52 protein-coding genes, 1 tRNA gene and 1 riboswitch (1 of these 54 cut by a window edge) are annotated in these 57671 nt (G+C 62.3%); of the genes, 20 read left to right on the top strand and 33 right to left on the bottom strand.

All coding sequences use genetic code 11. The features are described from left to right. Positions 1–45 precede the first annotated feature (45 nt). Positions 46–1059, bottom strand: a complete 1014-nt coding sequence (locus AC1Q6J_RS08435) for a 2-dehydropantoate 2-reductase (protein ID WP_492278863.1) — start codon at positions 1057–1059, stop codon at positions 46–48. Positions 1060–1196: 137 nt separating this feature from the next. Here AC1Q6J_RS08435 and AC1Q6J_RS08430 point away from each other — a divergent pair, with 137 nt between their 5' ends. The 3 genes from AC1Q6J_RS08430 (at position 1197) to AC1Q6J_RS08420 (ending at position 2839) form a co-directional block, all read left to right on the top strand. Beyond that, positions 1197–1883, top strand: a complete 687-nt coding sequence (locus tag AC1Q6J_RS08430) for an RNA polymerase sigma factor (RefSeq protein ID WP_492278862.1) — start codon at positions 1197–1199, stop codon at positions 1881–1883. 98 nt (positions 1884–1981) lie between these two features. Beyond that, positions 1982–2506 (top strand): DUF4142 domain-containing protein, encoded by a 525-nt coding sequence (locus AC1Q6J_RS08425; RefSeq protein ID WP_492278861.1) that lies wholly within the window; start codon positions 1982–1984, stop codon positions 2504–2506. A gap of 9 nt (positions 2507–2515) precedes the next feature. Continuing rightward, positions 2516–2839, top strand: coding sequence for a cupredoxin domain-containing protein (locus tag AC1Q6J_RS08420; protein ID WP_492278860.1), 324 nt, complete (start codon positions 2516–2518; stop codon positions 2837–2839). A 37-nt stretch (positions 2840–2876) separates the two neighbouring features. Here AC1Q6J_RS08420 and AC1Q6J_RS08415 read toward each other — a convergent pair whose 3' ends face one another. The 5 genes from AC1Q6J_RS08415 to AC1Q6J_RS08395 all read right to left on the bottom strand — a co-directional run bounded on the left by AC1Q6J_RS08415 (position 2877) and on the right by AC1Q6J_RS08395 (position 6683). Beyond that, positions 2877–4055, bottom strand: coding sequence for an NADH:flavin oxidoreductase/NADH oxidase (locus AC1Q6J_RS08415; RefSeq protein WP_492278859.1), 1179 nt, complete (start codon positions 4053–4055; stop codon positions 2877–2879). An 842-nt stretch (positions 4056–4897) separates the two neighbouring features. Beyond that, positions 4898–5137: a hypothetical protein gene (locus AC1Q6J_RS08410; RefSeq protein WP_492278858.1), complete on the bottom strand. Its 240-nt coding sequence runs from the start codon at positions 5135–5137 to the stop codon at positions 4898–4900. Beyond that, on the bottom strand, positions 5134–5634 hold the full coding sequence (locus tag AC1Q6J_RS08405) for a hypothetical protein (RefSeq protein ID WP_492278857.1): 501 nt from the start codon (positions 5632–5634) through the stop codon (positions 5134–5136). The genes AC1Q6J_RS08410 and AC1Q6J_RS08405 overlap by 4 nt, the downstream gene beginning before the upstream one ends. A 41-nt stretch (positions 5635–5675) precedes the next feature. Then, entirely contained in the window at positions 5676–6347 is a 672-nt protein-coding gene (locus tag AC1Q6J_RS08400; RefSeq protein ID WP_492278856.1) for a DNA cytosine methyltransferase, read from the bottom strand. A gap of 262 nt (positions 6348–6609) precedes the next feature. Next, positions 6610–6683: transfer RNA gene (locus AC1Q6J_RS08395), tRNA-Gly, on the bottom strand. A gap of 137 nt (positions 6684–6820) precedes the next feature. On the opposite strand from AC1Q6J_RS08395, the gene AC1Q6J_RS08390 reads away from it, so the two are divergent. From AC1Q6J_RS08390 to AC1Q6J_RS08370, 5 genes are all read left to right on the top strand, one after another. Continuing rightward, entirely contained in the window at positions 6821–7411 is a 591-nt protein-coding gene (locus AC1Q6J_RS08390) for a methylated-DNA--[protein]-cysteine S-methyltransferase (protein ID WP_492278855.1), read from the top strand. A 9-nt stretch (positions 7412–7420) separates the two neighbouring features. After that, positions 7421–8269, top strand: a complete 849-nt coding sequence (locus tag AC1Q6J_RS08385) for a helix-turn-helix transcriptional regulator (RefSeq protein ID WP_492278854.1) — start codon at positions 7421–7423, stop codon at positions 8267–8269. 22 nt (positions 8270–8291) lie between these two features. After that, on the top strand, positions 8292–8651 hold the full coding sequence (locus AC1Q6J_RS08380; RefSeq protein ID WP_492278853.1) for a VOC family protein: 360 nt from the start codon (positions 8292–8294) through the stop codon (positions 8649–8651). A 28-nt stretch (positions 8652–8679) separates the two neighbouring features. Beyond that, positions 8680–9075: an SRPBCC family protein gene (locus AC1Q6J_RS08375; RefSeq protein ID WP_492278852.1), complete on the top strand. Its 396-nt coding sequence runs from the start codon at positions 8680–8682 to the stop codon at positions 9073–9075. Positions 9076–9334: 259 nt separating this feature from the next. After that, positions 9335–10543 (top strand): EAL domain-containing protein, encoded by a 1209-nt coding sequence (locus AC1Q6J_RS08370; RefSeq protein WP_492278851.1) that lies wholly within the window; start codon positions 9335–9337, stop codon positions 10541–10543. Positions 10544–10549: 6 nt separating this feature from the next. Here AC1Q6J_RS08370 and AC1Q6J_RS08365 read toward each other — a convergent pair whose 3' ends face one another. Next, the gene (locus AC1Q6J_RS08365; RefSeq protein WP_492278850.1) at positions 10550–11983 is read right to left on the bottom strand and encodes an MATE family efflux transporter; all 1434 of its coding nucleotides are present in this window, start codon (positions 11981–11983) and stop codon (positions 10550–10552) included. Positions 11984–12097: 114 nt separating this feature from the next. Continuing rightward, on the bottom strand, positions 12098–13861 hold the full coding sequence (locus tag AC1Q6J_RS08360) for an acyl-CoA dehydrogenase family protein (protein ID WP_492278849.1): 1764 nt from the start codon (positions 13859–13861) through the stop codon (positions 12098–12100). 152 nt (positions 13862–14013) lie between these two features. On the opposite strand from AC1Q6J_RS08360, the gene gcvA reads away from it, so the two are divergent. After that, positions 14014–14907: a transcriptional regulator GcvA gene (gcvA, locus tag AC1Q6J_RS08355; RefSeq protein WP_492278848.1), complete on the top strand. Its 894-nt coding sequence runs from the start codon at positions 14014–14016 to the stop codon at positions 14905–14907. A gap of 11 nt (positions 14908–14918) precedes the next feature. Here gcvA and AC1Q6J_RS08350 read toward each other — a convergent pair whose 3' ends face one another. Further along, a complete protein-coding gene (locus AC1Q6J_RS08350; RefSeq protein WP_492278847.1) occupies positions 14919–16025 on the bottom strand; it encodes a 2'-deoxycytidine 5'-triphosphate deaminase in 1107 nt (368 codons plus the stop codon). A 101-nt stretch (positions 16026–16126) separates the two neighbouring features. After that, positions 16127–16206: riboswitch (SAM riboswitch) on the top strand. Between the two features lie 71 nt (positions 16207–16277). Here AC1Q6J_RS08350 and AC1Q6J_RS08345 point away from each other — a divergent pair. Beyond that, on the top strand, positions 16278–17495 hold the full coding sequence (locus tag AC1Q6J_RS08345; RefSeq protein WP_492278846.1) for an O-succinylhomoserine sulfhydrylase: 1218 nt from the start codon (positions 16278–16280) through the stop codon (positions 17493–17495). 24 nt (positions 17496–17519) lie between these two features. Continuing rightward, positions 17520–18359, top strand: coding sequence for a PhzF family phenazine biosynthesis protein (locus AC1Q6J_RS08340; RefSeq protein ID WP_492278845.1), 840 nt, complete (start codon positions 17520–17522; stop codon positions 18357–18359). A gap of 7 nt (positions 18360–18366) precedes the next feature. Here AC1Q6J_RS08340 and AC1Q6J_RS08335 read toward each other — a convergent pair whose 3' ends face one another. The 3 genes from AC1Q6J_RS08335 to AC1Q6J_RS08325 are packed head-to-tail and all read right to left on the bottom strand — an operon-like array spanning position 18367 to position 21250. Beyond that, on the bottom strand, positions 18367–19266 hold the full coding sequence (locus tag AC1Q6J_RS08335; protein ID WP_492278844.1) for an SGNH/GDSL hydrolase family protein: 900 nt from the start codon (positions 19264–19266) through the stop codon (positions 18367–18369). Further along, positions 19266–20033 (bottom strand): SGNH/GDSL hydrolase family protein, encoded by a 768-nt coding sequence (locus AC1Q6J_RS08330; RefSeq protein ID WP_492278843.1) that lies wholly within the window; start codon positions 20031–20033, stop codon positions 19266–19268. The genes AC1Q6J_RS08335 and AC1Q6J_RS08330 overlap by 1 nt, the downstream gene beginning before the upstream one ends. After that, entirely contained in the window at positions 20030–21250 is a 1221-nt protein-coding gene (locus tag AC1Q6J_RS08325; protein WP_492278842.1) for an OpgC domain-containing protein, read from the bottom strand. The genes AC1Q6J_RS08330 and AC1Q6J_RS08325 overlap by 4 nt, the downstream gene beginning before the upstream one ends. A gap of 262 nt (positions 21251–21512) precedes the next feature. Between AC1Q6J_RS08325 and apaG the strand changes: the two genes are divergently transcribed. Beyond that, positions 21513–21905, top strand: a complete 393-nt coding sequence (apaG, locus tag AC1Q6J_RS08320) for a Co2+/Mg2+ efflux protein ApaG (protein WP_492278967.1) — start codon at positions 21513–21515, stop codon at positions 21903–21905. A gap of 1032 nt (positions 21906–22937) precedes the next feature. On the opposite strand, the gene AC1Q6J_RS08315 is transcribed toward apaG, so the two are convergent. From AC1Q6J_RS08315 to AC1Q6J_RS08305, 3 genes are all read right to left on the bottom strand, one after another. Beyond that, on the bottom strand, positions 22938–23918 hold the full coding sequence (locus AC1Q6J_RS08315; protein ID WP_492278841.1) for an Hsp33 family molecular chaperone: 981 nt from the start codon (positions 23916–23918) through the stop codon (positions 22938–22940). Between the two features lie 358 nt (positions 23919–24276). Further along, positions 24277–25203, bottom strand: a complete 927-nt coding sequence (gene argF, locus AC1Q6J_RS08310; RefSeq protein WP_492278840.1) for an ornithine carbamoyltransferase — start codon at positions 25201–25203, stop codon at positions 24277–24279. Beyond that, positions 25200–26423 (bottom strand): aspartate aminotransferase family protein, encoded by a 1224-nt coding sequence (locus AC1Q6J_RS08305; RefSeq protein ID WP_492278839.1) that lies wholly within the window; start codon positions 26421–26423, stop codon positions 25200–25202. The genes argF and AC1Q6J_RS08305 overlap by 4 nt, the downstream gene beginning before the upstream one ends. Before the next feature lie 557 nt (positions 26424–26980). Between AC1Q6J_RS08305 and AC1Q6J_RS08300 the strand changes: the two genes are divergently transcribed. After that, positions 26981–27490: a GcrA family cell cycle regulator gene (locus tag AC1Q6J_RS08300; protein WP_492278838.1), complete on the top strand. Its 510-nt coding sequence runs from the start codon at positions 26981–26983 to the stop codon at positions 27488–27490. A 186-nt stretch (positions 27491–27676) separates the two neighbouring features. Here AC1Q6J_RS08300 and AC1Q6J_RS08295 read toward each other — a convergent pair whose 3' ends face one another. The 5 genes from AC1Q6J_RS08295 to AC1Q6J_RS08275 form a co-directional block, all read right to left on the bottom strand. After that, positions 27677–28987, bottom strand: a complete 1311-nt coding sequence (locus tag AC1Q6J_RS08295; protein WP_492278837.1) for an ATP-binding protein — start codon at positions 28985–28987, stop codon at positions 27677–27679. 59 nt (positions 28988–29046) lie between these two features. Beyond that, entirely contained in the window at positions 29047–30108 is a 1062-nt protein-coding gene (locus AC1Q6J_RS08290; protein WP_492278836.1) for a lysylphosphatidylglycerol synthase domain-containing protein, read from the bottom strand. 176 nt (positions 30109–30284) lie between these two features. Further along, positions 30285–30800: a DinB family protein gene (locus tag AC1Q6J_RS08285; RefSeq protein WP_492278966.1), complete on the bottom strand. Its 516-nt coding sequence runs from the start codon at positions 30798–30800 to the stop codon at positions 30285–30287. Between the two features lie 15 nt (positions 30801–30815). After that, positions 30816–31112 (bottom strand): hypothetical protein, encoded by a 297-nt coding sequence (locus AC1Q6J_RS08280; protein WP_492278835.1) that lies wholly within the window; start codon positions 31110–31112, stop codon positions 30816–30818. Positions 31113–31149: 37 nt separating this feature from the next. Further along, entirely contained in the window at positions 31150–32544 is a 1395-nt protein-coding gene (locus AC1Q6J_RS08275; protein WP_492278834.1) for an OmpA family protein, read from the bottom strand. 206 nt (positions 32545–32750) lie between these two features. Between AC1Q6J_RS08275 and AC1Q6J_RS08270 the strand changes: the two genes are divergently transcribed. Both AC1Q6J_RS08270 and AC1Q6J_RS08265 read left to right on the top strand, forming a co-directional pair. Then, entirely contained in the window at positions 32751–33809 is a 1059-nt protein-coding gene (locus AC1Q6J_RS08270) for a polysaccharide deacetylase family protein (protein ID WP_492278833.1), read from the top strand. 92 nt (positions 33810–33901) lie between these two features. After that, positions 33902–34708: an SDR family NAD(P)-dependent oxidoreductase gene (locus AC1Q6J_RS08265; protein WP_492278832.1), complete on the top strand. Its 807-nt coding sequence runs from the start codon at positions 33902–33904 to the stop codon at positions 34706–34708. Here the strand turns inward: AC1Q6J_RS08265 and AC1Q6J_RS08260 are convergent. From AC1Q6J_RS08260 to AC1Q6J_RS08235, 6 genes are all read right to left on the bottom strand, one after another. Continuing rightward, complete coding sequence (locus AC1Q6J_RS08260) at positions 34705–35805, bottom strand: glycosyltransferase (protein ID WP_492278831.1); 1101 nt, start codon at positions 35803–35805, stop codon at positions 34705–34707. The two genes, AC1Q6J_RS08265 and AC1Q6J_RS08260, sit on opposite strands and share 4 nt — an antisense overlap. A 252-nt stretch (positions 35806–36057) precedes the next feature. Then, positions 36058–37263, bottom strand: coding sequence for a benzoyl-CoA 2,3-epoxidase subunit BoxA (gene boxA / locus AC1Q6J_RS08255; protein WP_492278830.1), 1206 nt, complete (start codon positions 37261–37263; stop codon positions 36058–36060). Between the two features lie 160 nt (positions 37264–37423). Continuing rightward, positions 37424–38869 (bottom strand): benzoyl-CoA 2,3-epoxidase subunit BoxB, encoded by a 1446-nt coding sequence (gene boxB / locus AC1Q6J_RS08250; protein WP_492278829.1) that lies wholly within the window; start codon positions 38867–38869, stop codon positions 37424–37426. A gap of 194 nt (positions 38870–39063) precedes the next feature. Continuing rightward, positions 39064–40764, bottom strand: a complete 1701-nt coding sequence (boxC, locus tag AC1Q6J_RS08245) for a 2,3-epoxybenzoyl-CoA dihydrolase (RefSeq protein WP_492278828.1) — start codon at positions 40762–40764, stop codon at positions 39064–39066. Positions 40765–40868: 104 nt separating this feature from the next. Next, positions 40869–41687 carry an alpha/beta fold hydrolase gene (locus AC1Q6J_RS08240; protein WP_492278827.1) on the bottom strand — a complete coding sequence of 273 codons (819 nt, stop codon included), beginning with the start codon at positions 41685–41687 and terminating at the stop codon, positions 40869–40871. 167 nt (positions 41688–41854) lie between these two features. Then, complete coding sequence (locus tag AC1Q6J_RS08235) at positions 41855–43402, bottom strand: benzoate-CoA ligase family protein (protein ID WP_492278826.1); 1548 nt, start codon at positions 43400–43402, stop codon at positions 41855–41857. Positions 43403–43561: 159 nt separating this feature from the next. On the opposite strand from AC1Q6J_RS08235, the gene AC1Q6J_RS08230 reads away from it, so the two are divergent. Beyond that, the gene (locus tag AC1Q6J_RS08230; protein WP_492278825.1) at positions 43562–44467 is read left to right on the top strand and encodes a helix-turn-helix transcriptional regulator; all 906 of its coding nucleotides are present in this window, start codon (positions 43562–43564) and stop codon (positions 44465–44467) included. Positions 44468–44523: 56 nt separating this feature from the next. Next, positions 44524–45012, top strand: a complete 489-nt coding sequence (locus AC1Q6J_RS08225; RefSeq protein ID WP_492278824.1) for a hypothetical protein — start codon at positions 44524–44526, stop codon at positions 45010–45012. Positions 45013–45168: 156 nt separating this feature from the next. Here the strand turns inward: AC1Q6J_RS08225 and AC1Q6J_RS08220 are convergent, their stop codons facing one another. The 6 genes from AC1Q6J_RS08220 to AC1Q6J_RS08195 all read right to left on the bottom strand — a co-directional run bounded on the left by AC1Q6J_RS08220 (position 45169) and on the right by AC1Q6J_RS08195 (position 52031). After that, positions 45169–45879, bottom strand: coding sequence for an ABC transporter ATP-binding protein (locus AC1Q6J_RS08220; RefSeq protein ID WP_492278823.1), 711 nt, complete (start codon positions 45877–45879; stop codon positions 45169–45171). Beyond that, on the bottom strand, positions 45876–46637 hold the full coding sequence (locus tag AC1Q6J_RS08215; RefSeq protein WP_492278822.1) for an ABC transporter ATP-binding protein: 762 nt from the start codon (positions 46635–46637) through the stop codon (positions 45876–45878). The genes AC1Q6J_RS08220 and AC1Q6J_RS08215 overlap by 4 nt, the downstream gene beginning before the upstream one ends. Beyond that, entirely contained in the window at positions 46630–47631 is a 1002-nt protein-coding gene (locus AC1Q6J_RS08210) for a branched-chain amino acid ABC transporter permease (protein WP_492278821.1), read from the bottom strand. The genes AC1Q6J_RS08215 and AC1Q6J_RS08210 overlap by 8 nt, the downstream gene beginning before the upstream one ends. 121 nt (positions 47632–47752) lie before the next feature. Then, entirely contained in the window at positions 47753–48625 is an 873-nt protein-coding gene (locus AC1Q6J_RS08205) for a branched-chain amino acid ABC transporter permease (RefSeq protein ID WP_492278820.1), read from the bottom strand. Positions 48626–48888: 263 nt separating this feature from the next. Continuing rightward, positions 48889–50088 carry an ABC transporter substrate-binding protein gene (locus AC1Q6J_RS08200; RefSeq protein ID WP_492278819.1) on the bottom strand — a complete coding sequence of 400 codons (1200 nt, stop codon included), beginning with the start codon at positions 50086–50088 and terminating at the stop codon, positions 48889–48891. A gap of 83 nt (positions 50089–50171) precedes the next feature. Beyond that, the gene (locus tag AC1Q6J_RS08195) at positions 50172–52031 is read right to left on the bottom strand and encodes a feruloyl-CoA synthase (RefSeq protein WP_492278818.1); all 1860 of its coding nucleotides are present in this window, start codon (positions 52029–52031) and stop codon (positions 50172–50174) included. 383 nt (positions 52032–52414) lie between these two features. On the opposite strand from AC1Q6J_RS08195, the gene AC1Q6J_RS08190 reads away from it, so the two are divergent. Genes AC1Q6J_RS08190 through atzF form a run of 3 tightly spaced genes read left to right on the top strand, consistent with a single transcriptional unit; the run spans position 52415 to position 56542 of the window. Then, on the top strand, positions 52415–53113 hold the full coding sequence (locus AC1Q6J_RS08190) for a cysteine hydrolase family protein (protein WP_492278817.1): 699 nt from the start codon (positions 52415–52417) through the stop codon (positions 53111–53113). 9 nt (positions 53114–53122) lie between these two features. Continuing rightward, positions 53123–54709: a regulator gene (locus tag AC1Q6J_RS08185; RefSeq protein ID WP_492278816.1), complete on the top strand. Its 1587-nt coding sequence runs from the start codon at positions 53123–53125 to the stop codon at positions 54707–54709. 30 nt (positions 54710–54739) lie between these two features. Then, positions 54740–56542 (top strand): allophanate hydrolase, encoded by a 1803-nt coding sequence (atzF, locus tag AC1Q6J_RS08180; protein ID WP_492278815.1) that lies wholly within the window; start codon positions 54740–54742, stop codon positions 56540–56542. A gap of 56 nt (positions 56543–56598) precedes the next feature. Here the strand turns inward: atzF and AC1Q6J_RS08175 are convergent, their stop codons facing one another. Continuing rightward, positions 56599–57671: the 3' end of a TonB-dependent receptor gene (locus AC1Q6J_RS08175; RefSeq protein ID WP_492278814.1), read on the bottom strand. The gene runs 1114 nt beyond the window's last position; 1073 of the gene's 2187 nt are visible here — the last part of the coding sequence; its start codon lies off the right edge, out of view; it ends in the stop codon at positions 56599–56601.

Raw genomic sequence — 57671 nt, 5'->3', positions numbered from 1 at the left:
CGTAACCCCGCTGGCGCCACCCCGCCAGCCCACCCGGCGGAAAAATCAGCCCCGAACCACAGATCGAATCTGCTCCGGCGTCAGGCCCGGTGATCCCTTGCCCACGTTCTCGGCGTCCTTGATCAGTGCGACAATTCGCGCGGACAGCGGCGCTTTCAGCCCGTGGCGCTCGGCGAGCGCGACGATCAGGCCCTGAAGGTGACCGATCTCGGTGCGGCGACCGCGCTGCAAATCCTCCCACATCGACGAGCGCGCTTTTGGGTCGATTTTCACCATCGACGCCGCGATCCGCGTAAACAGCGCATCGGGCAGCTTCAGAATGAACGGCGTGAACGACGCCGGCAGCGGCGTTGTCGACAGCGGCACAATGCCCTCGGCCTTGATCACCGCCATTGCCTCGCGCATCTGGTCCGCGAACAGCACCCGCCAGGATCGCTGCGCAAGCTGGTCACGCAACGGCAGACCGGACAGCGCGTTGAGCGCGTTGTTCAGATTGATCAGCAGCTTGCCCCATTGCACGCCCTCGATATCGTCCACGCTGCGGAAAACCAGTTCGGGCTGCGAGAGCAATTTTGCGATATCCGGATCGTCCTTCTCCAGCAGGATGTCTCCGGAAGTCGCCCGATGAAAATGACCGTCGCCGAGGGACAGAACATTGAACGGCACCATGCCCGCCAGCACATCGTGATCCGGCAGCGTATCGCGCAGGACGGAGACGTTGCCGGTGCCGTTCTGGAGACTGACGATCACGGCATCCTTCGCGGCATGCCGCGCGATCAGGTCCGCGATCTCCGCGGTGTCGTCGCTCTTGACCGTGACGAGGATGATATCCGCGTCCGCAAAAATCGCCGCGTCGCCGGACAGTTTGATCTCGGCCGGGGTCAGGCGGTGCTCGATACCTTCAAAGCTCGTGACCTTCAGCCCATGCTTGTTGATGTCCTCAATCAGGCGCGGACGGGCCAGCAGCGAGACCGGGTGCCCGCCGGCGCGCAGCATTCCGCCGACGAAGCAGCCGATGCTGCCGGCGCCTGCGATCGCAACGGACTTCAATGTGCTCATATCGCCAGTCATTCCTTGTTTCAGCCCGGCGGCCAGTTACTTTTTCGGGCCATGACCGCGGAAATCCGGGAACTTCATTGCCCCTGCTGCATCCAATGCTCAAGTATGACTGAATCCGGCCATGAGGGCACCCCGTCGTGGAACAGCAATCCGTACCGCAAATTACCGCCGCCGACGACGCGCTGCTGGTGCAGGGCGCCCGCGACCGCGACGAGGCGGCCATTCGCGCGATCATGCAGCACAACAACCGCCGGCTGTTTCGGGTTGCCCGGGGCATCCTTCGCAACGACGGCGAAGCCGAGGACGTCGTGCAGGAAACTTACGTGCGGGCGTTCACCCATCTGGACAGTTTCCGGGGCGACTCCAGCTTCGCGACCTGGCTGGCCCGTATCGCAATGAACGAAGCCCTAGGCCGGCTGCGGCGCGAGCGGCCACAGGTCGAACTGACGAGCCTCAAGCCCGGCGTGCTGGAAGCGCAGATCATTCAATTTCCGCAATCCCTGAACCTCGGCGATCCCGAAAAATCCATGGCGCAACGCGAAATCCAGCATGTCGTTGAGCGGGCGATTGATGATCTGCCCGAGGCCTTCCGCATCGTGTTCATCACCCGCGTGGTGGAAGGCATGAACGTGGAAGAGACAGCCGAACTGCTCGGGCTGAAGCCGGAAACAGTAAAAACCCGGCTGCACCGCGCAAGAAGCTTGCTGCGCGGCAATGTCGAGAAACGGATCGGCCCGGTGGTGATGGAAGCCTTCCCGTTCGCCGGCAAGCGATGCGAGCGTCTGACGGAAGCCGTTCTCAAACGGCTCGGCATCACGAGCTGATTCTCCGGGAACCCCTTCGATCCTGCTGCATCCAAACATCGTGTCAGTCAACGGCACGATCCAGGGCCTCGTCGAAGCCCACGCACAGGAGCAATAAAATGTTCGTCCGTATCAGCGCGGCTATCGCCGCCCTTTCCCTCTTGAGCAGCGCCGCCTTCGCGCAAGGCGCCGCCAAGCCCACCGATCCGCAGATCGCCCACATCGCCTATACCGCCGGCGTGCTCGACGTGACCGCCGCGAAGCAGGCTCTCGCGAAAAGCACCAACAAGACCATCAAGTCTTTCGCGGAAGACATGGTGCGCGACCATGAAGCGGTGAACCAGCAGGCGCTGGCGCTGGTGAAGAAGCTGAACGTCACGCCGGAAGACAACGACACCAGCCGCACGCTGTCGAAGCAGGCCGCCGCCAAGCTCGCCGAGATGGACAAGCTCAAGGGCGCCGAGTTTGACAAAGCCTACGCGGCCAACGAGGTTGCCTATCACAAGGCGGTCAACGGAGCGCTTGAAACCCTTCTGATCCCCTCTGCCAGCAATGCGGAGCTGAAGAGCCTGCTGCAGACTGGCCTCAAGATCTTCCAGGGCCATCTCCAGCACGCCGAACACGTCGCGGCTTCGTTCAAGTAGGAGCAGCACATGTGGTCGAGGCGGGTTATTCTTGCGTCGTTCACCGTTTTGCTGGGGATGGTGTCCGTCTCGGCGCAAGGGGCGACGATCGAGATCACCATCGAAAACCTCGTGTTCTCTCCCGCCAACGCGAAGGCCGCCGTCGGCGACACGATCCTGTGGATCAACAAGGATATCTTCGCGCATACCGCGACGGCCCGGAACGGCGACTGGGATGTCGCCCAGCCGCCGAAGAAAACAGTTCCGCTGGTTTTGAAGAAGGCGGGATCTGTCGACTATTACTGCCGCCATCATCCCAACATGAAGGGCACCATCGTGGTCGCGCCGCAGTAGCCGCAAAAAACAGGCGCCGATTGGCGCCTGTTTCCTTTCAGACCTTCCGGAATGGCAACGCGGGCCCGTCGAGCTTGCGCAAGCCCGGCTCGCGGCGTTCCAGCCACCAGCCGTATTGCCTGGGCCAGGACGCGAAGGTGCCATCGCCGATCGCGCCCTTTGTTTCGCTCAAAGCCAGTTCGGCATGCAGCGGCCAGTTGGGATCGAACAGCGCTTCGCGCCCGACTGCAATCAGATCGGTCTTGTCTTCGGCGAGAATATCCTCCGCCTGCTGCGGATGCAGGATGAGGCCCACCGCCATAGTGATGGCTTTGGTCTCGCTGCGGATTTGCTCGGCGAACGGCACCTGAAAGCTGTAGCCGCGCGGAATCCGCGCCGCAGTCGCCGATCCCATCAATCCGCCGGACGAGCAGTCGATCACATCCGCGCCTCGCGCCTTGGCTTCATTCACGAAGGCCACCGAGTCGGCGATATCGATGCCACCGTCGATCCCGTCGACCGACGAGATGCGAACGAACAGCGGCCGGTCCGAAGGCCACACCGCCCGCACCGTCTCGATGATTTCCAGCGGATACTTCATGCGCCCGGCGCGGTCGCCGCCATAGGCATCGTTGCGCTGGTTGGACAGCGGCGACAGGAATTCGTGCAGCAGGTAGCCGTGGGCGCAATGAATCTCGAGCATATCGAAATTCGCCTCGACCGCCCGCAACGTCGCGAGACGCCAGTCCTCGCGCAGCGCTTTCAAGTCCGGCTGCGTCAGTTCATGCGGCATCAGCCATCCGTCGTCCATCGGAATCGCGCTCGGCGCCACGATGGTCCACGGCGTGTCGCCGCGCGCATGATCCTCCGGCGTCAGCGCGGCGTTGCCATACCACGGCCGCTGCATGCTGGCCTTGCGCCCGGCATGGGCGAGCTGGATCGCAGGCACCGAACCATTGGCACGCAGAAATGCCGCGATCCGCTTGAGCGGCGCGATCTGCCCGTCGTGCCATAGACCGAGATCGCCGTGGGTGATGCGGCCTTCGGCATTAACCGCCGTGGCTTCCGTCATCACGATCCCGGCGCCGCCTTGCGCGAACTTGCCGAGATGAACCAGGTGCCAGTCGTCGGCCATGCCGTCGATGGCCGAATACTGGCACATCGGCGAAATCACGATCCGGTTTTTCGCGGTGACATTGCGGAGGGAAATCGGCGTGAACAGGCGGGGCTGTGACATCAGACCTCTTTGGATTTGAAGCTTTATCGGGGGACTGGAGCGGGCGAGGGGAATCGAACCCTCGTATGCAGCTTGGAAAACACTACTTCCAGTTTGTCAAATCAATAGGTTAAACGATTTTTTGCTCCACCATTGCTCGAACCAAACAGAAAATAAGGCGCCCCAATACTGAGGCGCCCTTCGCCCTGAAAATATCACTAGTGGCGCAGGTAAGCTATTTGCAGGTATCGATCGGATATTGATTAGAACCACCAATGCCGACGAAGTACTTTTCGCCGCGTTTGCAACGCGCAACACATTTCGGAATTTCAGCGCTACACACCGCGATGGCTCCAGCCTGACGCGTGGGATCGGGGACATTGCTCCGCGCCCAACTTTTACATTCGCTGCCTTGCTCAGAACACGACCGTGCTGAAGCCGAGTTTGAAACAATCGGAGTGAGCATTGCGCCAAGTATTACTGTGACCAATATTCCTAAAGTCGAAATCCTCATTTTTGTTTTCCCATTTGTATTTCCGAAGCCACTGTCTGCAACTTCAATAGCTCCTTATCATAAGGCTGTAGCAGCCCGTAGGGCGGATTGGAGCCGAAAGCGTATTCCGCCATTTCTGCAAAACAACGGCGGGCACGCCTTAGGCTAATTAACCCGCCCCACGCATTTGACTGACTGCGAAGCGCCTTGGCGCGAAGCAGGTTGGAGCGGGCGAAGGGAATCGAACCCTCGTATGCAGCTTGGGAATCAGAGTACGGCTTAACAATTCCAATTAGTTATAGCGTTTTGGCTCTTTTTTGGCTCCGCTTTTTTGCGGTTTCCGTGGGTAACAGTGGGACGCTATGGACCCTCAATCCGAGAAACCATGTTCATCTAGTAACTCGTCCAGAATGCGCTCGTATGCTGCCTCGTAAGTGTCCGCGTAGGTCTCATCGTATGCTTTTTGGGCGTCCTGTTTGGCTTCTTCCTCGGCTTCGATTTTGGCGCGCTGTTCCAATTCTTCACGGGTCACAGACGGATCAGCAACAGGCGCGTCGCGGACGGTCATGTTTTTGATGATGTCGTCGAGCAACTGCTTAGGGTCGGTCATCTTGTCCGGCTCCTGTCGAAGGCCCGCATGATCGCGAACAGAACAACACCCGATAAAAGTCCAAGGACAATTCCGTAGCCCAACACTTCGTTCTGCCTGACAATTCTCGACTGCCCCATATACAGCGTCCAGAAGATAATCAGTGAGGCGACGGCTGCAAGGAATGGCCACGTCAAACCTGGAGAGTTGAAAAGCCGCTTTTTGTCCGAACCACTAGGAAGTGCCGGTGGGGGAGGCTGTGCAATTCCCATCATCACTTTGGCTTGAGCAACTGCGTGCCGCAATTTAACTTTTTCGCTTTCCGGGATTATCGGGCGGCGTCCTGCTTTGATACTATTTGCGAAGCGCGCAAACTCGTCCTCACGGAGATTGTGGTCTGTGAGCATGAGCGAGAGCATCAATTCATCGTCGGAACGAGGCCTCGATCCGCAATTTTCGCAGCCGTTAAACGATCCCCACTTCGTCTCCCCGCAGTTAAAACAAACTGCTTGCGTCATTTCAACGCCCCTTATGAATAACAACCAACGTTAGCGCAGTCTCAAACTGCAAGCCGGAGGTTAGGCTCCCACGGCTTAATCGCCCAATCAAGGATGTGTTTGCCCAATTCAGGCTCCACGCAGTTGCGAAGCAACAGACGCTTATCGACTCCACCATAGCCGGAAATGTCGAGGCCGATCATTTCTGCCCGCTTTCGCATCTCGTCCGCAGCAGTGCCATGCTTCGGGCTGATATTCCTTTTGCCAGTTGCGAGCGGTGGCAGCTGGAAATTTGTCCAGAACCAATGCTTACCGAACTCAACTGGCTTAATGAGTGGCTGGTAGTATGCCATGACATTCTCGACACACCATTTCCCGCGATAGAAGTGTTTGAGAAAGATAATCTCTTGGTAGAGAGCCATGTTCGGATAACGTGGCTTCACCCCACCTCCGACCTCTAACTGCCTGGTGTTGTCCTTATACGGAGACAATACATTGGCCGTATTCATTCTCGAATGCGTCTGGCATGGCGGCGAACTCCAAATGAAGTCGAACTCGCCGAAGTGCTCTAAAAGATATTGGTGCGCGTCAGCGACAACGACTTCATCATTTGGGAAGAAGTCTCGATAAATCGCGGCAATCTCTGGCTTGTATTCGACCGCTGTGATTTCGTGCTCGTCTCCCCACAGCTTTCTATTTCCCCCAATCCCTGCGTACAAATTCAGTATTTTCACAATCCTTTCGCTTGAACGTGCGGCTGCTTGTGAGTAGCCGCACACTCAAACGCACAAGCTAATATGTGCTCATTGTCTCATGCCGCTGGAAACGTGCAACGCGGAGCTGTGTGTCTAAAATTGCTCCGTTTTGGCTCCGGAATCGCGTGGTTAAGCATGGAAACCACAGTCAAATCAAAGCTATCAGTACCCACAGGAGCCTAGAACGTCAGCTCTTTTCAAATACATACAGTGTGGAGAAACCCTATAAAACAAGGGGTATTGGAGCGGGCGAAGGGAATCGAACCCTCGTATGCAGCTTGGGAAGCTGCCGTTCTACCATTGAACTACGCCCGCGCAGGTCCGACCTTAGCCACACCCGGCGCCCAGCCGCAAGATGGCTGGTATCGCAGGATTCGGGTGGCGGACAGGACAAAAAAGCGCAAGATTCTCCAAGCCTCAAAAATGACGCTAGGGGCAGACTGGAGCGCGACATGACGGCTGGTTTTGCATTGTTCGACACGGCAATTGGGCGTTGCGGTGTCGCCTGGGGCGACCATGGTCTTCTGGGCGTGCAACTCCCCGAAGCCGACGACGCCGTGACCCGCGCACGCCTGCTTCAGAAAGCACCGGGCGCGCAGGAAACGACCCCGCCGGCGGATGTGCAACGCGCCTGCAACGCCATGACAGAATTGCTGAACGGCGAAGCGGCGGATCTGTCCTTCATTGTCCTCGATACCGGCCACCTGCCCGCCTTCAACCGCGGCGTCTATGACATCGCACGGACCATCGCGCCCGGCGAAACCTTGACCTATGGCGACATCGCCACACGTCTCGGCGACAAACTGCTGTCGCGCGCCGTGGGCAAGGCACTGGGAGAAAATCCTCTCCCCATCGTGATCCCGTGCCATCGCGTGCTGGCGGCGGGCGGCAAGACCGGCGGCTTTTCCGCCAATGGAGGCGTGACCACCAAGTTTCGCATGCTTGCCATCGAACGCGCCCGAATCGCGACCCGCGACACCGAGGATGCGCCGATGCTGTTCGATCCCGGCCTGTCGATTGCCCCACGGCGGCGCCGGGGATAACATCCCGTCATGAAGACCACGCTGTTTGAGACTGCGGCGCTGTCCGTGTTTGATTACCGATGCACCATGGGACCGGACGATAAGCCGTTCCCCGAACAGCACGCACGCAATTCGCTCTCCTATGTCCGCAAGGGCAGCTTCGGTTACGACACCCGCGGACGTTCCCACGAGCTGGTCGCCGGAGCAGTGATGGTCGGCCATGCCGGCGACGAATATACCTGCTCGCACCCTCATCATGTCTGTGGCGATGAGTGCCTGTCATTCCAGCTGTCGCCTGTGTTCGCCGACGATATGGGTATACGCAAGGACGCCTTGCGGATCGGTTGCGTGCCGCCGACACCTGAACTCATGGTCTATGGTGAGCTGGCGCAGGCCGCCGGGCGCGGCGACAACGACATCGGGATCGATGAAGCCGCGATCCTGTTCGTGAGCCGATTCATTGAGACAACGTCCGGAAAAACACAGAAGGCATCGCCCGCCACCGCGCGCGACCGCCGCCGCGCCGTCGAAAGCGCGCTATGGATCGATGCCCATGCCGACGAAGCAGTCGATCTGGAAACAACTGCAAAGGCTGCCGGCGTCAGCTCATTCCATTTCCTGCGGATGTTCTCGAATGTGCTCGGGGTGACGCCGCATCAGTATCTGGTGCGCGCGCGGCTGCGTCACGCCGCAAGACTGCTGGCCGACGATGCGAGATCGATCACATCGATCGCATTCGACGTCGGGTTCGGCGACCTGTCGAATTTTGTGAGGACCTTCCACCGGGCCGCCGGCGTCTCGCCACGGCGGTTCCGCGACGCGGCGCGCGGCGACCGCAAGATTTTCCAAGAACGGCTCAAGGCCGTGACCGTAGGGTAGTCTCCATCACAGGGAGACCACCATGTACGATCATATCGGACTGAAAGTCAGAAACCTCGACGCCAGCATCAAGTTCTACACCGCCGCGCTCGCACCGCTCGGCCACGTTCTCTGCTCACGCGACGGCAGCGGCGCAGGGTTCGGACCGAAGAATGCACCGGCGCTCTGGCTGCATCTGTCGGAAGAGCCCGAAGGAGCCGGCGCACATGTCGCATTCCGCGCGGCCAGCCACGACGCCATCAAGGCGTTCCACGCCGCGGGACTCAAGGCCGGCGGACGCGACAACGGCGGCGCCGGGCCGCGCGCGGATTACAGCCCGACATACTACGCCGCGTTTCTGATTGATCCCGACGGCAACAATGTCGAGGCCGTATGCGCATGATGCCTCGACCGGCGCGGAGGAAATGAACATGGCATCCATCCAGAAAGAGTTTGTGATCGCATCATCCGCGGATGACGTCTGGGATGCAGTGCGTGACTTCGGAGCAGTCCACACCCGGCTTGCACCCGGCTTTGTCACCAACGCGGTTATGGACGGCGACTCCCGGCTCGTGACATTTTCAAACGGCACGAGCGCGCGCGAAATTCTGGTCGATTGCGACGACGCGAAACGGCGTCTCGTCTATGCAATCGTCAGCGAACGGATCAGACAACACAGTGCTTCGGTGCAGATTTACGAAGATGGCGACAAGCGCAGCAAATTTGTCTGGACCGTGGACGTTTTGCCGAACGAAATCGCGCCATACATCAGCGGACAAATGGATCTGTCGATCGCGGCGATGAAGAAAACGCTCGAAAACGGCTAGTCATCCGATCGAACACGTCGTCCATCATGGCATCGGCGCCCTTCACGATAATCACGCTGCATTTCCTGAGTGCAGCGTGATCAAGCTCACATCAAACGGCGCTTGATGCGAACAGAACTTCATAAAACACCGCGTAAATTTGAATCTTTCTCGCGCCTTTAACCTTACCGAATTATACAAGTGGACGGTTCAACAATTCCACATTTGCGACCGCTCCATGACGCTAAGACTTCCGTCTCTGGGGACACGGAGGTGATGCATGAGGGGTTTCAGGCCCGCGGAATTGGATACGGTCGCGACATTCGGCCAGCGCAAGATGACACCGCGCGTTTGCATCGTCGACGCGAAGAGACACATCCGCACATTTCTCGCGGAGGCTCTTGAAGAGCTGGGCTTCGTTGCCTCCGAATGCGCCAGCGCCGACGAACTGCCTTTGCTGCTGGACCTGCATGCGCCCGACCTCATCCTTCTCGGAATTCCGAATGATGGCGTTCAGGCGGGGCATATCCTGAAAACCCTCATCGACAAGAAATTCGACGGCCGGGTGCTGCTGATCGGTCCAAAGGAGTCGATCGTCGTGAGTGCGCTCCGCCAGCTCGGGGAGGAACTCGGGATTGCGATGTTACCGCCGCTTGCCACACCGTTCAGCGCGGATGGCTTGCGGGCCAGTGTCGTCACGCTGCTTCCGCAACAAGCGCCGCCGAGTCCTCCTGTCGATGTCGCGGAGGCGCTGAAGGCGGGCTGGCTGGAGCTGTGGTATCAACAAAAAATCGACGCACATACGCTCGCGCCGCGCGGCGCCGAGGCGCTGATCCGCATGCGTCACCCGTCATGGGGCGTGGTGCCTCCGGCATCATTTATCCCCGACGATCGAGATCCCCAGTTCAGGGGACTGTCCGAATTCGTGGTCAGCCGCGCGCTGGAGGACTGGCATTATTTCGTGGATCAGCATGGCCCTGTCGACATCTCCATCAATCTGCCGATCAGCTTTCTCGAAGACCCCGCGTCGGTCAGCAATCTCTGCCGCCAGATTCCGGATCATCCCGCGTTCGGAGGATTGATCGTGGAGGTGAAGGGTTTCGAGATCATCCAGAACCTCGATCTGGCGATCGATGTCGCCAAGCGCCTGCGTTTCCACAACATCGCAATATCGATCGACGATCTTGGGGCCGACTGGCCGTTGCTCACGGAATTGAAGAGTTTTCCGTTCGTCGAAATCAAGGTCGATCGGGAGTTCGTCACCGGCTCCGCGGACAACCGCCTCAAGCAGACCGTCTGCCGCCGCATTCTCGAACTTGCAGATCGGCACGGCGCGCGCACCGTCGCCAAGGGCGTGGAGACCCGTTCCGATCTGGTCGCAACCCACGAGATGGGATTCGATCTCGCCCAGGGCTATCTGTTCGGCAAACCTGCCAATGCGAAGAAATTTGCCCGCGCCTCGCTCGCACGTCCGACCGTCCTCGCGTGACGATCCTCATCCAGCCTTGCTGGCCGCATCTCTCGCTCCCCAGTTCGTGAAACGAACTGCGGCAGCGGCGAGGATACCCAGCAGAATCATGGACACCGCTGCCAGCCAGAAGAAGTGCGTGCTGACCGCACCATACGACATCAGCCACCAACCGCCCGCCATGACGAATGCAAGCCGCGCCGTCTGTGCAAGCACCGGCCCGATCACGCGCGCGGCGCCCTGCGAGGAGAAATAAAGCGAAATCGCGAGGCCGACGAAGGCCAGGAAAGGCCCGACGATGGAGAGATACTCACGGCTCGCAGCCCGCACGGCGGCGTTGTCGGTAAAGATGTTCACCCAGATATCCGGATAAAGGGCGAAGAAGCCGCCGAAGAAACCGACCGCCGCGAACGATACGCCGCCGGCCGTCCAGGCAATCCGCCGGGCCCGGGCGATACGGCCTGCGCCGATCGCCATGCCGATCATCGGCACCGATGCAATGCCGACAGCGAACGCCAGCGACGTCAGCATGAATTCGAGCCGCGCGCCGATCCCGTAACCCGCGAGAACCTCGGTTCCGAAATTCGCCAGCAGATGCGTGAAGATCGTCACCGTCAGCACGATCTGCAACGGTGAAAAGCAGGAGATGGCTCCCACCTGCAAGATGTCATAGAACATGGCGCGCTGAAACCGGAAGTCCCTGAAATTCAGCTTCACGCGGCTGCGGCCGGACAGCAGATACCACGCCATGATCGCCGCCCCGATCGAGAACGCCATCAGCGTGCCGGCAGCAACGCCGCGCATGCCGAACTGCGGCACAGGTCCGAAACCAAGACCGAGTACGCCGCCGAACAAAACCTGAAAGAACGCCGAGTTGAGAATGATCGCCGACGGCAGCTTCATGTTGCCGGTCCCGCGCAACAGCGCCGCCAGCGTGTTCATGACCCATGGTAGCACCGCGCCGCCGAAGAAGATCTGCGAGTAACCGATAGCCTCATTCAGAACACGGCCCCGGCCTCCGAGGGCGGCAAACAGAGACGGCCCGAAGATCAGCATGCCGATCATGAAGGTCAGGCCGAAGCAAATTCCGATCATCAATGCATGCACGGCAAGCGCGGATGCGCGATCGGCATCGTTGGCGCCCAGCGCGCGCGCAATTGCGGATGCGACGCCGCCGCCCATCGCACCCCCCGACATGGTCATCATCAGAATGACGAACGGAAACACCAGCGCCATCGCGGCCAGCGGCTCGACGCCAAGGCGGCCGATATAGGATGTCTCGGCGATCGCGACGCAGGTGCCGGCGGTCAATGCGACGACGTTGGGAGCAGCCAGTTTCAACAACGTCGAAAGAATCGGGCCATCAAGCAGCGGATTTCTGAAGGGGCCTTTGACAGCAGGCAGCGGCGGTTTCTCATCCGCCTGCACCACAGGAATTTCGGCAGCTCCCAGCTCGGACATGCACTCCCCGGCGTGGCGGTCTCATTCATATCAGCCGCCTCCGCCGACCCTTACCATCAAACCGCTGACCCGCGATGCGCGCCTTGCGCATGGCGCCCAGTCACCGGCTCGGAGTCAGGCCGAACCGAGTATCCCGGCGGCATCCGCCATCGACATGGGCCTGTCGCCGAGCAGCCTCTCGGCAACCGCACCATCACGTTCGCCCGGCAAAACCGCGAACGGGTCTTGGGCCGTCAGGCGGTGATCGACCACGAGCTTTGAGAGCAGCAGTCTGCGCGCGTCACCACGCAGGGCATGAATCCGGCTGCCCTCCCAGGCGAACGTCACCGCGCTGGCGACGTGATAGAGCGTGCTGGTGGCACGGCGAGCCTCGGCTTCGTTCTCGGAGTGCCCGGCCACCTCGCGGGCGAAGCCGATCGCCTTGTCCGTCAGGTTATGAAGACGGTCGCGCCAGCCCTGCGGAATGCCCGGCGCATCGTCAATCCGCGCATGGAGATCGGCGCCGAGCGCCGCTTCGGCACCGTGCCGGCCGACTGCGCGCTTCAGCGTGTCAAGGGCAACGATATTGCCGGTGCCTTCCCAGATCGAACCGAGATGCGCGTCGCGCAGCAGCCGCGGCGTCGCGAACTCTTCGATGTAACCGATGCCGCCGCGCATCTCCATCGCTTCGCCGCATACCTTGCGCGCATCGCGCGTGGCGCGATATTTCAGCGTCGGTGTCAGCACGCGGAGCAATGCGGCGGCATCCTGGCTGCCTGCCTCGGCGCGGTCCAGTGCATCGGCCGTGACGAAGCTCATCGACACCGCCTGTTCGGTCGCCAGCATGATCTTCATCAACTGCCGCCGCGCCAGCGGCATATCGACAATGCGGCGACCGAACACCACGCGATTGTTGGCGACCGTATTGGCATCGTGGTGCGCGCGGCGCATCAATGCGGCGGACTTCACACCATTGGACAGCCGCGACCAGTTGACCATTTCGGCCATCTGCACAAAGCCGCGATCGAGACGGCCCACAGCATAAGCAATCGCGCCCTCAAGTTTGATCTCGCCGGACGCCATTGAGCGGGTGCCGAGTTTATCCTTGAGGCGCACAATGCGGTAATGGTTCGGCGAGCCATCATCGAGTTCACGCGGCATCAGGAACAGGCCGACGCCCTGCGTCCCGCCGACCGCGCCTTCCGGCCGCGCCAGCAGCATCACCATCTTGGCGTCGGCGTTCGAGCAGAACCATTTCTCGCCGTGCAGCCGCCAGTGATTGCCTTCCTGCACGGCAATGGTGGTCAGCTTGCCGACATCGGAGCCGCCTTCTTTTTCCGTCATGAACTGCCCGCCTTGTGTGAGCTTCGTCATGTCGGTCTGGGTCAGGCCGTCGAGATATTTTGCTTTCAGCGCGTCGTCGCCAAAGCGCGACAGCAGCCGCGCCGCGCCGTCGGTGACGTTGATCGGACAGCCAAGCCCGAACTCGGCCTGATTGAACAGGAACGTGAAGGCGTGTTTGGCGACGGCCGGATAGGTGTCCGCCCAGCCGAGAATGCCCTTGCGATGTGACATCGCATGAATGCCGAACTCGCCGTAAGCCGTGCGTTCAAGCTCGCGATAGGCGGGATGATATTCGATCCATTGCCGGTCATTGCCGAAGCGGTCGCGCTGATGCAGCACCGGACCATGCTTGTCGGCGAGGCGCGCGCATTCATCGAGATGACCGCCGGCGAGCGAGCCGAGCCGGTCCAGATGCGGCTCGATGTGCTGAAACAGCGCGGCGGGAAGATGGATGCGCAACAGATCGGCAAGGATCGGATCCGCGCGATAGAAATTTTGGCCCGTGGTGTCCGGCGCAATGAGCTGAGCAGCGCCCGGCGTGAGCGGCAGGTTCATGAGCGATCCTCTCCAGCGTTTCTGCTTTCACGCGGGACGATCGCCAGCGGCGGTCGTCGTCCCGTTCCGGCGCAAGGTTGAGAGCTTTTCGGTGGCGTGGCAAACGAGATTTCGGTAAGCTTCGATTGATAATTTCTCAATTGGGGTCCGCCATGACCCGGCGACTGCCGCCTCTTTCCAGCCTGCCGGTGTTCGAAGCCGCTGCCCGACGGATGAGTTTTCTGCACGCGGCAGACGAGTTGGGCGTGACGCCCGGCGCAGTGAGCCGGCAGATCCAGAACCTCGAAAGCCATCTTGGAACGCCGCTGTTCAGGCGGGCCAACAGGACGGTGGAACTGACCGCCGAAGGGCGCGCCTACATGCAGGACATCCAGAGCGCGCTGGAGAAAATCTCAACCGCGACGGAGCGGGCGCGGATACCGGGCCGCCGGCGGCCGCTCGCCATCTGCGCCTATCCAAGCTTTGCGATTCGCTGGCTGATCCCGCGCTGGCGCAGCTTTCATGACCAGCATCCCGAAATCGACATCCAGCTCACAACATCGCTCGACAGCGCCGACTTCAGCCGCGATCCGTTCGATGCCGCGGTGATGGTCGGCAACGGCCGCTGGCCGGGTCTTGCATCAATGAAGTTGTGCCCGATCACGGTGTTTCCGATCTGTAGCCCGGCGCGGCTGAAGGGACACGTGCCGCTGAAACATCCGCGCGATCTCGCCCATCATCAGCTCATTCACGCCACATCGCGGCCCGAGGACTGGCCGCGCTGGCTGGAAGAAGCCGGAGCCAAAGGCGTCGACGGCACGCGCGGCATCACGTTCGAGAACCAGACGCTCGCCTTCCAGGCCGCGCTGGACGATATCGGCGTCGCGATGGGCATCGAGACGCTGGTGGTGGATGAACTGGCGCAGGGCCGTCTCGTGCAGCCGTTCAGGCACGTCCGGCAGACCCGGAATTCGTTCTATCTGGTCTATCCGAAAGCGAAGGCCGGCAATCCGCAGCTTGCGGCGTTTCTGGAGTGGCTTGGGCGCAAGACGCCAGATGCTCGCTAATCCGATCCACGTCAGGTGCGGAAATGCTTCGAGAGCTTCAGGCCCTGGCCCTGATAGTTCGACGCGATACGCTGGCCATACAACGCATCGGGGCGCGACAGCATCCTTTCGTACACAAGGCGGCCGACGATCTGGCCATGTTCGAGAATGAACGGCACTTCGCGCGAGCGCACTTCCAGCACCGCGCGCGAGCCCTGTCCGCCCGCACCCGCATAGCCGAAGCCGGGATCGAAGAAGCCCGCATAATGGACGCGGAATTCTCCGACCAGCGGATCGAACGGCACCATCTCAGCGGCGAAGTCCGGCGGCACCTGCACCGCTTCCTTCGAGGCGAGAATATAGAACTCGCCGGGATCGAGGATCAGGCTGCGATCCGGCCGCGCGCGGATCGGCTCCCAGAATTCTCCCACCGTGTATCCTGCGCGGCGATCGACATCGACCACGCCGGTGTGGCGCTTGGCGCGGTAGCCGACAAATCCGTCGGAGCCTTCGCCGGACAGATCGACGCTCAAGGCCACACCGCCGGCGAGATCGGTCTCGTCGCTGTCGACCAGCCGCTCGGCCGCGTGCAGCGCGTGCAACTCATCGCTGTCGAGCAGCGCATGACCGGTGCGGAACCGGATCTGCGACAGCCGCGATCCTTCGCGCAACAGCACTGGAAATGTCTTGGGACTGATCTCCGCATAGAGCGGACCGTGATAACCGGCGGCAATCATGTCGAAGCGGCGTGTGCCGTCGGCGATCACGCGGGTGAAAACATCAAGGCGGCCGGTGGAGCTCTTCGGATTCGCGGCGGCCTGAATCATCGGCGGCAGCGCGAGGCTTTCCAGCAGCGGCACGATATAGACGCAGTTGGTTTCCAGCACCGCGCCATCGGACAGATCAATCTCGTGCAGCTTCAGTTCGTCGATGCGCTGCGCCACCGTTATGTCCGGCCCCGGCAAGAAGCTCGCGCGCACGCGATAGGCAATCGCACCGAGACGCAGGTCAAGACTGGCCGGCTGAATCTGGCTTTCAACGAACGGATATTCCGGCAGGATCAGGCCGGCATCGGCCATTGCCGCGATCATGCGGTCGGGCAGAATTCCTGTCGCGTCGGGTGGCAGGGGGAAAGGCACCTTTTCTGTCCTCGTTTAGCTGCCCGGATATGCAGAAAGTCAGCAAATATCGGTTATCCGATGGGGTGCTTGACGGAAAGAGCGTGCGGGATTAAGGCTAGGACTTATCCCGTGGTCATTTGAGCCGGCCGGCTTGCAGCCACGTTAAATAACTCGCTAAACAGGCCGGGGACAGTGTGATCCCGGCTTGTGGAAAGATTTTCCAGGCCGGTTTTTTTGTGTCCACCGCAAGGTGGCCACGATGGAGTACACATGTCCGAGACCAAAACGCCCGCAGCCAAGCAGCTGTCCCCGACCCGCAATTATCGCCCCGAAACCCGCCTCGTGCATTCCGGCACGCTGCGTTCGCAGTACGGCGAAACCTCCGAAGCGCTGTTCCTGACGCAGGGGTTCATCTACGACACCGCCGAACAGTGCGAAGCGCGCTTCACCGGCGCAGATCCCGGCTTCCTGTATTCACGATTCTCGAATCCGACGGTGTCGATGTTCGAGCAGCGCATGATCGAACTCGAAGGCGCCGAGGCCGCGCGCGCCACCGCGACCGGCATGGCTGCGGTCACCACCGCGATCCTCGCTCCGCTCAAGGCCGGCGATCACGTGGTCGCGGCGAAAGCGCTGTTCGGTTCCTGCCGTTATGTGGTGGAGGATCTGCTGCCGCGCTACGGCATCGAGTCCACGCTGGTGGACGGCCATGACCTCGACCAGTGGCAAAAGGCGATGCGTCCGAACACCAAATCGTGCTTCCTCGAAAGCCCGACCAATCCGACCCTCGACGTTGTCGATATCGGCGCCGTCGCCGAGATCGCGCATCGCGGTGGCGCGCGGCTGATCGTGGACAACGTGTTCGCGACCCCGATCTGGCAGAGCCCGCTGACGCTCGGCGCCGACGTTGTGGTTTATTCGGCGACCAAGCACATCGACGGTCAGGGCCGCTGCCTCGGCGGCATCATCCTGTCGTCGGAGGCTTTCATCCAGGAGCACATTCATACGTTCCTGCGCCAGACAGGGCCTGCGATGTCGCCGTTCAACGCATGGGTGCTGCTGAAAGGGCTTGAGACGCTGAGCATCCGGGTCAAGGCACAAACCGAAAGCGCGGCCGCCATCGCCGATGCGCTGGCGAAGCATCCGAAAATCTCGCGGCTGATCTATCCTGGCCGGGCCGATCATCCGCAAGCCGCCATCGTCAAGAAGCAGATGCGCGCCGGCTCGACGCTGATCGGCTTCGAGGTCAAGGGCGGCAAGGCCGCGGCGTTCCGCACGCTGAATGCGCTGAAGCTGGCGCGGATCTCCAACAACCTCGGCGACTCGAAGAGCATCGTCACCCATCCGGCGACCACGACGCATCAGCGCTTGACGCCGGAGGCGCGCGCCGAACTCGGCATCAGCGAAGGCTTCATCCGCTTCTCGGCGGGGCTGGAGCATCAGGACGACCTGATCGAGGATCTGACGGCCGCGCTGGAGAAGGCGTGAAGGCAGAAGCGAGCTGGAAATTTCATGAGTACATTTTCGTTCCAGCAGGTCGATGTCTTCACCGGCAAACGGCTCAAGGGTAATCCGCTTGCCGTGGTCATTGGCGCCGACGGGCTTTCCGACGACGCCATGGCTGGGCTCGCGAACTGGACGAACCTGAGCGAAACCACCTTTCTTCTGAAACCGACGACGGCAGAGGCTGACTATCGCCTGCGGATCTTTACGCCATCAGGCGAACTGCCGTTTGCCGGTCATCCGACATTGGGCAGTTGCCATGTCTGGCTGAGCCTCGGAAATGCCGCCAAGCAGGCCCACGTCGTTCAGGAATGCGGTGCAGGCCTTATCAAAATCAGACGCGACGGGAACAGGCTGGCATTTGCCGCGCCTCCTCTGCGCCGGACCGGCAATGTCGAAAGCGATATTCTCGATCAGATCGCCCGCGGCCTGCAGGTTCGCCGGGACGCCATCACGGCATCGCAGTGGATCGACAACGGCCCCGGCTGGGTGGCGGTGATGCTGACGTCGCGAACGGAGATCCTGTCGCTGACGCCGGACTACCCGGCCCTTGGGAATCTGAAGCTTGGCGTGGTCGCGCCTTGGGACCCTTCGCGCGACGGTAAGGATGCCTCTTTCGAGGTTCGCGCGTTCGTATCCAACCGCTCGACCGAAGACCCCGTCACAGGCAGCCTGAATGCCGGTCTCGCGCAATGGCTGATGTCCGCAGGACTTGCACCCGCTGCATATGTCGCGAGCCAGGGTACCGTGCTTGGGCGAGAGGGCCGCATTTATGTCACGCGCGACGGTGACGATATCTGGATCGGCGGCGAGACGCAGACATGCATCGAAGGCAAGCTGACGATCTAACGCAACCCTACATCGGCCGAAAAGTCATCACGTTGCTCGGGATGTTGACCCCGGCCTTCACCTGCCCCACCGACTTGATGATGGTGTCGCCAAGCAACTGGGCGAAGCACGCGTAGCCCCAGTCGTTCATGTGCAGGCCGTCGCCGATCACGAACTTGTCGAACGGCATCTTCTCGTCCTCGTGCCACTGCCGCATGACTTCGAAGCGCGGAAACACCGAGACGTTCTTGAGCTTGGCGACGTCGCCGAGCAGTTTCACCATCTTGCTGGCATTCTCGGTTTTTGCAGCAACGGCTGGAACATATTGCGGATCGATCAGCACGACATCGATGCCACGGGCCTGAAGGCGCGCGATGCCGTCCTCCACCAGCTCAGCCGTCGCCGCGATATCGCTGGCGCTGCCCTTGACGACGGCATTGGTGCCGAGCTGCCAGATCACAAGATCCGGATCTGCGTCGAGAACGGCGACATCGAACCGCTTCATCATTTCGGGCGCATCCTGTCCGCCCATGCCGCGATTGATGACACTGATGTCGGCGGTGGGAAATTTGCGGCGCAACTGATCGGCAAGGCGGCTGGGATAGTTATAGGCGGCCGACGTGCCGTAACCGACCGTGGTCGACGAACCAAACGCGACGATGGTCACCGGCTCATCCGCCGCGATCCGCCGCGCAACGCGCGGCAGCGAACCCGGAACGTCCTTCACTCCCTTGGCGGGCAGGCAAGGCACGCGGGTCAGAATATCGCCCGCCCCTCTTGCGACGCTCCTCGCCGTCTCAATGGCTTTGGTCCCGAGTCCCTTCGGCTGCGCTTGAGATGTCTGCGCCAACACCGGGGAGACGGACGGCGATCCGCACATCATTGCCCCCGCCATGGCTGCAATCGCCAAACGACCGTAAAAATTCATCAACGTTGAATCCTGAGCTCCGCCGGATTAATGTGCGACGCCTCGACGATCATCGCCGACAGCGACCGGCCGATGCAGTCATGAACCAGTTTCGCCATTCCAAATCCATGCACCGGCCCGAACAAATCGAAATCACCGGCCTCGCTCCAGTGCCGCATGATCGAGAAGCGATCGAACACCGGAATTTCGTGCTCCTGCGCGACCACCCGCATCGTATCGTTATACGGCGTGACCGAGAGCATCGTTTCCATACGTGGGTTGTATTGAAGATTGATCAAGAGCACATCGGCGCCGGCCTTCTGCAAGGCGCCGATGCCGCCATCCAGCGCTGCGCGAAAATCGTCGGTGTCGATTGACCGGATCGCATCGACGGTCCCCGTCTGCCAGATCACGAGATCCGGCTTCTGGTCCTGCGGAAGCTTTTCGATCAGTTGGCCAAACCCGGCGGCCGCCTCCGCGGCAGTCTTCTTGGGCCGAAGATCGGTCCGGACATTAACGGTCACGCCAGCGAGGTTCTCGCGCAAGGTCGCCTCGAGCCGGGCTGGATAGGACGCGCTCGCCCCGTCAGCGCCGGCCAGAGCCGAAGAGCCGCTGCCGATCACGAGGATGTCCAGCCGTTTCCTGGTCTTGATCGCATCCGCGACTTTCGGAAATGCGCTCTCGGTCGTCAGGAGGTAAGCCGGCACGACGCAACCGGGGCTCTCCGCACGCGACGGAGAAACAGCCAGGAGACCCATCACCATCCCTGCAACCAGCAGCGCTTTCATGATCCGCCTCCCGCGAGATCGGCGTCGCTTTCCGCGCCTTTCGCGCGTTTGTCGGTTTTGCCTGCCTCGATCTTGTACCACGAAAACAGCCATGCGGCGGCTGACATGATGACAATCCCTGCGACGCTGACGAAGAAATGCATCCACGCTCCGCCGGACACTTCGGCGAGGACAAAGTGGCCCGCGAACGCCAGGAAGACGCCGAGGCAAAAAATTTCCAGCGAGTGCTGACCGCATCGGATGACCGGGCGCAGCCACGGCGATTTCAGACCCGGCCAGCTCGCCGGGATAAAGCGCACCGTGATCGCCGCGAGTGCGAGGAAATGGGCAAAACGCAGCACGTCGAGATCGGTCTTGTTGATCGGGTACATCCAGCTTTCCAGCCAGCGCGGCATGAAGGTGTTGAGTTGCGGCACATGCCAGGTCAGCGTCACACAGAACGCAAACGCAAGATAGGCGATACAAAGCCAGAGCGTAATCCGTGACGACAGAATACGGGCCATACGCTTCGCGCCGCCCAGCGCGCACCACGCCCCGAACACAAAGAGCAACTGCCAGGCGAACGGATTGAAGAACCACGTCCCGTTCGGATAGGCCGGGAGAGTAAGATCGAACTCCCATGTGACGGCATAGAGCAGGACCGACAATGCCAGAGCGAGGTCAGCCTTGCGCTGCATCAGCCAGATGATCCCCGGCAGGAAGATCATGAGCACGATGTAAAGCGGCAAGACGTCCATATTGACGGGCCGGAATTTCAGCAGCAGTGCCTGAACGATCGTAACGTCGGGCTGCTTGAGAAAATCGAGGATCCCCATTTCTTCCGCATAGAGCGGGTTATCGAACCGCGACGCGATGTAGGAGATTTCCGCGAGGTAGATCGTGAACAGGAAAACGTGCGCCACATAGATTTGCCAGACGCGCTTGAAGATGCGCGCGCTCGCCACCACGAAGCCGCGATCGAGCATCGCGCGGCTGTAGACGAACGCCGCCGTGTATCCCGAGATGAAAATGAAGATCTCGGTGGCATCGCTGAAACCGTAGTTGCGGATCGTGAACCAGGTCAGGATATTCGGCGGCAGATGGTCGATGAAGATCAGCCACAGCGCAATGCCGCGAAACAGATCGAGGCGCAGTTCGCGTTCGCCCGCGGCAGCCACGGCCTTCGCAGGCGCCTTCGCAACAGCCTGATCGGTCGTCTGGGTGGTCACGAGCGTCATTCCGGTCGAGTCCGTTTCAGTCGGTTCCGTCAGGAAGCCGGCAGCTCATGCCTGATCCTACGGAAGATCAAAGCGGCCCGCAAATTGCAAGCATTCCATTGGACAGGCGTCTGGAAGAATGCTGGATGGCAACGATGTTGAAACAATGATCGGCGCGACTTCGTATCCTGGACAGGCCGCCGCACCCATCAAGATCGAGTATTGGTGCCTACGCAAGGGATGAGAGGTCTGCTATCCTGTGACCCGAATGTGGACGGACACCATGTATCGCGCCGTGACCCGCCAGATTGAAGTGATCGTCGAGCCGAGCTTCCTGCCCGAGCGCTCGTCGGCCGAAGATGGCCATTTTTTCTGGGCCTACACGATCGCCATCGTCAATTCGGGGAATGAGACCGTGCAGCTCAAGACACGCCACTGGATCATCACCGACGGGGCCGGCCGCAGCCAGGAAGTCCGCGGCGAGGGTGTGGTCGGCGAACAGCCGGTGCTCGAGCCGGGCGAGCGGTTCGAATACACCAGCGGAGTGCCGCTTCAGACACCATCCGGATTCATGACCGGCAGCTACCAGATGGTGACCGAAAGCGGCGAACCGTTCGACATCGATATCCCGGCTTTCTCGCTCGACAGTCCAAGCTACAAGCGGACGCTGAACTAGAAGCGGATTTGGCATTCGCGCCACCGTGGATATCTCCGCGAAGGCGGAGACCCATAACCACAAGCCCGGTGATGACGATCGTGGCTAGTGCGATAGCGTGCGGGTCCGGCTTCGCGATTTTTCTCCATGTCGTCCCCGCGAAAGCGGGGACCCATACTCCCTGAGTCTTCGATGCTGTCGCGATAGCGGGTCAACTCTTTCTTTGGTTCTTACTGAGGACGGTGGTTATGGGTCCCCGCTTTCGCGAGGACGACATTGAAGGTGTTGAGATGTCTCGCGTTATCTCGAATTCAGATTCAATTTTCAAACAGCCACTTTCAAATATTTCAAACAGCCACGCATAATTGCTCTCGCGCCACGCGCGAGGTGAGCCTTTAGTCCGGCCCCCTGACGAGGGGCATGGAGCGCCGCGAGGCGCAAATGTGTTGTCTCGCTTCCTCTTGCGATGAGGAAGCGCATCGCCTCACGGCGCTCCACAGTCAGGTTTGCGCAGTCTGCGCAAGCTTGACTGCTATTTGGCGGCGATTTTGGGCGAGGGGAGCGTTCTTCCGGGACAGGACGAGCGCTTTCACGCCCCGATCCGGCGGCTTTCGCCGCGTTCGTGCCTGTCCGCGTCCAGCCACTGAAGGCAGAGCCACGTAGTTGGCCCGGACGCTGACCCCAGCCTCCCGGACGACACGGGTGCGAACCGTGCGCGCAGGCGCCGCATCCTGCTCCGCTTCACAAGCGCCCTCGAGAAGCGCCCCTCACGAACGGGACGCGATGAACTTAAGCGCGGTTCAGAGCGCGGGGATCTACATCCCCATCACGAAATGTTGCAGGCTCGTTGTCATTCGAAATCTCACCACGTCGTCCCCGCGCAGGCGGGGACCCATACTCCCTGAGTCTTCGGATTGAGGGAGATGCCGGAGCGATCTTCTCGCCATCGACGGGGGTTCGGTGGTTATGGGTCCCCGCTTTCGCGGGGACGACGATTGCATGTGATGCGACATCGTGCGTCTAACCACAGTTCGTCACCACCGCGCATCGCCGTCACCCCGGCTCGACACCCGCCTCATCCGGCGTGAACTCATACACCGAGCTGCAGAACTCGCAGGTCACGACCACCTTGCCGTTCTCCACCATGTCGGCGCGGTCTTTCGGGTCAAAACTCGCGAGCATTCCCGCCACAGCATCGCGCGAGCAGGAGCACTGCGCCCGCATCGCCTGCGTCGGAAACACCCGCACGCCGCGTTCGTGAAACAGCCGGAACAATAGTCGTTCGCCCGACAGATCCGGATCAATCAATTCGACGTCCTCGATGGTGCCGAACAGCGAACGGCTTTCGGCCCAAGCATCGTCTTCCGGGATTTCGTGAACGACAGCGCTTTCAGGCGCGTCGCCGGGATGCAGATCGGGCTGCCGCGCGCGCTCCGGCGCCTTGGGCAAAAACTGCATCAGCATGCCGCCGCCGCGCCAGCGATGCTTCGGACCGTCGCCGCCGCGAAATTCCTCGCCGACCGCGAGCCGCACCCGCGTCGGAATTTGCTCCGAGCGCAGAAAGTATTCATGCGCCGCATCTTCCAGATTGCCGCCCTCGAGCGCGACGAGCCCTTGATAGCGGCTCATGTCGGCGCCCTGATCGATGGTCATGGCCAGATGCCCGTGGCCGAGCAGCGCCGCGGAATCCTGACCCGCCTCAAGCTTGCTTGCATCGAAGCGCGCATAGGCGCGCAGCCGGTTGGGCGCCTGGAAATCGACCACGATCAGCGACACCGGGCCGTCGGTCTGGGTCTGCAGGATGAAGCGGCCATCGAACTTCAGTGTCGAGCCGAGCAGCGTCGTGAGCACGATGGCCTCGCCGAGCAGTTTGCCGACGGGTGCCGGATAATCGTGCTTGGTCAGAATCTCATCGAGCGCCGGCCCCATCTTCGTCAATCGGCCGCGCACGTCCAGCGCGCTGACTTCAAAGGGCAGCACGGCATCATCCACCGGCGTCGCGGAGGGGGCACGGATTTGGCTTTCGAGAGTCATATCGAACGCATTCTTTTCAGGAGAACCGAATTGCCGCAGTGAAAAGCTCAAACCATGACGGTCTGACTTCCGGCCCCAGGGCAATGATGGATCAAGCTAGTGGTCCGATTCTAACATTCGCATCCCATTTCAGCAGGCATTTTTCCGAATGTTAGAATCGACGGACCACTCGCAAATATAAGTTTCTAGTGGAGTTTTGGATTTGACATTCGCTTTACGGACTCGCCGCCCATTGGGTAGCGAATGTCAAATCCACTCCACTAGGTGTCCGCACAATATAGGGTGCCTTGTTCCGCAAAAAAGGGAGCGGATCGGGAACAAGGCTTCCCGAAAACGGAGCAGGAACGCGCCGAGGCACCTAGCCGATCGCGTGCATGCACCAGGCCAGAATGCCCTTTTGGGCGTGCAGGCGATTTTCGGCCTCGTCGAACACCACCGACTGCGGGCCGTCGATTACCTCGTCGGTGACCTCCTCGCCGCGATGCGCCGGAAGGCAATGCATGAAGATGGCGTCGGGATTTGCCAGCGACATCAGCTTCGCATTGACCTGATAGGGCTTCAGCAGGTTGTGACGATGTTCGCCGTCCTTGTCGCCCATCGACACCCAGGTGTCGGTGACCACGCAATCGGCACCGCGCACCATCTCGTCGGCTTTGGTGCCAAGCACGATCGGCGCGTCTGTCGCCTTGATCCAGTCCTTCAGCAGCTTGTTGGGGGCGAGTTCCGGCGGCGTCGCAACGCGCAGGTTGAATCCGAACCGCTCCGCGGCATGCGCCCACGACGCCAGCACATTGTTGTCGTCGCCGGTCCACGCCACCGTGCGTCCCTTGATCGGACCGAGATGCTCTTCGAAGGTCATCACGTCCGCCATCACCTGACAGGGATGCGAACGCCGGGTCAGGCCGTTGATCACGGGCACGGTGGCGTGCGCCGCGAGCTCGGTCAGCGCTTCGTGGTTGAGAATCCGGATCATGATCGCATCGACAAATCGCGACAGCACCCGCGCGGTATCGGCGATGGTTTCGCCGCGACCGAGCTGCATTTCAGCGCCGGTCAGCATGATGGCTTCGCCGCCGAGCTGGCGCATGCCGACATCGAACGAGACACGGGTGCGCGTCGACGGCTTGTCGAAGATCATCGCCAGCGTCTTGCCGTCCAGCGGCCTGGCGGAAATGTCCCCGGCCTTGCGCTTCTGCTTCATCGCCATGCTGGCGTCGAGAATTGTCCGCAGCTCCCTGGCCGGCATATCGAACAGATCGAGAAAGTGACGCGGCGACTTGCTCATCGCGCGGCCTCGCGCCGCGCGGGAACGCGCGTCAGCTTTGCGCACACGCGCTCGACACGCGACACAGCGTCCTCGATCTCCGCCTCGGTCACGATCAGCGGCGGCAGCAATCGCACGACGTTCTCGCCGGCGCCGACGGTGAGCAGCTTTTCGTTGCGGAACGCGGCGACGAGATCGCCGGCAGGCACCACCGCTTTCAGGCCGATCAGCAGGCCGTCGCCCCGGACCTCATCGACAACGTCGGGATAACGGTCGACGATCGACGCCAGCTTCTGTTTCAGCAGCAGCGACGAACGCTGCACATGGTCGAAGAACTTCGGCGCCAGCATCACATCGAGCACGGCGTTGCCGGCGGCCACTGCGAGCAGATTGCCGCCGAATGTCGAACCGTGGGTGCCCGGCGTCATGCCCGCGGCGGCAGCCGCCGTGGCAAGACACGCGCCGATCGGGAATCCGCCGCCAAGCGCCTTTGCCAGCGCCATGATATCGGGTTCAACGCCGGTCTTCTCGTAAGCGAACAGACTGCCGGTGCGGCCCATGCCGGTCTGCACCTCGTCGAACACCAGAACGAGCTTGTTGTCGTCGCAGAGCTGCCGCAGCGCGCGGAAGAACGAAGGGTCCGCCGCGCGCACGCCGCCCTCGCCCTGCCATGGCTCGATGATGATGCCCGCGGTGTGGGGGCCGATCGCCTTCCTGGTGGCTTCAAGATCGCCGAGCGGCACCTGATCGAAGCCCTCGACCCGCGGCCCGAAGCCTTCGAGATATTTCTGCTGACCGCCGGCGGCGAGTGTCGCAAGCGTGCGGCCATGGAACGCACCTTCAAAGGTAATCAGCCGATAGCGTTCCGGGTGGCCGTTCACCGCCTGAAACTTGCGCGCCATCTTGATGGCGGCTTCCATCGCTTCCGCGCCGGAATTGCAGAAGAACACCACGTCGGCGAAGCTTGCGTCGCACAGCCGCGCCGCCAGCCGCTCACCTTCCGGAATCGTGAACAGGTTCGAGACATGCCACAGCTTCGCGGCCTGCTCCTGCACGGCAGCGACCAGATGCGGATGCGCGTGACCGAGCGCGTTCACCGCCACGCCGCTGGTGAAATCGAGATAGCGGTCGCCGTTGGTCGCGATCAGCCACGGGCCCTCGCCGCGCTCGAAAGCGACATCGGCGCGGGCAAAAACCGGCAACATGTGAGAGTCGAGATGCGGCTTGGCAGTATGGCTCATGGCGACCTGATCGATGGTAAGGGGCCGGCAGCGGCGTGATCGCATCAGCGCTCATTGCCCTGTTGCCTGCCCCGGAAACGAAACGTGCCGCCCGAAAAAGGCGGCACGTGACGGTTATTCTATTGGCGGACCCTGTTGTGTCAATCCACGCGAGCCCTTCTCAAGGAAGGGCGGCAGCCCGTTTGTCACTGCGGCTGAAGCATAATCCGGTGTTTTTAGACCTGTTCCGGCATTGAAACCGCCACGCAGGGCAAGAAAGCCGCGATTTTTAGCGTCGCACAAAGATCGAATTTATTTGCTTTTTGACCGGAACATGTGGACGCGCCATGCCCGACTCTTGCGCGTGAGTCACGGCATATTGTAGCATTCTTGGCGTTGGGTACGACATCTCGTGCGGCGGTTCTGATCCTCGATTGTCTTCGGTACGGCGTAAACGCCCGGTTGCTGTTCATGCAGCCGGCGAGGGCTAAGGGATTCTGCCGACAGGGATTTTGGACCCTTTGCAATCGCGACGCCGCGTCAAAAATGGCCGGCGCGATATCAAAAGGAAGAGTGCGATGACGGTAATAAGCTGGACCGACGATCGCGTTGAACAGTTGAAGAAGCTTTGGGAATCCGGGCTTTCGGCAAGCCAGATCGCCGCCGAACTCGGAAACATCACCCGCAACGCCGTGATCGGCAAGGTGCATCGGCTGGGTCTCTCCGGCCGGGCCAAGAGCCCGTCATCCGCGGCGCCACGGCAGCGCAAGGTGCGCCCGGCGCAGCATATGATGCGGATCAGCCGCCCGGTGTCGCGCGGCAACACCGCGCTCGCCCATGTCTTTGAGGTCGAAGCCGAGCCGGATCCGATTGCCTATGACAACGTGGTGCCGATAAGCCAGCGTCTCAGTCTGCTGGAGCTCAACGAGAACACCTGCCACTGGCCGGTCGGCGATCCGGGCAGTGCGGATTTCTTCTTCTGCGGCGGCAAGGCGCTCACCAGCCTGCCGTACTGCGCGCATCATTCGCGCGTCGCCTATCAGCCGGCGAGCGATCGCCGCCGCACCTCGCGGCCAAGCACGAAATAGCCGGAAATCCCGACATCAACAGCGAAAAAGCCTCATCGATCCGATGAGGTTTTTTTGTTGCGACATGGCACCCTTCTGCAAAGAACGGCTTTGCGATCTCGCGGCGAGACTGTGACCGCCGATGCCTGCTTCCTGTCGGGCAAGATCCGGTCCTAAAACCGGCTCCCGCCTTTCGGGATCATGCCCCTATTCTTTCGCCGCGGTCTTCTCGCTGGCCGGAGTCTTCGCTGCCGGGAAGCATGCGGTGAAGGTCGCGCCGTGACCGGGAACGCTCTCGATCAGAAGCCGCCCGCGATGACGGTTGAGGATATGCTTGACCAGCGACAGGCCCAGTCCGGTGCCGCCCTGCGCGCGGCTGTCGCCGACATCGACGCGATAGAACCGTTCGGTCAGGCGCGGCAAATGCTCCGGCGCGATGCCGGGACCGAAGTCCCGCACCGCGAGGCGAATTTCACCGGCGTCGCTAGGCGCGGGTTCGGTCAGTGACACCACGACGCGTCCGCCGGACGCACCGTATTTGAGCCCGTTCTCGATCAGGTTTTCCAGCAGGCGCAGCAATTCCTCGTTGTCACCCGCGACGACAACCGGCTCCTGCGGAAGCTCGACATCGATCACAACCTGACGCTCGCTCGCCAGCGGCTCGAGGCCATCGACCACCTGACGCACCAGCGGCACGACATCGACCAGTTTTTCGGGACGCACATGCGCGCTGAGTTCAACCCGCGACAACGACAGCAGATCGTCGATCAGCCGCGCCATGCGCGTCGCCTGTGCGTGCATGATGCCGAGAAAGCGTTCGCGCGCCTTGGCATCCTCGCGCGCCGGGCCTTGCAGGGTATCGATGAATCCTGACAGCGCGGCCAGCGGGGTGCGCAATTCGTGGCTCGCATTGGCGACGAAATCGGCGCGCATTTCCTCGACCCGGCGCAGCGGCGTCTGATCCTGGAAGGTCATCAGGATGCAGTATTCGCTGCCGCCGAACGCGGTCGGCAACGACAGCGGCGTCACGATCAATTCCATCCAGCGGTCGACAGGAACGCGGTCCACATAGCTGGCTCGCTGCGGCTGGCGGGTGGCGATGGCTTCGCGCAGCGCCGCGATGATTTCGGGAGAGCGCAGCGCGAACAGCGCCAGTTCGTTCTTGCGCAGAGCCGGCGCCAGTTGCGCCGCGGCGGTGTTGAAATGCAGCACGCGCCCGGCGCGGTCGAGCAGCACGGCCGCGTCGGGCATTCCGCCGACCAGCGCCTGCACCACCGGCATCTCCGCGGGCCGCGCGCCGATCATGTCTTCGGCCGTTGGAACGGACTGATGCAAATGCCATGGCACGAGTGCCGCGCCCGCGATCACGACGAACACCAGCCCGGCCTGCGGCAGCGTCAGGCCGCCGAACATCACCGAGGCTATGAGGCCGAGCGCCGTCGCGATCAGAATGATCGCCGACCGCCGCAGCCTGTCCGACCACGGAGCAAAACCGGAATTTGGAGACGTCATCGTCATGCGCAACACCTGTTTCGCGCCCGTCGGGCTGACGCCAGCCCACCCTGCGAGACCGGACCCTACGAGACCGGAGACCGTGATCCCTGGGGCGGCTCCTTGGCCGACGGAGACTTCGCGGCTTCGTCGAGCCTTTGCAGGGCCGCGGAGACCCGCTTCGCCCGAAGACCGACAATAAGCTCCCGAAGCGAGAGCAAGATGACAGAAATAATGAACGGGACGAGATAATAAAGCACCCGGAACAACAGCATCCCGGCCAGCAGTTCCTCCCGGTCGAACTGGAACAATCCAACCAGCATCGCGGCATCGAATACGCCGAGGCCGCCCGGTGAATGACTGGCGAAACCGAGCAGCGTCGCAGAGACGAAGATCACCGCGACCACGATGAACCCGACATGCGGTTCATCGGGAACCAGAATGTACATCGCCAGCGCGCAGAAGCCGAGATCGACGATACCGATCAGGATCTGCAAAAGCGTCAGCGGTCCGCCTGGAAGAATGACAGTCCAGCTCCCGCGGCCGACTTCGCGCGGCTTCATCCAGACCCAAACGACGTAGGCACACAGGCAAAGCAGGATGCCGACCGCAGCGACGCGATTGAGCCAGATCGGCAGCTTGTCGATGGAGGCGGCCGCTTCCGGATGGTAGGCGACGCCAAGGCCCAGCACGGCGGCGTTGCCGAGCCAGAACGTCAATCCGGCGAGGAAGCAGACCTTGGCGACATCGACCGCCGAAAGACCCCACGCCGAATAGACCCGATACCGCACCACGCCGCCGGTGAAGACGCTGGCGCCGACATTGTGGCCGATCGAATAGCTGGTGAAGCCGGCAAAAGCGGCGACCCGGTAAGGCACGGCGTCGCGTCCGATGGCACGCAGCGCGAACAGGTCATAGAACGTCAGCGTGAAATAGCCGGCCGCGACGCAAAGTCCGGCGAGTACGATGGTGCGGGTTTCGGTGCCGCGCAATGCCTCATAGAGGTCGTCGACATCGAGACCCTCGAGCATGTGATAGAGGATGTAACAAGCGGTCGCGATGATCGCGATGCTGATCGCGACACCAAGCTTGTGCAGGATCTGCTTCTCGCGCATGTACGCGATGGCCCCGCGCAGTGTCTCCAGCATCCAGACCTCAAAAATTCCAGCAAGCACCTTTTCCGGCAATGCTGTCCTAGCAGACCGGCGCGGCGACCGCGAGGGCCGGTATCACCGATTTGAGCCCATTTACAATGCGGAAGTCACGTTAAGGATCATATTAAGATCGCGGTTCTCCGCCGCACCGCAACGGTGCCGCTGCCGTGTCAGGGCGATGACGCCGATTTGACCTGCTCGCGCTGAAAAAACAGCAGGTCCAGTTCGGTGGCGGGCTGTCCGAGCCCTGTCAAAAGCGCATGAGTCTGGCCGCGGTGATGGGTCTGGTGATTGAACCAGTGCGCCAGAGCCGGAGCCAGTTCCTGCACGAAATGCTCGGGGCTTGAGACGCGCCGATAGGAAATCGTTCCGGCGATGCGCGCATCATCCAGTCCATCGACATAGGCCACGATCCGGCTGTCTTCCGCCACACGGGCAGCGCGGAGCGCGTCGAACGTCTCGAACAGGATCGCATCGAGCCGGTCCGGCGCATCGCCCTCGCCGGTAAAGCGCTTCATCCAGATGCGATCTGTTGCCAGCAGATGATTCAGCGTGCCGTGGACGGACTTGAAGAAGGCGCCGCGATCAGCCCGGTAGCCGGCCTCGCCGAGACGGCCGGCGGCCTCATACAGCCGCGCGTTCGCCCACGCATTGTAGTGGCCGAGCATCCGGAAATGCGACGTCAGGCTTGCCATCTCGCGTCAGCCTGCTGCCGTGTGCCGCGCGACCACAAGGCTGCGCAACCACGAGCCGACCGCGCAACCGAGGACATAAGCGGCGAACAGGACAAGACCGAGGTCGAGCCAGTATCCGGCCCGGCCCGGCGCGAGATGAAACACCGAAGCCAGGATGAGCACTGCGACCAGCACCGCGACCTTGCGCAGCGTCGTTGTGGACCAGCCGCGCCCGCGATGGACCACCGCGACCCACCCCATTGCGAGACCGGCGACGGCTGATGCCAGCACCCAGCCCCAGTTGAATGCCGCAAGGTAGATCATCAGGTGTCGTTCCTCTGACGTGACGGCATCGTCATGTTCATTTCACCACGAAGTCGATGCGCCGGTTCTTGGCCTTGCCGTCGTCGGTATCGTTGGCGGCAACTGGCTGCGAACTGCCATAGCCCACCGCTCTCAGCCGATCCGGCGGCAGCCCGGCCTTGATCAGATAATCCGACACCGCCTGCGCGCGCTTTTCGGACAGCGCCATATTGGCGGTATTGTCGCCGTCGCTGTCGGTGTGACCTGCCACCTCGATGTTGGCGGTCGGACAGCGCAACGCTGTTTCAATCAGCTTGTCGAGCAGACCCATGGAATCCCTGTCGATGGTGGCGCGGCCAGAGTCGAACCTGATCTTCGCCTTGCCCAGCAGTTCGAAAAACAACTGCTGGCAAACGGTCGGATCGACCGCGCTGGCCACCGGCTTGACGGAAACGTCCGCCTTGACGCCCCAGCCCTGCGGCAACTCGCCGCCGATGCTGCCGCGAATCTGGTCCGCCGCGACCGCATAAAGCGCATCGCCCGACAGCTTGACCTCCCGGTCCGAGAGCATCAGCGAGCCGGTCGAGACCCGCGACAGCGCGCCAAGCGCGGCCACCACCGCGTTCTGGAATCCCTGCGGCGCACCGGCGCTCGCCTTCAGATTGTCCACCAGCTTTTCAGCGAAGAACTTGCGGCCGACCGCCGCGACGATGGCGGCATGCACATTGTTGTCGGGCACATAACCTTCGAGGGTGACGGTATTCGCGACCGGGTCCTTGTTGGCGCGGAAGACATAGGGCGGCGCCTTGATGGCGTTCTCCTTCACCGAATAACCTTCGGGGAGGTTTCTGAGCGCCGCCAGGATCGCCTCGCGACTGCCGATTTCACGCGCCATGCCGGTCAGGCTGACGGCTGTGTCGCTCAGCGTGATCTTGCCGTCCTTGAGCTTGCCGATCTGATCGATCAGCAGCAGCGCCGCGCTGTCGAACCGCGGCGGCGCGCCCCGCGCCAGAACCATCCGGTCCGAGACCTCGGTACCAGCGGCCGCGGCCCGCGTGGCGTCCGCCAGCCGCGCCTTGCTCGCAGGCAACGGCGCGTGCCCGTTGAGCGTGATCCTGACCACGTCGCGCTCGACCGACCATTCGAACGGCCTGGCTTCGGCGATCAGGCGGGTGTCGTCGTTGAGCAGCCGCACGCCGGTCACGGCCTCGACCTGCGAGGCAGCGCTGCGCCGGCCCTCTTCCGAAAACGCGTCCGCCGACAGCGTGACATCGCGGCCGGACACGGAAATGCGGGTCTTGTCGAGGACCGTGTCCTTGAGCGCGGCGGTCGCGCGCGCCGTGAGATCGGTCTCAAGAGGCGAGGTATTCGTCCAGATCGCGCCGATCCAAAGGAATCCCAGGGGAATCAACCCCGGCCACCATTTTCGCGCCCAACTGGATATTCGGCTCATCCCGGACCTTCACCTGACGGGATGGAGACAAAACAAACCCTTGGCGGGGTGTCAAACGGGAAATGAACGCGGAATTGGACCGGATGCCGAAGGCCCGTTCCGGGCCTACCGGCGGGTGTTTCGACTATCCGCATAACCGTTTGTTCAACGGTTTCTGCCAAATCTCGGGGCCGGATCCATCAAGCGATCGGCCCGAGCCCGCCGCCATGAAGCAGCTTCGCCACAACGTCATTCGCGCCGGCCTCGATGCGCTGTATTTCACCGGCATGCACCATGTGCTGCGGCCGATCCTGGCGGGCGTCGGCGCCATCTTCATGCTGCATCACGTTCGCCCGGCCCACGACGATCCGTTCCAGCCCAACCGGCACCTGGAAATCACCCCCGAATTCCTGCGCGAGGTGCTGGCGCATGTCCGCGCGCACGATGTCGACATCGTGTCGATGGACGAAGCGCATCGCCGGATGCGGGATCACGACTTCGCGCGCCGCTTCGCCTGCTTCACCTTCGACGACGGCTATCGCAACAACCGCGACCACGCGCTTCCCGTGATGCGCGAACACAACGCGCCGTTCACGGTCTATGTCGCCAGCGATTTCGCCGAAGGCACCGGCAGGCTGTGGTGGGAGGCACTGGAGCGCGTCGTCGCCAAGGCCGGGACCATCGAGATCATCCACGACGGCACGATGCTGCGGCTCGATGCGCATGACGCCGCCGCCAAGCAGGACGCATTCAACCAGGTCCACGACTGGCTGCGCTCGCTCGGAAGCGACGCCGAGGTCCAGCGCGAGGTCGGCGCATTGTGTGCGCGGCATGGCGTGGACGATTCTGCGATTGCGCGCGAGCTGTGCATGTCATGGGATGAATTGAAGATATTTTCCGCCGATCCGCTGGTGAGCATCGGCGCGCACACCGTCAGCCACTGCAATCTGGCGCGCGAGTCCGAGACCGGCGCACTGCGCCAGATGCGCGACAGCCGGGCACGGATCGAACACCACCTGCAAAAGCCCGCGCGGCATTTCGCCTATCCCTATGGCGACAAGGCCGCGGCGGGGGCGCGCGAATTCGCGATGGCAAGGGAGCTTGGCTTCGCAACCGCCGTGACCACGCGGCCCGGCATGATCTTCGCCGAGAACGCCGAACACCTCACGGCACTGCCGCGCATTTCGCTGAACGGCAACTACCAGACCACGCGCTTCCTGTCGGTGCTGACATCTGGCGCCGCGACCGCGATGTGGAACGGCTTCCGCCGCGGCGACGCGGCGTAGAACGCGTTTCAAACAGGTTGCGCATTCCCGCCATTCCTTGACTTGGGCTTCGTTGCTGGCGCTATATCGCCGCCAAAGCAACAGGAGGCACCATGTTCAAGGATCTGTTTTCACTGAAGGGCCGCATCGCCGTCGTCACCGGCGGCTCGCGCGGCATCGGCAAGATGATCGCGTCGGGCTTTCTCGCCCAGGGCGCCGCGAAGGTCTACATCACCGCGCGCAAGGCCGGGCCCTGCGAGGAAACCGCCAAGGAACTGACCGCCGCCTATGGCGGCGAATGCATCGCGCTGCCGATCGACATGTCCACCGTCGCCGGCTGCGAGAAGCTGGCCGAAGAACTGATCAAGCGCGAGCCGAAGATCGACATCCTCGTCAACAATGCCGGCGCGGCCTGGGGCGCAAACTTCGACGAGTTTCCGGAAGCCGGCTGGGACAAGGTGATGAACCTCAACGTCAAGTCGCTGTTCTTCCTCACCAAGGCGCTGGCGAAGCCGCTGCGCGCCGCAGCGACCAGGGACAAGCCCGGCAAGGTCATCAACATCGCGTCGATCGACGGCCTGTTCGTCAATCCGCTGGAGACATACTCCTATCAGGCCAGCAAGGCGGCGGTGATCCACCTCACCCGGCGCATGGCGGCGAAGCTGATCCAGGACAACGTCATTGTCACCGCGATCTGTCCCGGCGCATTCCAGTCCGACATGAACACCGCGGCGCGTGACCATGCGGACGCCGTCGCGTCGCGCATTCCCGCAAAGCGCATCGGCACGCCGGAGGACATGGCGGGTGTTGCGATCTACCTGGCCTCGCGCGCCGGAGACTATGTGGTTGGCAACGCCATCGCGGTCGACGGCGGCATCGTCTATGCGAGCCCCGGACTTCCGGTCGCCGGGGAAGGCTAGGCCGCCTTCATCATCTGCCGGTAGATCGCGAAATACTGTTCGCGCATATTGGCAATATCGAACTCGGTCACGAAGTGCTGCGCGGTCGTCGCGATCCGCGCGGCAGCTTCGGGATTGCCTGCAAGGGCTGCGATCCTGTCGGCAAGATCCTCCGCCGAGCAGGCCTTGAACTTGATGCCGTTTGATCCATCGACCAGAAGCTCGGCCGGCCCGTCGACATCGGCGGCGACCACCGGCACGCCCGCCGCCATGGCCTCTAGCAGCACAAGCCCGAAGCCTTCGTAGCGCGACGGCAGCACGAAGATATCGGCGTTCCCAAGCAAGGCCGGGATATCGGTGCGGTCGCAGAGAAAGTGGACGCGATCCGATACGCCCTCCGCCGCGGCGAGGCGCTGCAGGCCCGGCACCATCGCCCGATCGCCTTCGGGCGGATCGCCGACAAAATCGCAATGAATGTCGAGGCCGCGCGCCCGAAGGATGCCCACGGCCTTGATCAGAATATCCTGGCCCTTCTGGCGCGGGTAAAGCCGGGCGACGTTGATCAGCCGCAGCGGTCCGCCTGGCCGCAGCGGGCGCACCGGTGCGCAGAACGATGCCAGCGGAATGGCGTTATGCACTTTAAAGATCCGTCGCAGCCTCGCGGCCTCGCATTCGCGCGCGACCGCCGCAGAAATGGCGATGTTCCAGTCAACGAAGCGGCGATGCAGCCGCACCTTGACGCGATCCCATGCAGGGACGAGGCCGGTATTGTGAATCGTGTAGCCGACGCTCATCGGCCGATACAGCTTGCTCAGCATGGCGAAATGCTTCGCGCCGGTGTCGTGCGCGTGAATCATCCTGACATCGTGCCGGCGCATGATGTTGAGCAGCGTCAGAACGATACGCGGATTGCGCTGGCCGGGCGGGCGTTTCAGAAAATAAACCGGGTGGCCTGTCGCGGTGAGGCTCTCCGCGAGATAAGCATTGACCTTGTCATTGATGACCACAAAGACCTGCGGCAGACCGGGACTTTCCGCGCAACTCGCTGCGAAACTGGTGAGCAACCGTTCAGAGCCGCCCATACTCAGCGACGAAATCAGTTGAAGTACAGACGCCATAATGTGCTTCGATCCCCGGCCCGAGCGCCGGGCGTGCCAACAAATTGCCCCGGTGCCGCCAGGAACACTCCCGCGCCTCATCAGCGCAGGTCATGATCGGCGATCCTGGAACCCCGGGACCGGGCATTCCGAAAAGCGGAACGTGGCCAGCGGACACGGCTATTCTAGGGCAGCATTTCAGGAAAATGCCTTACGCATTCGGCAGGAGTTTGTTTGCGAGAGCCGCGCAGCGAACCTGCTAAAGCGAACGCGCTAGTATGTCTCGACGTGATAGCGGCCGCTTTCGCGCATCTTCGGCTTCAGCGCCGGCCAGTCGATCGACGCTGAACGGCAGGCATCGGCGAACGCTTCATCGACGCCGCTCTCCATGCCCTTCAGGCCGCAGATATAGACATGGGTCTTGTCGTCACGCAGCAGCGCGGCGATCTGCGCCATCTCGCCGCGGATGCGATCCTGCACATAGACGCGCGGCTGATCCGGCACGCGCGAGTAGCAGAAATACTTGCCGAGCAATTTCTCCGGCACCTTTTGCAGCGGCCCGAAATACGGCAATTCTTCCGGACGCCGCGCTCCGAAGAACAGCAGCAACCGCCCCGGCGCATCGGGCATGGCGCGGCGGCGGCGCTCGGTGAAGCCGCGAAATGGCGCCGAGCCGGTGCCGGTGCAGATCATGACGATGTTGGCGGCGGGATCGTCCGGCATCAGGAAGGTCGCGCCGAACGGGCCGGTGACCTCGACCTTCGCGCCGCGCGGCAGGTCGCAAAGATAGTTCGAGCAAACGCCCTTGTCTTCGCGCTTCACGGTGAGCGCAAGATTGTTGGTGTTGGGCTTCTCGCCGCCGCGCGGGCTTGCCACCGAATACAGCCGCGCGACATGCGGCTTGCCGTTCTCGTCATTTCCGGGCGCGACGATGCCGATGCTCTGGCCTTCCAGCACCGGAAACTTCTGATCGCCGAAGTCGAGAATGATGTGACGGACATCAGAATCCGCACTGGCGTCGGTCAACCGGAAATTTCCGGTGACGGTCGCGGTCGCGGGCTTGCCGCGGTTGTAGAGATTGACCGTCGGCTTGCTGGCGGAATGCGGCGCCACCGGCTTGCCGCCGAGCCCCTTGCGGGCCTCTTCGAGCAGCCGTGAGACTTCATCCTCCAGCGCTTCGACTGCGCTGCCCTCTCCGGAAACTGCCGCGACCTCTTCCTGCTTCGGCAATTCCTCCCACGAGTATTGCTCCTCGAGCGAATAGGCTCTGGTCACCACGCGCCAGTTGTCGATCGACCCCGTGGGGCACGGCGAAATACAGTCCATGCAGTGATTGCAGATCGACGCATCGACGACATAGTTGTTGCCGTCATGCGTCACCGCGTCGACCGGACATGTCTCTTCGCAGGTGTTGCAGCGAATGCAGATTTCCGGATCGATGAGGTGTTGCTTGATGAGGTCTATAGCGTGAGCGTTCATGGCTGCTTTTCGAACTTTTCCCCTCTCCCCCTGTGGGAGAGGGTGGCGAAGTTGAGCGAAGCGAAACTGAGCCGGGTGAGGGGTCGCGATGGTATTGAACCCCTCACCCGCCCTCGCTTTGCTCGGGCACCCTCTCCCACAAGGGGAGAGGGGAAGAGCATCACGCCGCGATCTTCACGTATTCGAAGTCGCCGGGTTTGTTGTCGATGCCGACCTTGGGAGGCGCGATCCAGTTCGCGAACTTGCCGGGTTCGGAGATCGGCTCCATCAGCGACGAGATGAAATCACCATCCGCGCTGGAGGGCAGATAGTCGTCGCGCACCTTCTTCCATTCGGCATCGGAGACGATGATACCCTTCGGGGTCGCCTGCACATTGGCGAATTCGCCGATCTGGCGGTGGAACGCGGTGTGCGGCAGTTCGAGGCGAAAATTCACGCCGGCCTTCTCGATCACCTTGTTCCAGCGCTCGACGCCCTTGGCGCAGTCTTCGGTATAATCGTCGCGCAGCCGCATGTTCAGCGCGGTGAGCGCCGGTTCATCCACCAGCGTGATCCTGCCATCGACCATCTTCAGCACCTTGTAGATGTCGTTGGTGAGGCGGTGATCGTCGTCGATCTTGGTTTCCTGGAAACGGCCCTTGAGACCCGCATTGTAGAAATTCGCGGCGTTGGTGGAGACTTCCGAGCCGAACAGATCGAGCGACAGCGAATAGTGCAGGTTCATCTTCTTCTGCATGGTCGGCAGATCGATGACGCCGAGGGCACGAACCTTCTCGATGTCGTTGGGGTCATCGATGCCGGCGGCCTTCATCGCATCGCAGGTGCGCTGAAGCACGCGGCTGACGCCGGTCTCGCCGACAAACATGTGATGGGCTTCCTCCGTCAGCATGAAACGGCAGGTCCGCGACAGCGGATCGAAGCCGGACTGCGCGAGCGATTCAAGCTGCATCTTGCCGTCACGATCGGTGAAGAACGTGAACATGAAGAACGACAGCCAGTCCGGCGTCGCTTCGTTGAACGCGCCGAGCATGCGCGGCGCATCTTCGTCGCCCGAACGGCGGCGGAGCAGATCGTCGGCCTCCTCGCGGCCGTCGCGGCCGAAATACTTCTGCAGGAGGTAGACCATCGCCCAGAGATGACGGCCTTCCTCGACGTTGACCTGGAACAGGTTGCGCATGTCGTAGAGCGACGGCGCGGTCTTGCCGAGATGGCGCTGCTGCTCGACGGAAGCCGGTTCGGTGTCGCCCTGAATCACGACGAGACGGCGCAGCATGGCACGGTATTCGCCCGGCACTTCCTGCCACGCCTTCTCGCCCTTGTGCTGACCGAAATTTACCTGCCGCTGCTCGTCCTGCGGCGCGAGCAGCACGCCCCAGCGATATTCCGGCATGCGCACGTAATCGAACTTGGCCCAGCCCTTCGGATCGACGCTGATCGCGGTGCGCAGATAGACCAGCGATTCCTGGAAGCCTTCCGGGCCCATGTCGTTCCACCAGTCGAGATAGCCCGGATGCCAGCCTTCCAGCGCTTTCAGCACCTGACGGTCTTCGGCGAGGTTGACGTTGTTCGGGATCTTGGTCGTGTAGTCGACGTTCATGATGTTCATGGCGTGCTCCTCAACTCTTTGAACTGATCCGGCGGGACGACCCCCACCCCGGCGCTACGCGCCGACCCTCCCCACAAGGGGGAGGGAGAAGAAAGAAATCGCTCGCGCAACAAATGCCCATCCCTCCCCTCGATGGGGAGGGTGGCTGACCGAAGGTCAGCCGGGTGGGGTGCCCCTCGCGCGCGTAATGCTCATCAAACCCTCGTCATGTCGTAATCGGCTTTCACGCCGGTGCCGTAGCGTTGCAGCGCGCCGTTCTCGCCGACCGCGTTCGGCCGCTGGAATATCCAGTTCTGCCACGCGGTAAGGCGTGAAAAGATTTTCGATTCCATGGTCTCGGGACCGGCGAAACGCAGGTTCGCTTCCATGCCGGTGAGGCTGTCCGGCGAGAAGCTGCCGCGCTCCTCGAAAAACACGCGCACCTCGTCGTCCCAGTCGATGTCGTCGAGCGCGAAGGTCACGAGACCCAGTTCCTCGGCGGCCTCGGCATCGAGCGCCTCGCCGATCTTCGCCTTTGCCGTCTCGACATCGGATGGATCGGCCTGAAAGCGCGATTCCAGCCGCGTCAAACCATGGCTCATCGGATAAGGCCCGAAGTTCGCCGCACTGAGGACGATCTCGGCGGGCGCGCGGTTGTCGCCCTGCTTCTCGCCGATCAGCATGTAGGAGCGGTCGGACGCGAACACGAGTTCAGCCAGCGTGCCGGCGAAGCAGGAGCCGGGCTCAACCAGCGTCACCAGCGTGCGCGAGGTGACATCGATGCGCTTGAGCACGCGCTTCCAGTAGTGACGGATCTCGTTGACCAGCCAGTTCGACTTGTTGGCTTCCAGGAACGCGTCATAGGCCAGCACCCGCGCGCGTTCACCGACTGACTTGAACACCAGCATGGCGATTTCAAGCTCGTTGATGCGCAGATGCAGGATGGCGTCGTCCAGTTCGCGCGCCACCTGAAGCGGCCAGAAATCCGCGCCTTGCGCCGTCATGCCGGCGACATCGGACGGCGGATCGTTTTCGGGCGCCTTGATGGTGATGGTGGCGATGCGTCCGGCGCGATTGAGATCGACGCTGACGAAACCATAACGGATGCCGTCGCCGGTAATGGTGCGCTTGAGCGGCTTGAGCGCGACGCCTCCATCTTGTCCCTGCGCTTCGCCGCCGCGCTTCGACTGGCTGGCGAATTCCCTGGCGCGATCCGCGACCCTGGCTTCGAGTTTCGAGTTGGACACTATCTCGTCCACCAGCCGCCACTGCACGGCGCGCTTGCCCTTGATGCCTTCCTCGATGGTGCAGAAGAAGTCCGCGTGATCGCGGCGCACCTTGCGCTTGTCGACGACGCGCGTCAGCCCGCCGGTGCCCGGCAGCACCGCCAGCAGCGGCACTTCGGGGAGCGCGACGGCAGCCGAACCATCGTCCGCCATGATGATGTGATCGGCCGCGAGCGCGAGTTCATAGCCGCCGCCGGCAGCAGTGCCATTGACGACGCAGATAAAACGCTGGCCGGAATTCTCCGACGAATCCTCGATGCCGTTGCGGGTCTCGTTGGTGAACTTGCAGAAATTCACCTTGTGCGCGTGGGTCGATCCCGCAAGCATGCGGATGTTGGCGCCGGCGCAGAACACCCGGTTCTTGCCGGAGCGCAGCAGCACCACCTTCACTTGCGGATGCTCGAAGCGCAGACGCTGCACGGCGTCCGCCAGTTCGATATCGACGCCGAGGTCGTAGGAATTCAGCTTGAGCAGATAGCCCTCGAACAGGCCGCCGTTCTCGTCGACATCCATGGTCAGGGTGGCAACATCACCCGCCACATCGAGCTTCCAGTGCCGGTATTTCGACGGGTCGGTCTGGAAATCGATGAAGGTCGCGCTGTTGGCGAGTTTTCGGTCTTCCGCGGCCATGGCTGTCTCTCGATCCGGCTGAAATCTGAATTATAATGCACAATAATGCAGGTTATGGGGCGTGTCCAGCTCTATACTGCGCTCAATATGCACTTTTTTGCATGTCAGGCAGCCTGACCCACCGTTCCCTCGCCATGCAGGGACAGCAGCCGGTTGGCGAAATCCGCCGCCGCCTTCAGCGTTGCCTCGGGCGCTTCGCGATGCGGGGAATGGCCCGCACCCGGAATGATCGTGGCATCGACCGGGCAATAACATTCGGCCTGCGCGATCTCGATATGACGCTGGGTGCCGTACTGGTCGTCAGCGCCCTGAATGATCTCGACCGGCACGCGGACATAGGCGAGCGATTCCGAAATATCCCATTCGCGGAATTTCGGATCGAGCCAGACACCGGCCCAGCCGTTGAATGCGTTGTCGGCGTCCTTATGCCAGCGCGCGAGCTTCGGCTTGAGATCGCCGGTGTCGTAGTTCTGTCTGGTCTTCCTGATCGAGGCGAGGCCGAAATCCTCGACCATGAAATGCGGTGCGATCAGAATGACACCGCGCACGCGATGATCCTGAATGCCGCCGGCATAGATCGCCGCGATCGATGCTCCATCGGAATGTCCGAGCAGCAGCCCGCGCCGGAAGCCGATGGCGCCGAGCAGCTTCGGCAGCACGTCGAGCGCTTCAATCTCCATGAAGTTCAGCGGCCGTGGCAGCTTCGCCGGTGACGAGTTGCCGTAACCGGCGCGCGAATAGACGAACACGCCGGCACCGGTCGCGGCTTGCAGCTTCTCCGGGAAATCGCCCCACAGCCCGACGCAGCCGAGGCCTTCATGCAGCATCACGATGGTCGGCGCCTTGTCGGGCGTGGGCCCGATCATGCGGTATTCGAGTTCCGCGTCGCCAATGGCGAGCGTGCCGGAGGGTTGCAGCGTCATTGTTTTTTCTTCCCGTTATTCTCTTGGCCTATTGAACCGTCGCCCTTCGAGGCCTTCGCTTCGCTACGGCACCTCAGGGTGACGGCAACAAGCGATACGTCATCCTGAGGTGCGAGCCGCGCTCTTGCGGCGAGCCTCGAAGGATGACGGCCGAGGAATAGCGCCCGTCACTTCGCACCCTCGCGCAGCTTGAAGCGCTGGATTTTTCCGGTGGCGGTTTTCGGCAAGGATTCCACCACCTCGATCCAGCGCGGATATTTCCACGGACCGATCTTCTGCTTGACGTGATCCTTCAGTGCGCCGTTGAGGTCGGTCACCGACGCGCCCTGCCTCAGCACGACGAACGCTTTCGGCTTCAGCAAGCCTTCGGAATCCTCGGCCGGCACCACGGCGGCTTCGGCCACCGCGGGATGGGTGATCAGCGCGCTCTCGACCTCGAATGGCGAGACCCAGATACCCGAGACCTTGAACATGTCGTCGGAACGGCCGCAGTAGGTATAACGGCCTTCGGCGTCGCGGGTATATTTGTCGCCGGTGCGGGTCCAGCCGCCCTCGAACGTCTGGCGGCTTTTGCTGCGCTGGTTCCAGTAACCCTCGCCCGCCGACGGGGCGTTGACGATCAGTTCGCCGACCTCGCCGTCCGCGACATCCGCGCCGGCATCGTTCACCAGACGCACCGCATAACCCGGAACGGGTTTGCCCGAGGTGCCATACTTGATGTCGCCCGGCGCATTGGACAGAAAGATGTGCAGCAGCTCGGTTGAGCCGACGCCATCGAGAATGTCGACACCAAAGCGATCCTTCCAGCTTTGACCGACAAGCTCGGGCAATGCCTCGCCCGCGGATGTGCAGACGCGCAGTCGTTTGGTGCGCGGCTCGTTCTTGAACGCCTCGTCGTTGAGCATCGCTGCGAACAATGTCGGCACGCCGAAGAAGATGCTCGGATCGTGCTTGCGGATCAACTCGAACATCACCTGCGGCGTCGGCCGCTCGGGATTGAGAATCGTCGTCGCGCCCACCGACATCGGGAATGTCAGCGCGTTGCCGAGGCCATAGGCGAAGAACAGTTTGGCCGCCGACAGGCCGACATCGTCCTCGCGAATACCGAGCACCTGCCTGGCGTAGGTCTCCGCGGTGGCCTCAAGATTCGAATGCAGGTGGCGCACGCCCTTCGGCATGCCGGTCGAGCCGGACGAGTAAAGCCAGAACGCGGGCTCGTCCGGATGCGTTACCGCGGTAACGAACTGGTCGCTTTCCTTCGCGAGTTCATCCTTGAGCGACAGGTATCCGCTCGCGTTGGCGCCGGACACCACCACGTGCTGCAAGTCCGGCATGCGGCCGAGCACATCCTTCAACACCGGCAGCAGCGCTTCCGAAATGAACAGCACGCGCGCGCGGCTATCCGCCAGCACATAGGCATACTGCTCCGATGTCAGCAGCGTGTTGAGCGGCACCGGCAGGATGCCGGCGCGGATGCTGCCCAGGAACACGATCGGAAAATCGATGGTGTCGAGCATCATCATTGCGACGCGCTCTTCACGCCGCACACCAAGCCGCCGCAGCAGGTTAGCGAGCCGGCGCGTCTGCGCCTGCAAACCGCCATAGGTGATCTCGGAGACTGGATCCCTGAACACAACCTTCGCGCCGCGCCCTGCATCGACGTTGCGGTCGAGCAGGTAGGTCACGGCATTGTATCCGCCCGGTGAATCGCTCATGACTTCGACGCTGGGCCCGTGCCCAGTTCACCCTCAACCCGCACGACGCTCTCCCTTGGATCAGTTTTTAGAATTATAATTCATATAAAGTCACCCCCTGCGCTTGCTGTCAACCTTTTCCGGCATTATGTTTCAGGTGTGCTCACGAGTCGAAATGAGATGACCCCGCAGGTAGAGCCGGAAAACCAGTTCCTTGAGCAGCTTGGACAGCGCGTCCGCACCATGCGCGCGCTGCGCGGCATGTCGCGGAAAACGCTCGCCAAGGTATCGGGGATATCCGAGCGCTACATCGCGCAGCTCGAAAGCGGCAAGGGCAACGTCTCCATCGTGCTGCTGCGGCGGGTGTCGGCGGCGATGGGCGCGCATGTCGAAGACCTGATCCCGACCGCGGACACCACGCCGGACTGGCTTGTGATCCGCGACCTGATGCGCAGCGCGACGCCGCAGCAGATCGCGCGCGCCAAGGAAATTCTCTCCGGCGATGGCGCGGCGCGAGGCAACACCTTCGCAGGCATCGCGCTGATCGGATTGCGCGGCGCGGGCAAGTCGACCCTCGGGAAAATGCTGGCGAAAAAAATCGGCTGGACCTTCGTCGAGCTGAACAAGGAAATCGAAAGGCAGAATGGCCTTTCGGTCGCCGAGATCATCGCCCTCTACGGCCAGGAAGGTTTCCGCCGCATGGAGCAGGCGGCGCTGGCGCAACTGCTCGCGCGCAAGGAGCTGATCGTGCTGGCGACCGGCGGCGGCATCGTTTCCGAACCGGTGACGTTCGATCTTGTGCTGTCGTCGTTCTATACCATCTGGCTGAAGGCCAGGCCCGAAGAACATATGGGGCGCGTGCGCAGGCAAGGCGATCTGCGGCCGATGGCCGACGATCGCTCCGCGATGCAGGAACTGCGCACTATTCTGCTCAGCCGCGAGCCGCTTTATGCACGCGCCTCCGCGCAGGTCGATACGTCGGGACTCGATGTCGAAGAGGCGGCGAAGCAGCTGGCTGACACGGTCGCGCCATTGCTGGACAAGGAACCGCTCACCTTCGTGCCGCGCGCTGTCGCCGCGCAATGAGCCCCGTTCCCGATACGGCTATCCGGCCATCCGATCCGGTTTCATCCGGAGCTGCTTTGCACGCACAGACGCTGGCGGACCTGCTCGCAGCGCGAGGCCTTGACGCTGCCGCCATCGTTGCGATCCGCAATACGCTGCATGCCGACGATGTCTCAAACGACTTCCGCACCCTCGCCGATGTCATCGAAGCCAATGCGCTGCCGATGCTCGACCGGATGCAGGACGGCCCGCGCATTCCGCACGGCGCACTGGTGCTGTCGTTTGCCGCGCTGGATGATGGCCGCGCGTGGCTGACGGGCTTTCGCCGCTTCCTGATGCGGCGCGAGGGCATCGTGCCGACGGACATTGTTTATGACTACGACGCCGCGCATCTGCTGCACGCCTTCATCGCTCGGGCCAGCGCTCCGGTGTTCTATGACGCGTTCGATGAGGATGGCCTTGAGGATTTGATCGGCACGCTCATAGTGCGGTGGCCGCAGCCGATGGAACGGAACATTGTGGAAGCGCGCGATCCGGGGCTGGTGGTCGCGGCGGTAACGAAATAGCCAATCGTCATCCTGAGGTGCGAGCGCTTGCGAGCCTCGAAGGATGACATTGCAAAGCAGGCCGTCGCCCTTCGAGGCCTGCGCTTCGCTACGGCACCTCAGGGTGACGGCAAGAGGCTACTCCTTCTCCCCGCCTGCGGGGAGAGGTGAAAAACTCTACACCCCCAGATGCTGCTCCAGCAGATCCTGCTTCTCCGCCAGCACGGCCGGCGTGCCGTCGAACACCACCGTGCCCTTGGACAGCATCACCATGCGGTCGGCGATCCGCGACAGCGACCGGAAATCCTTGTCGACCACGATAGTCGCGACGCCTTCGCTGCGGATCACGCCGAGGGTACGCCAGATATCCTTTGCCACCAGCGGCGCGAGGCCTTCGGTCGCCTCGTCAATCAGGATGAGGTCGGGATTGGTCATCAGCGCGCGGCCGATGGTCAGCATCTGCTGCTCGCCGCCGGAGAGCTGATGTCCACCGTTGGTGCGCCGGGCATGCAGGCGCGGAAACAGCTCGTAGATTTTTTCCAGCGTCCACACCTTCCGTCCGTCGATGCCGGGCCGCGCGGCCATGACGAGATTTTCCACCACCGACAGCGAGCCGAACACGCCGCGGCCTTCCGGCACTAGCGCCACGCCTGCGCGCGCGATTGTCTCGGGCGCCGACCGCATCATGTCACGGCCGTTGAGCGTGATCTGCCCGCGCCGCTCAGTGACGAGCCCCATCAGCGAACGCAACAATGTCGTCTTGCCCATGCCGTTGCGGCCAAGCAGCGCCACCTGTTCGCCGCGCGCAATCGAGAGCCCGACGCCGTGCAGCACCTGGCCCGCGCCGTAAAACGCTTCGAGCTTCTGCACCTCAAGCAAGGTACTCACGCGTCCTCCTCAACGCCGAGATAGGCGAGCCGCACCGCTGGATCGACGCGGACATCCTGCGGCAAGCCGCTCGCAATCACATGGCCGTCGGCCATCACGGTGAGACGATCCGCCAGTTCGAACACCGCATCCATGTCATGCTCGACCACCAGCACCGCGCGGCCCTTCTTCAACGATGCGATCAGATCGACCACCTTGCGCGCCTCGGATTGGCCCATGCCCGCGAGCGGCTCGTCGAGCAGGATGATGCGCGGCTGCGTCGCCAGCACCATGGCGATCTCAAGCTGGCGCTGTTCGCCGTGAGACAGATGCGTCGCAATCATCTGCGCGCGCACCGATAGCCCCGCCTGTTCCAGCGCCTCGCGGGTGCGGCGGTTGACGTCAGCGTCCGACAACACGTTGCCGAACATCTTCAGCGGCGACGCCGCATGAGCCTGCGCCGCCAGCCGCACATTCTCCTGCGCGGTGAACTGCGGGAAGATCGTGGTCTTCTGATACGAGCGGCCCAAACCCGCACGGGCACGGCGATCCGGCGCAAGGCGCGTGATGTCGTTGCCACCCAGCATGATTTCGCCCGCGCTCGGCGTCAGATCGCCGGACAACAGATTGATCAGCGTCGATTTTCCGGCGCCATTCGGCCCGATCACGGCGTGGATCTCTCCGGTGTGAACGTCGAGCGATACGTCAGAGACGGCGGTGAGGCCGCCGAAATGCTTTTTCAGGCCAACGGCGCGGAGCGCGATATCCGGGTTAGCCATGAGGCGCCTCCGTCACAGCCCTTGTCTTCGCGCGTGGCTGCGGGCGCTCATCGGACGATCCCAGCACCCTCGACAGCAATTGCCGCACGCCATTGGGCAGCATCAGCACAATCAGGATCACGGCCAGGCCTTCCGCGAGCTTCCAGTGTTCTGTGGTTGCCTTCAGGACTTCCTCAAGCCCGATCAGCACCAGCGCGCCGACCAACGGGCCGGCGACTGAGCGCTGGCCGCCGATCAGCACCATCACCAGCACGGTGGCCGACAGATGCCAGCCGAGCATCTGCGGCGCGACAAAGCCGAACTGCGCGGCGGCGAAGTATCCGGCGATGCCTGCGATCGCGCCCGAGATCACGAACGCGGTCAATCGCACGCGAAACACCGGGAAGCCGAGCGCGCGGGCGCGGCGCTCGTTGTCGCGGGCGGCCGCCAGCGCATGACCGAACGGCGAACGCACGATCATGGTCAGGAGCGCGATCACCGCGACCAGCGCCGCCAGCACCACGAAATAATAGGTCAGCGGCTTTTCGAGATCGAGCAGCGTGATGTTGCCCAGCATCATCGACGGCTTGTTGTAGATGAAGGCGCCGTCGGAGCCGCCGGCAAATTTCGAATCATGAAACAGGAAGAACAGCATTTCGCCGAATGCCAGCGTCACCATGATGAAATAGATGCCCCGCGTCCGCAGCGCCAGAGAGCCGATCACCGCCGCGGCGGCGGCGGATGCGGCGACCGCGAGCGGCAGCGTCCACCACAGCGAGGCCGGATCGTATTTCGGCGAGGCCAACGCCAGCACATAGCCCGCGATGCCGAAGAACGCGGCGTGGCACAGGCTCACCAATCCGCCATAGCCGACCACCAGATTGAGCGACATCGCCAGGATGCCCATGATGAGCGCCTTGCTGATGAACTGCACGTAATAGGTCGGCGCGACAAACGGCAGCGCGATCGCCAGCGCCAGCAGCAGCGTTGGGACCGACCATGTTCGCATAGCCATTCTTTCTCTCGTCATGGCCGGGCTCGTCCCGGCCATCCACGTCTTTCCTCTCGCGAAACAAGGAAGGCGTGGATGCCCGCGACAAGCGCGGGCATGACGAGTTGAGGGATATGGCTCATGATCAGATCTCCCGCCGGCCGAGAATGCCGTTCGGGCGCCACAGCAGCACCGCCGCCATCAGCACATAGATCAGAACGCTCGACACACTCGGGAAGAACACTTTTCCGAACGTATCGGTGAGACCGATCAGGAGCGCGCCGATCGCCGCGCCGCCGATCGAGCCGATGCCGCCGAGTACTACGACAACGAATGAGAGGATGAGCATGCTGTCGCCCATGCCGGGATAGACAGTCGACACCGGCGCGACGACGATGCCACCCAGTGCGGCCAGCGCAATGCCGACTGCGAACACGTAGCGGTTCACGGTGTCGAAGCTGATGCCCAGCGTGCGCGTCATCTCGCGGTTTTCGGCGCCGGCGCGCACGATCATGCCAATTTTCGTGCGCGTGATGACGAGGTAGATGATCGCGGCAGCGACCAGACAGAACGCGCAGATCGCGAGGCGATAGACCGGATAGGACAGATTGCCGGTGAGCTGGATCGCGCCGCGCAGTCCTTCCGGCGGCAGCACCGAATGCACATCCTTGCCGAACAGCAGTTGCCTGACCTCATCAATGACGAGAATCAAACCGAACGAGAGCAGCACCTGCGCCAGGTGATCGCGGCCATAGAGCCTGCGGATGAAAACATTTTCCAGCAGCAGCCCCACAACGAAGGCGATGGCAACCCCGGCGACAACGGCGATCCAGAAGCTGCCGGTATACGCCGCGATCCAGTACGCGAGATAGGCGCCCAGCATGTAGAACGCGCCGTGCGCGAGATTGATGACGCCGAGAATGCCGAACACCAGCGTCAATCCGCTGGCGACCAGAAACAGGACCATCCCATACTGAATAGCATTCAGAAGCTGAACGCCGAGGGTTACGAGGTCCATTGCAAGATCCTCACCGCATAAACAACGCGCACGATGTCGTCCCCGTGAAAGCGGGGACCCATACTCCCTGGGTTCGCGGCTCTCGCGATCTGGTTAACGGACATTCCGTGCAAAACTGCGATCATCGTGGTTATGGGTCCCCGCTTTCGCGGGGACGCCGTTGAGAGGACAGGCCCTGCTGGACTGTTTTAAGTAATGGATGGCCGGGTCAAGCCCGGCCATGACACTTTCCAAAAGCTGCAGCAGCGCCGATTTCAGATCGCTCACGCCATCTTGCAGCCGCGCGCCGGATCGTCGACGCTGGCCTGCGCGATCGACACCAGTTCGTTGCGGCCGTTGCGCACCTCGCGCAGATAGATGTTCTGGACCGGGTTGTGCGCCTTGTTGAACGATAACGGCCCGCGCGGCGAATCGATCTTCGCCGCGCCCATCGCCGTGATCATCTTGTCCTGCGCCTTGGCATCGCCGCCGACCGCCGTGAGGCCGATATCGAACAGCGCAGCCGCGTCGTAGCCTTGCACGGCATAGATGTCGCCATCGAGACCCGTTTTTGCCTTGAACGCCTTCAGGAAGGAAAGGTTCGCCGGGTGATCGAGATTGTCGGCGTAATGCAGCGTGGTCTTGATGCCGTTGGCCGCCTCGCCCTGCGCCGCAATGGTGCCGTCGGTGAGGAAGCCCGCGCCGTACAGCGGAATGGTCTTGTTGAGGCCCGCCGCCGCGTAATCCTTGACAAACTTCACCGCGCCGCCGCCGGCGAAGAACGAGAACACCGCGTCGGGCTTCAACGTCGCGATGCGCGTGATCAACGCCTGGAATTCCACCTCGGGGAACGGCAGCGTCAGGTCCTCGACGATCTTGCCGCCCGACCTAGTGAAATTCTCCGAGAACGCGCTGATCATTTCCGCGCCGGCGGTGTAGCGCCAGGTGATGGTGACGACATTCTTGATGCCGGCATCGACCAGCACCTTGCCGGCGGGATAGGTTGTCTGCCAGTTCGAGAACGAGGTGCGGAACACGCTCGGCGAACACAGCGCGCCGGTGGCGTCGTTGGCGCCCGCGTTCGGAATAATGAGCATCGTCTTGGTGTCGCGGGCCACCTTCACCATCGCCATGGCGACGCCGGAATGCACCGTGCCGACCACGACATCGACCTTCTCGCGCCCGACCAGACGGTTCATGTTGTCGGTGGCGGCTTCCGGCTTGGATTCATCGTCCACCTTGACGAAGGTCACCTCGCGGCCGCCGAGCTTGAGGCCCTTCTGCTGATAATAGAGTTCGAAGCCGTTATCGATGAACTGGCCGAGCTTGGCGTAAGTGCCGGTGTAAGGCAGCATCAGGCCGACCTTGATCGGCGCGTTCTGCGCGATCGCGGGACTGAACAGGCGCGGCGTCACAGCCAGGGTCGCGGCTCCCGCCGCGCCGGACAGCAGCGTCCGGCGGCTCACCTTCATGATCTTTGACATTGGCGTCTCCCTCCCGTTTTTATGTTTGAATCCGATTGCAGCACGCTTGGCCCGCCGTGTTCAAGATCGACGCTTGCGCGTCGTCAGGCCGGACATCCGATCCAGTCTCCGTATCCATCGTCGTCGAGCCGTTTGAGATCCGCGGCGCGGCGCGACAATACCGCGCGCTGGTTGATGTAGCCCTTGTCGGTGATCTCGCCGCCATCGACCGACGGCAGGTCCGCCAGCAGCAATGCGCGGGTGGCGAAGCTCGACGAGCCGCCGCCCCTGGCTTTCAGGCGCGCAAGCCCCTGCGCCACCGCATCGCGCACGGCGGGCGAACGCAACACCTCCGCGACATCGGCGTCGGGAAGTTTCGCCAGCGCGCGGCAGGCCGGAATGTTTGGAAACACCAGGAAGCGAACCTCGTTGGCGTCATGACCGCTGACCACGATGTCCTGCGCCAGCGGCGCGAGCGCGGCGATGCCGGCGATGCGCAGCGCCCCGACGCTGACCCAGGTGCCGGAGGTGAGCTTGAAATCCTCGGCAACGCGGCCGTCGAAAAACAATCCGAGTTCGGGACGCGCGGCATCGGCGAAGATCATCGCATCGCCCATCAGATAGAAGCCGTCGGCATCGAACGCCTTCGCGGTCTGCTCCGGCGCTTTCCAGTATCCCGGCGTCACGTTCGGGCCGCGCACCCGCGCCTCGAGCTTTCCGCCCACGGGGACCAGCTTGATCTCGGTTCCGGGAATCGGCACGCCGATATTACCCGAGCGTTGCGCCTGAAAGTGACAGTCGGTCGCCAGCGGCGCGGTCTCGGTCGAACCCCATGACGACACCATCGGCACGGCATGACCGACGGTCGCGATCGACAGCGCCTCCAGCGCTTCCCACAAATTCTGCGGCAGCGCCGCGCCTGCATAAAACAACAGCTTCACCTGCGAGAAGAAACGCCGGCGCAGCTCGTCGTCCTCGCGCAATGCCGCGATCAGCATGTCATAGCCGCGCGGCACGTTGAAATACACCGTCGGAATCACGTCGCGCAGGTTGGCGAGCGACAGCGCGAACAGGCCGGGCGCAGGCTTGCCGCTGTCGATATGCAGCGTGCCGCCGTTGCGCAGCACGCAGTTGAAGTTGTGATTGGCGCCGAACGTGTGGCTCCACGGCAGCCAGTCGAGCGTCGTCAGATTTGGCTCGCCGAGGAACGGCCAGGTCTGAATCTTGGCCGCCTGATTCGACGTCAGCATGCGCTGGGTGTTGATGACGGCCTTCGGCGTTCCGGTCGAACCCGAGGTGAACAGAAACTTCGCGATGGTGTCATGACCGACGGCGGCGAAGGCGCGCGCAACATCCGGCGTTTCCGACGCGGCCGTCAGCGACGACAACGCGATCGCGTTGTCGTACCCATCCGGATCGCCGGCGACCACGATCGCCGTGTGCAGCGGCGCAATGGCATTGAGCGCAGGCGCGAACATCTTCGCGCTTGAGACATAGATCGCACCGGGATCGAGCAGCGCGATCATGCTCTTCAGCTTGTCGAAATCCTTCGACACCAGTGAATAGGCCGGCGACACCGACGCCGCCGGCACGCCGACATGCATCGCCGCCAGCATGAAGACCGCGTGGTCGATCGAGTTGTCGGAAAGAATCGCGAGCGGACGATCCGCGCTCATGCCCTGCGCGAGAATCCAGGCGCCCGCAGCGCGTACACGCCGCAGTGCTTCGCGATAGGTCAGTTTAATCCACGGCGCATCGGCGCTGCCGCGCTCCGCGAGGAAAACAGTATCGGGGGTGTCACGCGCCCACTGCTCCAGCCAGTCGCCGACGCAGCGTGCGAACGGCTGCAACGGCGTGGCCGACTTCAGCCAGATGCTGCCATCGGCCTTGCGCTCGGCGACGATATCCGGATTGGCGAACAGCGCCTGCGCGCTGGCCTGACGATGGGCGGCGGCGGCCGTCATAGCTGCGCCCGGAGCGCACCAGCCGGCATTTCTTCCGCCGCAGGTCCTGCGAACGCAGTCATTGGCTTCCCTCCCTTCGGCGGCTGCATTCTTTAGAATAATAATGCAGCTCTTCTGTCGCTCTTCGGCGATTGATGCAATATAATGCAGATTGCTTGGAACGTGTCAATCGCCGTCCGTGTTCTGCGGCTACAGCAGCATGCCGCCTAAAATTTAATCTGACACCGAAAGCCGCGCATTGTTTCCGCAGCCCGACGAGTCTTGCCAAATCGTCTCAAACTGTTGTTTCAGATCGGCAATCGGTCACCCCCACGATCGCTGCGCGCTTTGTACACAATGGCACACCGCTTGCTTCGTTGAGACCAACGAACGGGGTGATGCCGATGCTGCCAGTCAAAAATTTGCTCGCGGCCGAGCCGGCGCCGGTCGAAGTGACGTGGGCGAAGACAGCGCTCGTCATCATCGACATGCAGCGCGACTTTCTCGAACCCGGCGGCTTCGGCGAAACCCTCGGCAACGATGTCTCGCAACTCGCGGGCGCCGTGAAACCTTGCAGCCTCGTACTCGATGCGTTTCGCAAGTCAGACCTGCTCGTGATTCACACGCGCGAAGGCCACCTGCCGGATCTGTCCGACGCGCCGCCGGCCAAGATCGAACGCGGCGCGCCGTCACTCCGCATCGGCGATCCGGGTCCAATGGGCCGCATCCTCATTCGCGGCGAAGCGGGTCATGACATCATCGAAGCGCTGTATCCGGTCAAGGGCGAGATCGTCATCGACAAGCCCGGCAAGGGCGCGTTCTACGCCACCGGCCTCGGTGACGTGCTGAAGCAGCATGGCATCGAGACGCTGCTGGTGTGCGGCGTCACCACCGAAGTCTGCGTCAACACCACCGTGCGCGAGGCCAATGACCGCGGCTACCGCTGCATCGTGCTGGGGGATTGCTGCGCATCCTACTTTCCCGAATTCCACGAGATGGGCCTGCGCATGATCAAGGCGCAGGGCGGCATCTTCGGCTGGGTCAGTTCATCGTCAGAGGTTTTAGCGGCACTGAATTCCGAACCATCGAAAATGACTGCATAGGGGCGCGCGATGAGCACATCAGACACGACCATGGCTTCCGGCAAGCCGATCCTGTGGGCACCCGGCGACTGGAACGCCTTCTTCGGCTTCGGCACCAACATCCTTGTCAACATGCTGACGCTGACGGCGCTGCTGCGCTTTGTGCTGAAGATGCCGGACTCGCTGGTATTCGGCCGCATCCTGCCCGCGCTGGGCCTGATGATGTTTCTGTCCACGATGTACTACGCGTGGCTGGCTTATCGCCTCGCGCAGAAAACCGGACGCAACGATGTCTGCGCGCTGCCGTCCGGCGTCAGCGTGCCGCACATGTTCATCGTCACCTTCGTCATCATGCTGCCGATCCTGCTCAAGACCAGCGATCCGATCAAGGCATGGGAAGCGGGGCTGACCTGGGTGTTCATCCAGAGCTTTATCCTGATGCTCGGCGGCTTCATCGCGCCATGGATTCAACGCATCACCCCGCGCGCGGCGCTGCTCGGCACACTCGCGGGCGTCTCGGTTGCGTTCATCTCGATGCGCCCGGCGTTCGAAATGTTCATGACGCCGGTGATTGGCCTCACATGTTTTGCCGTGATCCTCGCAAGCTGGTTCGGCGGCGTGAAATATCCCAAGGGCATTCCGGCCGGTCTTGTCGCCATCTTCGTCGGCACCGCGATCGCGTGGGGCTCCAACATCTTCGGCCTGAACATCGGCGGGATGAGTCTGGCGAAGCTTGGCGCGGCGTTCAGCAACATCGGATTCTCGCTGCCAATTCCCGCCATCGGCCATGTGTTCTCAGGTTTCGAGTTCATCGGCATCATTCTCGTCACCGCGATTCCATTCGGCGTCTACGATCTGGTGGAGGCGATGGACAACGTGGAAAGCGCCGAAGCCGCCGGCGACCACTATCCGACCACGCGCGTGCTGACCGCCGACGGCGTCGTCAGCCTGATCGGCGCGCTGATGGGCAATCCCTTCATCAACGCGGTGTACATCGGCCATCCCGGCTGGAAGGCGATGGGCGGGCGCATCGGCTATTCCGCCGCGACCGGCCTGATGGTGATCGTGCTGGCGTGGCTAGGTGTGATCTCGCTGCTTTTGAATCTTGTACCCGTCGTCGCGATCCTGCCCATCCTGCTTTACATCGGCATGCTGGTCGGCGCACAGGCGTTTCAGGCGGCGCCTGCCAGTCACGCGCCAGCTATCGTGCTGGCATTGACGCCGCATCTCGCCGCGTGGGGCAAGACACTGGTGGACGGCGCACTCACCGCGGCCGGCACCAGCGCCGCCGCCGTCGGCATGGACAAGCTCGGCGCGACCGGCGTGCTCTATCACGGGCTCGAAATCCTCGGCGAAGGCTCGATTCTCTCGGGACTGGTGCTGGCTGCGATGGCGGTGTTCGTGATCGAACGCGACTTCGTCAAGGCATCTGCCTTCGCCGCCGCCGGCGCGGTTCTCACGTTCTTCGGATTCATGCACGGACCCGCGGTCGGCGTCGGCGTGACGCCGGGCGTGGCGCTGGCTTATGCTCTGGTCGCCGCCGGCTTCTTCGCCTATGCCAGATTCGGCGCGGCGATGGCGGCGATGCCAAAGCCTGCCGCCGTGCCGGCGGAATAGGATCAACGACAAAATGACGGGAAGCGATTTGTGACCGAGACTGTTGCCGAGATCGTCGCCGCGCATCGCGCGGGGACAACATCACCCGCGAAAACCGTTGCACGCAGCTTCCAGCGTATCCGCGATCATGGCGATGGCGCGATCTTCATCAGCCTGCGCGATGAGGCCGAGGCGATCACTGAGGCCGAGGCGCTGACGGCGAAGGGCGACCCATCGCTGCCGCTTTATGGCGTTCCGGTCGCGGTGAAGGACAACATCGACGTCGCAGGTCTTCCGACCACCGCTGCGTGCCCGGCGTTTTCCTACAAGCCCGCACAGGACGCCAACACGGTGGCGCGGCTGCGCGCCGCAGGCGCGATCGTGATCGGCAAGACCAATCTCGACCAGTTCGCGACGGGCCTTGTGGGCGTGCGCTCGCCCTACGGCATTCCGAAAAATCCGGTGAAGGGCGATCTCGTTCCCGGCGGATCAAGCTCGGGCTCGGCAGTCGCCGTATCGGCGGGGCTCGTGCCGCTCTCGCTCGGCACCGACACCGCGGGCTCCGGCCGTGTGCCGGCGATGCTCAACAATATTGTCGGCCTGAAACCGTCGCTCGGGCTGATGTCCACCTCCGGCGTGCTGCCCGCGTGCCGGACCCTCGACTGCGTCTCGATCTTTTCGCTCAATGTCGACGATGCGATGACCGCGCTCAATGTCATGGCCGGATACGACGCCGCCGATCCCTATTCACGCGACCGCTTCGTCGGCCCTGTGACCGGTTTTCCGTCCGGCATCCGGCTCGGCATTCCGCGCAAGGGTCAGTTGAAATTCTTCGACGATACCATTGCGGAAAAGAGTTACGACGCCGCGGTGGCGCGGCTGATCGCGCTCGGTGCCACGCCGGTCGAATTCGACCTTGAGCCGTTCTATGAGACTGCGCGGCTGCTCTATGAAGGCCCATGGGTCGCGGAGCGCTATCTTGTGATTCGCGATCTGCTCGCGAGCAATCCCGATGCGGTCCATCCGGTCACGCGCGAGATTACCCTTCAGGGGGAGAAGCTGACCGCCGCCGATACATTCGCCGCGCTCTACAAACTCGAAGCCATGCGGCAGACCAGCCGCGCGACGTTCGAGCAGATTGACGCCATGGTGCTGCCGACCGCGCCAACCGCCTACACCGTCGCCGAGGTGCTGGCCAACCCCATCGAGCTGAACAGCCGCAACGGCACCTACACCAATTTCGTCAACCTGCTCGACATGTGCGGCCTCGCTATTCCCGCCGCGATGCGCAGCGACGGCATTCCGTTCGGCATCACCCTGCTCGCACCCGCCGGACGCGATGCACAGCTCGCCAGCATCGGGCGCGTGTTCCACGCCGACACCAAGCTGAAAACCGGCGCGAAAGGCGTCACTCAACCGCCGCTCGCGCCGGTCTCGAAACAACCCGGCACGGACGAGGTGGCGATTGCCGTGGTCGGCGCGCATCTGTCGGGCATGGCGCTGAATCATGAGTTGCTGTCGCTCGGCGGACGCCTGATCGAGGCGACATCGACCACGCCGGACTACAGGCTCTATGCGCTGAAAGGGACTGTGCCGCCCAAACCCGGCATGCTGCGTGTCGATCCCGGAACAGGCGCGGCCATCGCCGTCGAAGTCTGGGCGCTGCCGACCAGGGCGTTCGGCGCATTCGTCGCCGCGATCCCCTCGCCTTTGTCGATCGGCACCGTGCGTCTCGCCGACGGCTCCGCAGCGAAAGGCTTTCTGGCCGAGGCCGGCGCGATTGAGGGCGCGCGCGACATCACCTCGTTCGGCGGCTGGCGCGCGTTCGTCGCGGCGCAGGCGAAGTCGGCGTAAAGCGGGAGCGATTGATCGCTTCCCGCTCCACTCTCATGCAAACATGATGAGCTGACCTAGAATTTGGCTGTGGCCGATACTCGGAACGCACGGGGCGAACCCGGGGAGATGTTGTTGTTGGCGTCGGCTGTCGCGTAGTATCCGGTATTGAAGATGTTTTCGATATTCAACTGCGCGCGCCACATCTCATTGATCTTGAGATAGACTGCGGCATCAACGCGCGTGAAGGCCGGCAGCCTGACTGTGTCGTCCGACGTGGCGTAGAAATTGTCGTAGTGGATGACACCCACGGCCGCAGCCCACATCGGATCGATCTGATACTTGTTCCACATCGTGAACGTATTGTACGGCACGAGGCCAACACGATTGCCTTTGACAATGATCGCCGAGGTGTCACTGACAATACGAGCGTCAGTGTATGCGTAACCACCGGTGACCTGCCACTGATCCGTGACGTATCCCGTCAGAGCCACTTCGGCACCCTTGGTATTGGTCTTGCCGGTCGTCAGAATGCGGCCCTGGTTGTCGGTGAATCTCTGGTTATCTCGATCAAGATTGTAAACCGCAGCTGTGAACAGCGTCCGCGGCGTAATATCCCATTTCACGCCAACCTCGGTATTCGTGAATTTCTCCGGCACGGTGACCGCAAGGCCAGGCGACAGCGCGCTGAACTGATCGCCTGAACTCGGCAGATAGGAAACGCTGTAACTGCCGTAGAAAGACACGTTGTCGACGGGCTTGAACACGACTCCGGCGCGGGGCGAGACAAGATTGTCGACCCGATTGGTGGTCAGATTGTTGTTTCTGTTATTGACCGTCAGGTCGAACCGGTCGAAGCGCACTCCGCCGATAAACTGAAGATACTTTGTGACTTCGATCTGGTCCTGCGCGTAGACGGCGGCGAGGTCAAGCGTCGAAAGGGCGTTGGCGTCAGACCCGCCGTTGTTAGCAAACCTGACGGGAACAAAGCTCACGGGGCTGAAAGCGGAAACAACATTCGAGCCGAGGAAGGTGCCCGACATACGCAAGCTGTTGCTGGTCTGCCGCCCAAACTCAGTGCCGAACACGAGAGTGTGCAACACCGGGCCCGTGTTGGTCTTGTAGGTCCAGTCGGTCTGGTTGAACAGAT

The organism is Afipia sp. MLSD5-FHT05B12, from assembly GCF_058793355.1.
This window is presented reverse-complemented; position numbering and strand designations above follow the sequence as displayed.

Coding starts and splice junctions, on each gene's coding strand:
- AC1Q6J_RS08435 (WP_492278863.1), bottom strand. CDS start 1,059: ATGAGCACATTGAAGTCCGTTGCGATCGCAGGCGCCGGCAGCATCGGC.
- AC1Q6J_RS08425 (WP_492278861.1), top strand. CDS start 1,982: ATGTTCGTCCGTATCAGCGCGGCTATCGCCGCCCTTTCCCTCTTGAGC.
- AC1Q6J_RS08420 (WP_492278860.1), top strand. CDS start 2,516: ATGTGGTCGAGGCGGGTTATTCTTGCGTCGTTCACCGTTTTGCTGGGG.
- AC1Q6J_RS08415 (WP_492278859.1), bottom strand. CDS start 4,055: ATGTCACAGCCCCGCCTGTTCACGCCGATTTCCCTCCGCAATGTCACC.
- AC1Q6J_RS08410 (WP_492278858.1), bottom strand. CDS start 5,137: ATGACCGACCCTAAGCAGTTGCTCGACGACATCATCAAAAACATGACC.
- AC1Q6J_RS08405 (WP_492278857.1), bottom strand. CDS start 5,634: ATGACGCAAGCAGTTTGTTTTAACTGCGGGGAGACGAAGTGGGGATCG.
- AC1Q6J_RS08390 (WP_492278855.1), top strand. CDS start 6,821: ATGACGGCTGGTTTTGCATTGTTCGACACGGCAATTGGGCGTTGCGGT.
- AC1Q6J_RS08385 (WP_492278854.1), top strand. CDS start 7,421: ATGAAGACCACGCTGTTTGAGACTGCGGCGCTGTCCGTGTTTGATTAC.
- AC1Q6J_RS08380 (WP_492278853.1), top strand. CDS start 8,292: ATGTACGATCATATCGGACTGAAAGTCAGAAACCTCGACGCCAGCATC.
- AC1Q6J_RS08375 (WP_492278852.1), top strand. CDS start 8,680: ATGGCATCCATCCAGAAAGAGTTTGTGATCGCATCATCCGCGGATGAC.
- AC1Q6J_RS08370 (WP_492278851.1), top strand. CDS start 9,335: ATGAGGGGTTTCAGGCCCGCGGAATTGGATACGGTCGCGACATTCGGC.
- AC1Q6J_RS08365 (WP_492278850.1), bottom strand. CDS start 11,983: ATGTCCGAGCTGGGAGCTGCCGAAATTCCTGTGGTGCAGGCGGATGAG.
- AC1Q6J_RS08360 (WP_492278849.1), bottom strand. CDS start 13,861: ATGAACCTGCCGCTCACGCCGGGCGCTGCTCAGCTCATTGCGCCGGAC.
- gcvA (WP_492278848.1), top strand. CDS start 14,014: ATGACCCGGCGACTGCCGCCTCTTTCCAGCCTGCCGGTGTTCGAAGCC.
- AC1Q6J_RS08345 (WP_492278846.1), top strand. CDS start 16,278: ATGTCCGAGACCAAAACGCCCGCAGCCAAGCAGCTGTCCCCGACCCGC.
- AC1Q6J_RS08340 (WP_492278845.1), top strand. CDS start 17,520: ATGAGTACATTTTCGTTCCAGCAGGTCGATGTCTTCACCGGCAAACGG.
- AC1Q6J_RS08335 (WP_492278844.1), bottom strand. CDS start 19,266: ATGAATTTTTACGGTCGTTTGGCGATTGCAGCCATGGCGGGGGCAATG.
- AC1Q6J_RS08330 (WP_492278843.1), bottom strand. CDS start 20,033: ATGAAAGCGCTGCTGGTTGCAGGGATGGTGATGGGTCTCCTGGCTGTT.
- AC1Q6J_RS08325 (WP_492278842.1), bottom strand. CDS start 21,250: ATGACGCTCGTGACCACCCAGACGACCGATCAGGCTGTTGCGAAGGCG.
- apaG (WP_492278967.1), top strand. CDS start 21,513: ATGTATCGCGCCGTGACCCGCCAGATTGAAGTGATCGTCGAGCCGAGC.
- AC1Q6J_RS08315 (WP_492278841.1), bottom strand. CDS start 23,918: ATGACTCTCGAAAGCCAAATCCGTGCCCCCTCCGCGACGCCGGTGGAT.
- argF (WP_492278840.1), bottom strand. CDS start 25,203: ATGAGCAAGTCGCCGCGTCACTTTCTCGATCTGTTCGATATGCCGGCC.
- AC1Q6J_RS08305 (WP_492278839.1), bottom strand. CDS start 26,423: ATGAGCCATACTGCCAAGCCGCATCTCGACTCTCACATGTTGCCGGTT.
- AC1Q6J_RS08300 (WP_492278838.1), top strand. CDS start 26,981: ATGACGGTAATAAGCTGGACCGACGATCGCGTTGAACAGTTGAAGAAG.
- AC1Q6J_RS08295 (WP_492278837.1), bottom strand. CDS start 28,987: ATGACGATGACGTCTCCAAATTCCGGTTTTGCTCCGTGGTCGGACAGG.
- AC1Q6J_RS08290 (WP_492278836.1), bottom strand. CDS start 30,108: ATGCTGGAGACACTGCGCGGGGCCATCGCGTACATGCGCGAGAAGCAG.
- AC1Q6J_RS08280 (WP_492278835.1), bottom strand. CDS start 31,112: ATGATCTACCTTGCGGCATTCAACTGGGGCTGGGTGCTGGCATCAGCC.
- AC1Q6J_RS08275 (WP_492278834.1), bottom strand. CDS start 32,544: ATGAGCCGAATATCCAGTTGGGCGCGAAAATGGTGGCCGGGGTTGATT.
- AC1Q6J_RS08270 (WP_492278833.1), top strand. CDS start 32,751: ATGAAGCAGCTTCGCCACAACGTCATTCGCGCCGGCCTCGATGCGCTG.
- AC1Q6J_RS08265 (WP_492278832.1), top strand. CDS start 33,902: ATGTTCAAGGATCTGTTTTCACTGAAGGGCCGCATCGCCGTCGTCACC.
- AC1Q6J_RS08260 (WP_492278831.1), bottom strand. CDS start 35,805: ATGGCGTCTGTACTTCAACTGATTTCGTCGCTGAGTATGGGCGGCTCT.
- boxA (WP_492278830.1), bottom strand. CDS start 37,263: ATGAACGCTCACGCTATAGACCTCATCAAGCAACACCTCATCGATCCG.
- boxB (WP_492278829.1), bottom strand. CDS start 38,869: ATGAACATCATGAACGTCGACTACACGACCAAGATCCCGAACAACGTC.
- boxC (WP_492278828.1), bottom strand. CDS start 40,764: ATGGCCGCGGAAGACCGAAAACTCGCCAACAGCGCGACCTTCATCGAT.
- AC1Q6J_RS08240 (WP_492278827.1), bottom strand. CDS start 41,687: ATGACGCTGCAACCCTCCGGCACGCTCGCCATTGGCGACGCGGAACTC.
- AC1Q6J_RS08235 (WP_492278826.1), bottom strand. CDS start 43,402: ATGAGCGATTCACCGGGCGGATACAATGCCGTGACCTACCTGCTCGAC.
- AC1Q6J_RS08230 (WP_492278825.1), top strand. CDS start 43,562: ATGACCCCGCAGGTAGAGCCGGAAAACCAGTTCCTTGAGCAGCTTGGA.
- AC1Q6J_RS08215 (WP_492278822.1), bottom strand. CDS start 46,637: ATGGCTAACCCGGATATCGCGCTCCGCGCCGTTGGCCTGAAAAAGCAT.
- AC1Q6J_RS08210 (WP_492278821.1), bottom strand. CDS start 47,631: ATGGCTATGCGAACATGGTCGGTCCCAACGCTGCTGCTGGCGCTGGCG.
- AC1Q6J_RS08205 (WP_492278820.1), bottom strand. CDS start 48,625: ATGGACCTCGTAACCCTCGGCGTTCAGCTTCTGAATGCTATTCAGTAT.
- AC1Q6J_RS08200 (WP_492278819.1), bottom strand. CDS start 50,088: ATGTCAAAGATCATGAAGGTGAGCCGCCGGACGCTGCTGTCCGGCGCG.
- AC1Q6J_RS08195 (WP_492278818.1), bottom strand. CDS start 52,031: ATGACGGCCGCCGCCGCCCATCGTCAGGCCAGCGCGCAGGCGCTGTTC.
- AC1Q6J_RS08190 (WP_492278817.1), top strand. CDS start 52,415: ATGCTGCCAGTCAAAAATTTGCTCGCGGCCGAGCCGGCGCCGGTCGAA.
- AC1Q6J_RS08185 (WP_492278816.1), top strand. CDS start 53,123: ATGAGCACATCAGACACGACCATGGCTTCCGGCAAGCCGATCCTGTGG.